We start from the raw sequence: 57187 nt of genomic DNA on the forward strand, positions 1-57187 counted from the left end.
GGGTCGGCGAGGTGCGCGTGCCGCTCGCCGCACTTCGTCACAACGCGCCGGACGGGGCGGGGCACCCGCCCCGCCCGCCTGCCGGGCCGTCACCTGAGCTGGAACAGGACCAGAGAGGGGGCCTGGGCATGACGCTGCTGCAGAGCATCCGGGGGCCGCACGACCTGAAGGCACTGAACGCGTCACAACTCGGCGAACTCGCCGACGAAATCCGTACGTTCCTGGTGCAGGCCGTGGCCAGGACCGGGGGCCACCTGGGCCCCAACCTCGGGGTGGTGGAGCTGACCATCGCCCTGCACCGGGTCTTCGACTCGCCCGTGGACCGCATCCTGTGGGACACCGGCCACCAGAGCTACGTGCACAAGCTCCTCACCGGCCGCCAGGACTTCTCCAAGCTGCGCGGCAAGGGCGGCCTGTCCGGCTACCCGTCCCGCGAGGAGTCCGAGCACGACGTCATCGAGAACTCGCACGCCTCCACCGTCCTGGGCTGGGCCGACGGCCTCGCCAAGGCCAACGAGGTCCGCGGCAGGGGCGGCCACGTCGTCGCCGTCATCGGTGACGGAGCCCTCACCGGCGGCATGGCCTGGGAGGCGCTGAACAACATCGCCGCGGCCAAGGACCGCCCGCTGATCATCGTCGTCAACGACAACGAGCGCTCCTACGCGCCCACCATCGGCGGCCTCGCCCGCCACCTGGCCACCCTGCGCACCACCGACGGCTACGAACGCTTCCTGGCCTGGGGCAAGGGCCTCCTGGAGCGCACCCCCGTCATCGGGCAGCCGCTGTACGGGTCGCTGCACGGGGCGAAGAAGGGCCTGAAGGACTTCGTCGCCCCGCAGGGCATGTTCGAGGACCTGGGGCTGAAGTACGTCGGCCCGGTCGACGGACACGACACCGCCGCCGTCGAGGACGCGCTGCACCGGGCCAGACGCTTTTGCGGCCCGGTCCTCGTGCACTGCCTCACCGAGAAGGGCCGCGGCTACGCCCCCGCCCTGCGCGACGAGGCCGACCGCTTCCACGCCGTCGGCGCGATGGACCCGCTGACCTGCGCCCCGCTCGTCCCCGCCGCGGGCCCGTCCTGGACCTCCGTGTTCGGGGACGAGATCGCGGCCATCGGGGCGGAGCGGCCGGACGTCGTGGCGCTCACCGCGGCGATGCTGGATCCCGTCGGACTGACGAAGTTCGCCGAGGCGTTCCCCGACCGCGTCTGGGACGTGGGCATCGCCGAGCAGCACGCCGCGGTCAGCGCCGCCGGACTCGCCACGGGCGGCCTGCACCCGGTCGTCGCCGTCTACGCCACGTTCCTCAACCGGGCCTTCGACCAGCTCCTGATGGACGTCGCCCTGCACAGGTGCGGGGTCACCTTCGTCCTGGACCGGGCCGGCGTCACCGGCCCCGACGGCGCCTCGCACAACGGCATGTGGGACATGTCGATCCTCCAGGTCGTGCCCGGCCTGCGGATCGCCGCGCCGCGCGACGCGGACCGGCTGCGGGAGGAGCTGCGCGAGGCCGTCGCCGTGGACGACGCGCCGACCCTGGTGCGCTTCCCGAAGGAGTCGGTGGGCGAGCCGGTTCCCGCGGTCGGCCGGATCGGCTCCATGGACGTGCTGCGACGCGACGAGGACGCCGATGTGCTGCTCGTCGCGGTCGGGGTGATGGCCCCGGTCTGCCTGCGGACCGCCGAACTGCTCTCGGGCGCCGGCATCCGCTGCACCGTGGTGGACCCGCGCTGGGTCAAACCGGTCGACGAGGAACTGCCGCCGCTCGCCGCGGGGCACCGGCTCGTCGCCGTCGTCGAGGACAACAGCCGCGCGGGAGGCGTCGGTTCGGCGGTCGGCCAGGCGCTGCGGGACGCAGGTGTCGACGTACCGCTGCGCACCTTCGGCATCCCCGAGCAGTTCCTCGCGCACGGCAAACGGTCCGAGGTACTGGCCGACATCGGACTCACACCGGTCGAGATCGCCGGCCGGATCAGCGCCGTCACGGCCGCCCGGAAAGCGGCCGGCGGCACGGAGCACGACGCTCCGGACAACGGGCACAAGGAGAGCGGGGCATGAAGGACGACGAGCCCAAGGGCTTCGATCTGGCGCGGCTTCTCGCCGAGCGCGGCGCCGAACGCTACGAGCTGCACACCAGGTACCTCAACCACCAGCTCCCGCGCATGCTGCGCACCATCGGCTTCGACAAGGTCTACGAACGGGCCGAAGGCGCGCACTTCTGGGACGCGGACGGCAACGACTACCTGGACATGCTCGCCGGATTCGGCGTGATGGGGCTCGGCCGGCACCACCCCGTCGTACGCAAGGCGCTGCACGACGTCCTGGACGCCTCGCTCGCCGACCTCACCCGCTTCGACTGCCAGCCGCTGCCCGGGCTGCTCGCGGAGAAGCTGCTGAGCCACAGCCCCCACCTGGACCGGGTGTTCTTCGGCAACAGCGGCACCGAGGCCGTCGAGACGGCCCTCAAGTTCGCCCGGTACGCCACCGGCAGGCCGCGCGTGCTGTACTGCGACCACGCCTTCCACGGGCTGACCACCGGCTCCCTCTCGGTCAACGGGGAGGGCGGGTTCCGCGACGGCTTCGCCCCACTGCTGCCCGACACCGCGATCCCGCTCGGCGACCTCGACGCCCTGCGGCGGGAACTGAAGCGGGGCGATGTGGCCGCCCTGGTGGTCGAGCCGATCCAGGGCAAGGGGGTGCACGCCGCGCCGCCCGGCTACCTGCGCGAGGCCCAGGAGCTGCTGCACAGGCACAAGGCCCTCCTCATCGCCGACGAGGTGCAGACCGGGCTCGGCAGGACCGGCGACTTCTACGCGTACCAGCACGAGGAAGGGGTGGAACCGGACCTCGTCTGCGTCGCCAAGGCGCTCTCCGGCGGCTATGTCCCGGTCGGGGCGACGCTCGGCAAGGACTGGATCTTCAAGCGCGTCTACTCCTCCATGGACCGGGTCCTCGTCCACTCCGCGAGCTTCGGCTCCAACGCCCAGGCGATGGCGGCCGGGCTCGCGGTGCTGTCGGTGATGGAGGACGAGGAGACCGTGGCGCACGCGCGCCGCACCGGCGACCTGCTCCGCGAGCGGCTGTCCGCGCTCGTCGGGCGCTACGAGCTGCTGCACGAGGTGCGGGGGCGCGGGCTGATGATCGGCATCGAGTTCGGCCGCCCCGTCTCGCTCAAGCTGCGCAGCCGCTGGACCATGCTCCAGGCGGCCCGCAAGGGCCTCTTCGCCCAGATGGTGGTCGTGCCCCTGCTCCAGAAGCACCGCATCCTCACGCAGGTCTCCGGCGACCACCTCGAAGTGATCAAGCTGATTCCGCCGCTGGTCGTCGACGACGCGGACGTGGACCGCTTCGTCGAGGCGTTCACCGCCGTCATGGACGACGCGCACAGCGGCGGCGGACTGATGTGGGACTTCGGGCGGACCCTGGTGAAGCAGGCCGTCGCCAACCGCTGACACTGGGGGAACGGGCCGCCGATCGCCGCTTTTTGCCCCGGAGGCAAGAAATTTGCCTCCGGGGAAAGTCTTTGGCGCAATGGAGGCATGAATCCTCCGGACGGCCAGGCGGCCGACGAGCTGCCCGGTGTCGCGCCGCGCCTGCGCGATCTGCGGCGGGGCCGTGGTCTCACCCTGGAGACCGCGGCCCAGCGGGCCGGGCTCTCACCCGCCCATCTGTCCCGCCTCGAAACGGGCCGGCGCCAGCCCTCGCTGCCCATGCTGCTCCAGCTGGCCAGGATCTACGGTACGACGGTCTCCGAGCTGCTCGGCGAGATGCCCCCGGAACGGGACGCGATCGTCCGCGGCCGCCCCTTCGAGGGCGCGGCGGCCGACGGCTGGCTGTACCAGCAGGCCGGGGGCTCCGGCCGGGCCATGCAGGCGCTGCGCGTCCGGGTCCCGTACGGCGCCCAGGGCGACCTGATCCGCGTCCATCCCGGCGAGGAATGGCTGTACGTCCTCGCGGGCCGCCTCCGGGTGACGCTCGGCGAGACGGTCCACGACCTCGCCCCCGGGGACAGCGCGCACTTCGACTCGCTCACCCCGCACCGGATCGCGGCCCCCGAACCCGAGGGCTCCGAGCTGCTCTTCGTCCACACCCTGCTGCAGAGCCCCACCGCCGAGCTGTGCCTCGGCAGCCCGGTCCACCGTCGCTGAGACGATTTCGCCGCCGGGGCCCTCCCGGCAGCCAGAGAGGCCAGTCATGTCCGATTCCGAGAACTACGACCCGCTCACCCCGGCCAGGCGCCCGGGCGCCGACACCCACGAGAAGAAGATGCCGCGCGGACTCGTCATCCGGCTCTTCGCCTACCTCGTGGCCGGGCACGTCATCGCCGCGTTCCTCTACCTGCTCTTCGCGGTCGGCATGCACAACCAGTAGGACCGCCGGCTCAGCTCTCGTCGAGAAGCCGTTCGCGCAGCCGTTCCCGGGTGGCGGGCGCGAGCCCGAGTCCTTCGGCGAGGTAGCGGTCGGTGCCGCCCCAGGTCTCGTCGATGGCGGCGAAGGCCGCGGCGAGGTACTCGGGCTGGGCGCCGAAGAGCGGGTTCAGGAGCTCCAGCACCTCCGGGGACAACCCGGCGGGCGAGGTGTCGCTGCGCCGGATGCGGTAGCGGCGGTGCGCGTCGTTCGACTTCAGGTAGTCGGCCTCGACGGTCTCCCGCCCGACGCCCACCGCGAGCAGCGTCACCGCGATGGAGAGCCCCGCCCGGTCCTTGCCGGCCGCACAGTGCATCAGGGCGGGCACACTGTCCTCGGCCAGAGCGTGCAGCACCCGGCTGTGCTCGGCGGTGCGCTCCAGGATGATCGCGCGGTACGAGGCGACCATGCGGCGGGTCCCCTTGCCGTCGGCCAGGATCGAGCGCAGCTCCTCCATGTTGCCGTCGCGCACCATCCGCCAGAACTCCGCCCCGTCCGCCGGGTCGCTGAGCGGGATGCTCACGTTCCGTACGCCGGGCAGCTCCACGTCCAGGCCGTCCAGCTTGTGGTCCGCCGCGTTGCGGAAGTCGAAGACGGTGTGCAGGCCGAGCCCGCCGAGGAAGGCCGCGTCCTCGGCCGTGGCGTGCGCCAGGTGGCCGCTGCGGTAGAGCCTGCCGTACCGCACCCGGCGGCCGTCCGTGGTGGGCAGACCGCCCACGTCCCGGAAGTTGCGGACGCCGGTGAGTACGGGCTCCCTCGGCGGGGTCTGCGGCAGCTGCTGCGTCACGGTCACTCCTGGAGGCTCTGCCCCGGCGCGTGTCGCCGACGGGCCCACGCCCGCGACGATACGACATCGATTCCCGGGGCAGTCATCTCCTCCACCGCCTCCCGCGGCCCGCCGGTTCTCCCGTACGCGGCGCCGTCCTCGGTCCCGGACGGCCGATGAGGTGCGGGCCCGCGTGGAGCGGTGACGGAGGAGCCCCACGAGGTCTCCGGTGACGCGCTCGGCCGGTCCGGCTCCGGTGCGGACGATGGGCATGACATGTCCGGATTGGGGAGTTATGCCGAAAGTGCCCTGATTGGAAGGGGGATGATCACCCTCTCGTGAGCGGGATCATATCCGTGACGGTGTGTGGCCACGCCCCGGCGGGGTAGACCATGCGCCGCGCGGAAAGCCAAGATCCGTAATCCACGGAGTGTGACCGGAATTCCGTGCCGCAATTCCGGTACGGAATCCGGCGTGGAAGCCGCGGCTTGTTTCCGCCGTCCCGGCTCGCTTACGTTCCATGCCATCCGGATGGAACGCCCAATCCTGCCGCCGTCCGGAATTCGCATCCACTCACCGTGTGGCAGGAGCGGGGGAACCAGGTAAGCCGCCGACCGGGACGACCGGACGGCTAGGGGTGAAGTCGCGCCAGGCGCGGCCGGGCATCTCCAGCCCGAACCCGACAGCTCACCTCGCAGGCGCCGGAGAGGAAATTCTTCATGCCCAATTCGGGTAAGCACCGCCGTTCCAAGTCCAGCATCATCGCCCGCGGCGTCGCCGCCGCCGGCGCCGGTGGAGCCGTCATCGCGCTTCCGCTGCTCGGCGCCACCGGTGCCCACGCCGCGGAGCAGTCCGCCCCGGCCGCCTCGAAGTCGGCCGCCGCGCACACCGCCTCGGCCAAGTCCGCGAAGAGCGCCGGCACCACCTATTCCGTGGTCTCCGGCGACTACCTGTCGAAGATCGCGGCCGCGCACCACGTCGAGGGCGGCTGGCAGAAGCTGTACCAGGACAACCGCGAGGTCATCGGCGAGGACCCGAGCCTGATCCTCCCGGGCATGAAGCTGACCCTCGGCGCCGAGGCGGCCCCCGCCGCCGCCACCCCGTCCAAGGCCCCCGCCGAGACGGTGGTGAAGGCCGAGGTGAAGACGGAGGCCAAGACCGAGGCCCCGGCCCCGGCCGCCCAGGACAACGCCTCCGGCTACGTCCACCCGGTCCCGGGCAACCACACCACCGCCTACCGTGCCTCCGGCGCCAACTGGTCCAGCGGCAGCCACACCGGCATCGACTTCCCCGTCGCCACCGGCACCAGCGTGAAGGCGATCACCTCCGGCACCGTCGTCACCGCCGGCTGGGGCGGCGCGTACGGCAACCAGGTCGTCATCAAGCACGCCGACGGCCACTACTCGCAGTACGGCCACATGTCCTCGCTCTCCGTCTCGGCGGGCCAGACGGTGACCGCGGGCCAGCAGGTCGGCCTCTCCGGCTCCACCGGCAACGCCACCGGCCCCCACCTCCACTTCGAGGTCCGCACCGGCCCGGAGTACGGCTCGGACATCGACCCGATCGCCTACCTGGCGTCGCACGGGATCTCCGTCTGATCCAGGCGGTACCGGCCCGGTGATCCGGGCCACGGAACGACCGAGAGGGACGGTGCGCGGCGGCGCGCCGTCCCTCTGCTTATTCCCTCTTTACCGAAAACTGACCGGGTGGTTTATCTCACCCTTCGTCAACCCCTTATTACGGTCGCGTAGGTCACATTCCGGGGTGCAGGATATGCGTTTGTGGCAGACGATTCGAACAACCTTCAACAGGGCGTCATCGACCAACAGGGCGCCATCGGGTCGTACGCGGCGATTGGCGACAGCTTCACCGAGGGAGTCGGCGACCCCGGCCCGGACGGAACGTTCGTCGGCTGGGCCGACCGGCTCGCGGTACTCCTCGCGGACCGGCTCCCGCACCCCGGCACGGCGACGGACGCCGAGGGCTCACCCGTTCCCGCGCACGGGAACTTCCGGTACGCCAATCTCGCAGTACGAGGACGCCTCCTCGACCAGGTGGTCGAGGAGCAGGTGCCCCGAGCCAAGGAACTCGCCCCCGATCTGGTGAGCTTCTGTGCCGGCGGCAACGACATCATCCGGCCGGGCACCGACCCCGACGACCTGGCCGAACGCTTCGAGCGCGCGGTCGCCGACCTCACGCGGTCGGTCGGCACCGTCATGGTCACCACCGGCTTCGACACCCGCCGGGTGCCCGTGCTGCGCCATCTGCGCGGCAAGATCGCCACCTACAACGCCCACGTCCGGGCCGTCGCCGACCGCTACGGCTGCCCGGTCCTCGACCTGTGGTCGCTGCGCTCCGTGCAGGACCGGCGCGCCTGGGACGGCGACCGGCTGCACCTGTCGCCCGAGGGGCACACCCGGGTCGCGCTGCGCGCCGCCCAGGTCCTCGGCCTCGACGTGCCCGCCGACCCGGACCAGCCGTGGCCGCCGGAGCCCCCGCGCGGCACGCTGGAGATCCGCCGCGACGACATCCACTGGGCGCGCGAATACCTGGTCCCGTGGATCGGACGGCGGCTGCGCGGCGAGTCCTCCGGGGACCACGTCGAGCCGAAGCGGCCCGACCTGCTGCCGCTCTGACGGACCCGCTGTCCTCAGTCGCCCCGTGACCGCGTCGCGGCGGCCGGGGACAGCGGCAGCGTCGCCGGAACACGCTCCAGCACCCCGCCGGCGAAGACGTCGTACAGCGGCAGCGTCTCCAGGTGCACATAACCGATGTGACAGTCGCAGACGGCGAGCGGGCAGGCCCTCGGCCGCAGCGCCCGGCGGTAGCTCCCGTCGTACAGATTGCCCAGCTCCGCCCGGACGAAGTGACAGCGGCGCACCGTCCCCTCCCCGTCCACCGAGATCACCGACTCCCCGGTCCGGCAGGGCAGCCCGGCCGAACGGTGCGGATGGCGGCTGTACGGGAACAGCGGGTCGATCACCGTCCACCGGTCCGCCTCCTCGTCCGTGTAGGTGTGCCCCTCGGCCGCGTTGACCCAGAGGTAGACCTCGTCCGCGAGCGCCGCGCGCAGCCGTCGCGCCTCCTCGAGGTGGGCGTCGAGGCCCACGATGCCCACGCTGTGCCGGACCCCGAGGTCCCTCAGCTCCGCGCACCGGCCGAGGAAACGCTCGTACGGCGTCTGCCCCGGGTGGTACGTGCACCACAGCGCGATCCGCTCGCGGGCCGCCGCCGGAGCCTCGGCCAGCCACCGCGTCCGGCCGCTCAGGTTCGTCTGGATCGCGACCCGGCGCACCTGCGCGAGACCCGCCAGCTCCACGATCGCCCGGCGGTACCAGGAGCGCACCAGGCCTTCGCCCCACGGCGTGAACAGCACCGAGATCCGGTCGCCTGTCTGCGCCGCCACCCACGCCGTGAACCGTTCGAGCGCGGCCCGGTCCGCCCGCAGCTGCTCCCGGCTGTCGCGCCGCTTGGCGAACGGGCAGTACGGGCAGTCGTAGTCGCACGAGGCGAGCGGGCCCCGGTAGAGAATCGTCAGGTCCACGCGGCACTCACTTCAGCTCGTACGCGGCCATCGCGGCCCGCACGGCGGGGGAGAAGAGCTCGGGGCCCAGCGCGTCGGAGTACGCCAGCCCCTCGGGCGACAGCCGCAGCAGCCCTTCCGCGGGCGCCTGCAGATCGAGCCAGCCCCGGGCCTCGAACCGGGCCAGCTCCTCGGGAAAGTCCTCGTACGGCGAGGTGCCGAACCGCTCGCGGTAACCGTCCACCGGCATGCCCCCGGCCTGGAGCACCGACTGGAGGAGATGCCGGCGGCGCGTCTCCTCCCCGTCGGTGTACCACCCCACCTCGGCACGGGAGAAGTCGACGGTGGCCGTGTAGGCGTCGATGATGCCCCGCACCTCGCCCATCCGCACCGCGTAGTCGAACGAGTAGTGCAGCCGCGAGGTGTACGAACGGGCGCCGCAGCCCAGACCGATCATGCCGTCCGTCTGACAGGCGTGGTCGTCCGGCCCCTCCGCGCGCGGGGCGTCGGCGCGGCGGAACATCCGCATCGACACCTGCTCGTAGCCGTGGGCCAGCAGATGGTCGCGGCCGGCCCGGTACAGGCGCAGGCGCTGCTCGTCCCAGGCGGCGTCGGCCTCACCGGCGGAGAGCCGGCCGAGCGCGGTCAGCGGACGGACGTAGAGGGGGTAGAGGTACAGCTCCTCCGGCCGCCAGCGCAGCGCCGCGTCCAGCGAGGCGCGCCAGGTCCGCTCGGTCTGGCCGGCTATGCCGTAGATCAGATCGATGTTGAGAACCGGTATGGAGGTGTCCCGGATGAGGCCGAGGGCGCGCTCGACGTCGGCGGCGTGCTGCGGGCGCACCGCCGCGCGGGCCTCGGCCTCCACGAAGCTCTGCACCCCGATGCTGATCCTGGTCGTGCCCCGCTCGGCGAGGACGGCCAGCCGGTCGGCGGTCGCGGTCGACGGGGACGTCTCCACGGACAGCGGCACGGACCGCAGATCGGCGCCCATGCGCTTCTCCGCGATGTCGCACAGGCGCTCCAGCTCGCCCGCCGTCAGGAAGGTGGGCGTGCCCCCGCCGAACGCCGCCGCGGCGAACCGCACCGGCTCCCCGTCGCCCAGCGCGTCCCGCACGGCGCTCGCCTGCCGGTCCAGTGCGTCGAGATACCGCGAGGTCAGCTCGTCCGGCGCGCCGATCCGGGTGAAGAGGTTGCAGAAGCCGCAGCGGACCTCGCAGAAGGGTATGTGCAGGTAGAGGGAGAGCGCGTCCTTGCGCTCCCCCGCCCACAGCTCGCTCAGCGCCGGCCGCCCGCCGGGCTGCCCGGCGAGCGGCCGGTACGCCGTCTTGTGCGGATAGGCGTACACATAGCTCTCGTACGGGCGGACGGTGTGCGTCAGGGTCATCGGGCGTTCCCCGGTTCCAGGAAGAAGTGGGCGTACGGAACGGTCCAGACGGACTCGTGACCGAGCCGGTGACCGGTGTAGCCGTCGTCTCCGTAGGCCGTGCCGTGGTCGGAGCAGACGATGGCGAAGGTACGGCGGCGGCTGCTCACGGCGGCGAAGAGCCGGCCGATGTGGGCGTCCACGTACTCCAGGGCCGCGGCGTGCGTCGCGCGGCTGTCGCCGGCGTCGCGGGTGGCCCCGGGCTTGTGGAACCAGTTCGGCTGGTGGAGCGCGGAGACGTTGACGAAGAGGAAGAGCCGCTGCTCCGGCGGCAGCGCGGCGACCACCTGCTCGGCGCGCGTCACCTGCGCCTCGAACGAGGTGGGCGAGGCCACCCCGAACTCCGGCTCCCAGTGCGCCTCCTGGAACATTCCGGGAAGCACCGAGCCGAGCGGCCCCCGAAGGTTGAAGAAGCCGACACCGCCGACGCACACCGTGCGGTACCCCTCCTTCGCGAGCCCCGAGACCAGGTCCGGGGTGTCGAACACGAAGGTGCGCTCCGCCGTGGTCTCGCTGCCGGCGAAGCGGGCGGCGAACAGCCGGGGATGCGGCCCGGGCGCGGCCGGAGTGGGCAGGAACCCCGCGAAGATCGCCTGGTGGGAGGCGTAGGTGAAGCTGCCCGGGGCGTGCCGCTCCTCCCAGACTCCGCCCGGCAGATGGCGGGCCAGACGCGGGATGCGTCCGGCCGCGGCCAGTTCCGCCGCGACGTCGTACCGCAGCGTGTCCAGGGTGACGAGCAGCAGGTCGTGGCTGCCCACGACCTCGCTCATGGCCGGGTCGGAGAAGTGCTCAGGAGGTTGTGCTGACACGGTGGTTCCTTGCTCGGTCCAGTACGGCGGCGATCTGCGCCGCGTAGGTGTCCAGGCCCTCGGCGCCGCTGCCGGGCAGGCCGGTCAGCCGTGGCAGCAGGTCTCCGAAGGCGTTGACCTCGCCGACGGCGAAGCGCCGCCAGCCGGTCAGGGGCAGCAGGTCGACGCCGACGCACAGCGTGTCCGGGAAGGCGGCCGCGGCACGCTCGCAGACGGCCAGGGCCTCGCCCCAGCCGCCGCCCGCCGCCTCGACGGCCGCGCGCACCCCGGCCAGGTCGCCGCGCGCCCCGCCGAGATGCAGATTGGTCATCGGGGAGGCGCTGGTGCGCACCACGGCGTGGGTGGCCCGGCCGTCGACCACGACCACCCGCAGATCGGCGGCCCGGCCGCCCTGCGTCGCCTTGGGCAGCCAGCGCTCGATGTGCAGCCCGTCGGGCGCCAGCGCGTCGACGAGCGCCGCGACCTCGCGCTCCGTCGTGCACCGGCGGACCCGCAGCGAGTTGTACAGCCGGCCGGCCGGGTCCCGCTCGACCGAGGTGGCCGCCCTGATCCGGCCGCCGCCCGCCGTCTCCACGGCCAGCACCCCGGAGGCCGACGAGCCGTGCGCGGGCTTCACGAACACCCGGGGCATGCGGTGGGCCGCCATCAGGTCCCGCACATCGTCCCAGCCGCGCACGGGAGCCCCGCCCGGTCCGGAGGTCGGCGAGGCGGGGACGGGCACCCCGGCCGCGTCCAGCGCCCCGTGGCACAGCCGCTTGTCGAAGAGCGCCGCGATGTCCGCCGGGCCGTCGAGCAGGAGGGCGCCGGCCTCCGCCGCCGCCCGCGCCACCTCGCGTACGGCGGCGGTGAACCGCGCGTACCAGAGAGCGGAACCCTCCACCCGGGTCGGCTCGTCGGCGTCGCGCAGCAGCCGGTCCACCTCGGCGTCCTCGCCCGGCGACTCGATGCGCACGGTCTCCCCGGGCAGGAAGCGCGCCCCGCCCCGCAGCACGTCGAGCCAGGGGACCGTACGCGCCTCGGGCAGGCCGGCGGCGGTCACCGCGTCCTGGAACAGGGAGACGCGGCGGCTGCCCGGGTTGCCGACGACCACGAGACGCGGCGGGCCGCTACTCACTGACGGCGACATAGCGGGAATCGTCCTCGTCCTCGGGGTCCCAGTAGTCCGCCTCGGCGAGATCGACGTGGACGTCGTCGCGCTCGGACAGCTCCTTGAAGCGCTCCATCACCGGGCCGGTGAGGTAGTGGTGGTGGAGGTCCAGGCCGCCCAGATGGGTGAGGGGCTGGCCTTCGAGAAGGGCCAGGCCCCCCGTGTCGCTGAGGGTGCCCATCGAGAGCGCCAGGAAGTCCAGTTGCGCGACGACCGGGGCGGAGGCGACCGCCGCGGCGATCTCGTCCTGGATCTCGCTGTTCTGCAGCCCGAGATGACGCAGCCGGGGGAAGGCGCCCCCGGACAGCAGCGGGGCCATGTCCGCCACCGTGGCGTCGCCCGAGTACCACTGGGAGCCGAACCACAGCTCCAACCGCTCCAGCGCCGGCAGTTCGCAGGCGCCGACCGCCCGCACGACATGGCCGGGCAGACCGCCGGACTCGAAGCGCAGGGCCTTCAGCGCCTCGTGCCGCACCGGGTGCAGCTCCAGCGTCTCTTCGTCCAGCCCGCTGCCACCGCCCCGTACCACCAGCTCCTCCAGACGGGGGAAGGCCCGGAGCACCGGCGTGATGTCGCACATCTGCAGCCACGACACCTCGCACTCCTCGCCCACGACATCGGCGAGGAACAGGGCGCGCAGCGCGGGGAAACGGGCCGCGTCCGAGGTGATCAGCTCCACCACGGGAGCCAGGGAGCTGTAGTTGCCGTGCCACCAGTGACCGATCACCAGGGCATGCACCTGCGCCGGGTCGACCGTCTCCAGGAAGTGCTGCCAGACCTCGGCGAACTCCCGCTCCTCCCAGCCACAGTCCAGCCGCCAGGCCATGGAGTCCGCCGGCGGCGGCGTCGCGGGCCACGGACGGTCGTCGCCCGGTTCCGGCAGGGTGAAGACGGGCAGGCCGTGGAAGGCGCAGGGGTGATCGATGCCGGTCATCGCGCCGTCACTCCGACACCGTGACGTACCGGCCCTCAGGGCCCTCCTCGTCGTCCCACGGCTCGCAGCGCTCCGAGAGGTCCACCCGCACCCCGTGCGGCTCCAGCGCCTCGGTGACGCGGCGCTCCATCGGCTCGGTGAGGAAGTGGTGGTGCAGGTCCAGCACGTCGAGATGGGTCAGCGGCTGGCCCTCCAGGAGAGCGGCCGCCCCCTCGTCGCCGAGCGTGCCGCAGGAAAGGTCCAGCGTGCGCAGCCGGGCCACCAGCGGGGCCGAGGCGAGGGCCGCCGCGATCTCGTTCTGGATCTCGCTGTTGCGCAGGCCGAGGTGGTGCAGGGCGGGGAAGCGCGTACCGGCGAGCAGCGGCGCCAGGTCCGCCACGTCGGCGTCGCCGCCGTAGGCCGAGACGCCGAGCCACAGGTCCAGCCGCTCCAGCGCGGGAAGTTCGCTCTCCAGGACACCGCGCACCACCGCGCGCGGCAGCCCGCCCGTCTCGATGGTCAGCGCCCGCAGCCGCTCGTGCTTCGTAGCCGGGAAGACCAGCTCGGAGCCGCCGCGCACCCCCAGCTCCACCAGCGCGGGGAAGGCGTCGAGCAGCGCCGTGACATCGCTCTGCTCGATCCAGGAGATCTCCGCCTCCTCCATCGTCAGATCTCCGACGAACACCGCCTCAAGAGATGTCAGCCGGTCGGCGGCCGCGATGACGAGACCGATCGGGTACGAGGACTTCTCCTCGTACGACTCGCCCCACTGCCCGATGATCAGAGCCCGGACACCCGCCGGATCGACCTCTTCCAGGAAGGCGTTGAACTCCTCCTCCCAGGTGCCCTCGTCCTCGTAGGCGTCGATCGACACCCGCCAGGCGGCTGCTCCGGCGGCGGGCCGGGTGCCACCGTCCGTCCCGGACTGGAAATCGACGGCCGGAAGGCCGAGCAACTCGTGCAGGTGGTCCACTGACATGGCCCTGAGCTCCTGATGACGGCGACGGATTGATGTCCGCAAGGTCTATCAAGGCCCACTGACAACGCCGCGCCCGCCCCCGCCCGGAACGGCTCGACGGCCGATTGTCAGACCCCCGCCGTAGCGTTTTCGATGTGGCCGGCACACCGGGTGCCGCCGCGGAGGGGAGAGGTCTGTGTACCGGCAGGGCGACGTACTGATCGTGCCACTGGAGGAGTCGGCGGTGCCCGCGCACCTCCTGGAGGCGCCGGGCGAACTGCGCGACGCGCGGGGCCGGCTGGTGCTCGCGCTCGGCGAGGTGACCGGACACGCGCACGCCGTGCCGGGGCCCGGCCGGCTGATCCGGGAGAACGGGGTGTTCGGCCCGATGCTGCTCCACCTCCCCGAGGGCGGGCGCGTGGTGCACGAGGAGCACGCGACGATTCCGCTGCCCCGGGGCTGGTTCCGCGTGGTGCGCCAGCGGGAGTACGCGCCGGGGGCGGTCCGCATCGTCGCGGACTGAGCGACGACGGACCGGCACGGCGGCAAGGCCGTGCGAGATCAGGGAAACAGACGGAACAGCACAACAGGGGACGGGGAAACCGATGCAGTACGTGGACTCTTGGCGGGCCGTGGCGGCGGCGACCGGCGCGGCGGACCGGGCGGCGGCCGAGGACGGGGTACGGCTCGCCTACCGCAGCGCGGGGCTGGCCGAACCGGAGGAGTTCGTCTGGGCCGGCTCGCCCAGGGCGGCCGTGGAGGCCGTCGCGAAGCTGACCGACGCGGGGCGCTCCGTCCGCGACGAGGTGCGCACCCGCCCCTGGGCGGATGAACGGCGCCGCGTGTACGACGCGTTGGGCCCGGCCGGCTGGTCCGCCCTCTGGTCGGCCACCGGGGCCCAGCTCTGGGAGACGACGGCGGCCCTCGCCGAGCGGATACGGACCGGGGTGGTCACCGACCTCGCCGGGGAGGACGCCGGTGCCGGGTCCGAGGTGCGCCTCGCCCTGCTCGACGCGGTCCTCGGGCAGCACGACGCGGCCTGGCTCGCCGCGTTCGACGGCCGGGGCGACCGGCTCGACGGACTGGCGGCGGTGGCGCGCAACGCCGGCTGGTGGTGGCCCTACGAGCGGGTCGCGGTGATCTGCGAGCGCCCCGAGGCCCTGCACCGCGACGAGGCGGGCCGGCTCGACCGAGGTGACGGACCGGCACTCTCCTACCCGGACGGGTTCGCCCTGTACGCCTGGCGCGGCATGCCCGTCCCCCCGGAGTTCCTCGACGAGCTGGCCGCGCTGACCCCGGAGCGCATCCGCTCCGAGGAGAACGCGGAGCTGCGCCGCGTGATGCTGGAGTACTACGGCTACGACCGCTACCTCACCGAGTCCGGCGCCGAGCCAATTCACCGCGACGAGACGGGCATCCTCTGGCGGATCGCCCTCGCCGGGGACGAGGACGTCGTCATGGTCGAGGTGGTCAACTCGACACCGGAGCCGGACGGCACCCACCGCACGTACTGGCTGCGGGTGCCCCCCACGACCAGGACGGCCAGGGAGGGTGTCGCCTGGACCTTCGGCCTCCCCAGCGATGTCTACGCGCCGCTCCAGCAGACCTGACCGGGGGAGCGGCGGACGGGGAAAGGAGGAGCGGTCAGGCCGTCAGGGCCTTGTGGTCGATGCCCAGTTCACGGGCGAGCGCCTGCTCGCTCCACTCCAGCATGGTGGCCCGGGACAGCGGGCCGTTGTACGAGGTCATCTGCACGGCCAGCCCGTCCAGCAGGGCGGTCAGCCGCCAGGCCACGGACATCGGGTCGTCGCAGTGGAATTCGCCCGCCGCCGCGCCCTCCTCGATGACCTCGGCCAGCTCGGCCTTCCACTGCTGGTCGAGGTCGCCGGCCACATTGCGCAGCGCCGGATCGCGGAGCGAGGCCGCCCAGCCCTCGATCCACAGCCGCCAGCCCTTGGCCTGGCCCGTCGGCGCGTACCAGCGGACGGCCGCGCGCAGTCTGCGTACGGCGGTCGTGCGGCGGCTCAACAGCTTGCGCAGATGGGCGAGATCGATCTCGGCGGCGTGCGCGAAGGCGGCCGCGACCAGCTTCTCCTTGGTGGAGAAGTGATAGAGCACGAGCGCGTTGCTCACGCCGAGCACGGACGCCACGTCGGCGATCCGTACGGCCGCGACACCGCGTACCTCGATCTGTTCGACGGCGGCGCGCAGCAACTCCTCGCGCCGCTCCGCCACACCCAACCGCACTCTGGCCACGGCGTCACCCTAACCAATACCCACCCGGTGGCAGGAGCCGCAGGCGGGTTCGCCGGACCGGGACCCGGCCTGCGGGCCGGCGGCGCGGGCTCCGGCGGTCAGCGGTACCAGCCGAAGCGTTCGGCCATCACCGGCAGGCGGTCGGCGGCCACGGCGTGCGCCGCCGCACGCGGTGTGCAGCCGTCCGCCGCCGCGCGGGCCAGCACCAGGCCCACCAGATCGCGCATCGCGCGCCGGGTGTGCGCGAAGGCCTCGTCCGCGTCGGCGCCGATGTCGCCGAAGAGGGTCCACCACCACCAGGCGTTGGTCCCGGAGTTGACCACCACATCGGGCAGCACGGTGATCCCGCGCGCCGCGAGCAGGGCCTCGGCCTCCGGCAGCACCGGCATGTTGGCGGCCTCGACGACCCAGCGGGCCCTGATCCCGGCCTGGTTCACGGCGTCCACGGCGTAGGACACGGCGGCCGGGACGAGCACCTCCGCGTCCTGGACGAGCCAGGCGTCGGCCGGCAGCTCCCGGTCGGCGGCGCGCAGCGCGCCCCGGTCCACCGTGCCGTGCGCGTCCCGTGCGGCGAGCAGCACCTCGACGTCGAGCCCGGCCGGGTTCGCGATCGTGCCCTTGATGTCGGCGACGGCGACCACCCGGAGCCCGGCCCGGGACAGGAAGCGTGCGGTCGCCCCGCCCATCGTCCCCAGGCCCTGGAGCGCCACCCGGGCGGTGTCGTACGCGATTCCGTCCCGGTCCAGCGCGGCGAGTGCGGCCTCGGCGACCCCGCAGCCGCCGACCAGCTCGTCCAGGCCGATGCCGTCCACCTCCAGGGCGAAGGCGTCGGCCAGCCGGCGCCGGGCCGACGCCTCGTCCTCCAGCAGCGGGTAGACGGCCTGCACCGTCGAGACGAGGCCGGCCTCCGCCGCCGCGCGGTCCACCAGGTCCTGGGAGAGGCCCAGGTCCTCACCGGTCGTCCAGACGTTCTCGATGTACGGGCGCATCGCCCGCAGGTAGCGCACCAGGACGCCGTAGGCCGCCGGGTCGCGGGGGTCGCAGTCGATGCCGCCCTTGGCGCCGCCGAGGGGTATGTAGCGCGCCCCGGGCCGGTCCGCGTCGAAGTGCAGGGCCTCCTTCATCGTCATGCCCCGCGCCAGCCCGGCCACCTCCTCCAGCGTGCAGCCCGGGCGCATCCGCAGCCCGCCGCTGGACACCCCGCGCACCAGCCGGTCGACCACGAGGTGACCCTGACGGCCGGTGGCGTGGTCGGTCCAGGTCAGCGAGATGAGCGGGGCGGGCGGGGACACCGGAGGCGTCGTCATCGGGAGTGCTCCTCGGTCACTGTCGGCGGGCGGTTCCGGCGGCTGCCGGGCTCCCGGTACTGAACCGCTGGTCAGTATTGGGAGCGGGGGCGACCCTGTCAACGAGGCGTTCGCCGCCATGCCGCGGGGTGGCCGGAACGCGCCGGTGCGCGGCGGCGGAGCGGGGGAGCGTGCCGCAGACGCGGAATCCTGCGCCGGGTCCGTTCGTTGGACCGGCGTGACCACATGCGACGACTACCACGAGGGCACGGTCCGGGACCGGGGCCTCCTCCGGCGGCCCGGCCGGGCGTGTGCGCGGACGGGGGCGCGTGCCCACGGCCGGAGCGGAGCCCCGTCCCCCGGGTGTTCCGCTCTCGCACTGTCGTGCCCCCCGTCCATAATGAGACGACACCGACTCCCTCAGGAGACCCCGTGACCGGCGCTGACCACAGGCTCCCGCTGCGCACCCGACTGCGTGCGCTGCGCCCCGCTGCCTTCGGGGCCGACCCGGACGGCGCCCGTATGGAGCGCATCCGCCGTTCCCCCAACTTCGCGGACGGTGTCTTCCGGAACCCGGTCGGTGCGCGGATCAGGCCCTCGGGTTCCGCCCTGGAGTTCGCGCGGGTCTACTTCCGCAAGGAGGAGCGGGTGCTCAGGGCGCCCGCGGCCCCCGTGCCCGTGCACGCCACGACCGTGGCCGACCTCGCCGGGCCGCCCGCCTCCGGGCTCCGGATCACCTGGATGGGGCACTCCAGTGTCCTCGCCGAGATCGATGGGCGGCGCGTGCTGTTCGACCCGGTCTGGGGAGAGCGCTGTTCCCCCTTCGCGTTCGCCGGGCCCCGTCGCCTGCACCCGGCCCCGGTGCCGCTCGGCGCCCTGGGCCCGGTCGACGTGGTGGTGATCTCGCACGACCACTACGACCACCTCGACCTCCCGACGATCCGCGCCCTGGCGCGTACGGACACGGTCTTCGCGGTCCCGCTCGGTGTCGGGGCGCACCTGGAGAGCTGGGGCGTCGCGCCCGGCCGGCTCCGCGAGCTCGACTGGAACGAGACCGCCACGGTCGCCGGGATCAGCCTCACCGCGACCCCCGCCCGCCACTTCTGCGGACGCGGCCTGCGCAACCAGCAGCACACCCTCTGGGCGTCCTGGGTGGTCGCCGGCCCCGAGCACCGGATCTACCACAGCGGCGACACCGGCTACTTCCCCGGCTTCCGGGCCATCGGCGCAGAGCACGGGCCGTTCGACGCCACCATGATCCAGATCGGGGCGTACAGCCAGTTCTGGCCCAAGGACCGCACCGACAGCATGCCGGAGCCGGGAGCCTGGCCGGACATCCACATGAGCCCCGACGAAGGCGTGCGCGCCCATCTCGACCTCCAGGGCGACGACCCCGCGGCGGGCGTCATGCTGCCGATCCACTGGGGGACGTTCAACCTGGCCCTGCACCCCTGGGCCGAGCCCGCCGAATGGTCCATGCGCGCCACCGGGTCCGTCGGCGTGACGATGGTCTCCCCGCGCCCCGGCCAGCCGTTCGAGCCCGCCGATCCGCCGCCCGTCGACCCGTGGTGGCGCGCCGTGGCCACCGAGCCCGCCCCCGGCTGGGGCAACTGGCCCCCGGTCCACGTACAGCTCCACGACCCGGCGGACGGTGCCGCCCCGGAGGCCGGCCGGGACCGCGCCCGGGCACCCCAGGCCTGAGACCCGAGGCGTTTGGACCATAGCGCCCGGACGGGGCGTCCGGCGCGAAATAGGACCCCCGGGAATCGGCCGTCCGTGCGAGCGCTCATACCAGAGCGGGACGGATGGCGGGCAAGTTCCACAACTGCCCGTCGCAGCCGCACTTCTGGCGACTACCGTGTGTGCCCGGTGATCAACGGTGGGCTCATATTCTCCGGGCCTGCCCGGCCGATGACCCGAAAATGCCCGACCACCGTAGGTGCCACCACGTGAACGCAGATGCCTGGGGCCCCACGTACCGAGGACGCTGATGTCTCAACTTCGCGCACCCGACGCGCGACCGGAACGACGAGAGGGCGGGCGGCACGGCCGACCGGGCGCCCGTTCCCACTCGGCCGCGGCCAGACCGCGCGCCGTCCGCCCCACCCCCGAGGCGCGCATACGCCCTCAACTCCTGCGCACCGCCGTGCTGCCGGCCCTCGCGGTCGCCCTCGCGGGCACCGCGGCCGTCGTGTTCACCGCCCGCGCGGGTCACACCCGGCCGTCCACCGAGCTCTGGATCGCCCTGGGCGCCGCCGGCGCGCTGACGCTCGGCGCGGTCGGCTCCGCCTTCCTGGCCGCCAACCGGGCCGCCACCACGGTGCTCGGCCGCTGCCTCGCGCTGCGCCGGACCAGCGTCCAGGGCCAGGCCGAACTGCAACGCGTCGTGGAGCAGCTGCGCAACGGCGAGCCCGTGCCCGTCCGGCGCGCCCCGCAGAGCCCGCCCCCCGGCGGCGACCCCTTCGAGCTGCTGGCCCAGGAGCTGGGGCGCCAGCAGGAGGCGGCCGTGGCCGCGGTCGTCGACGCCTCCCGGATCTCCGAGCACAGCGGCGAGGACCAGAAGGTCGAGGTCTTCGTCAATCTCGCCCGCCGCCTCCAGTCCCTCGTGCACCGCGAGATCCAGCTGCTCGACGAACTGGAGCACGAGGTCGAGGACCCGGACCTGCTCAAGGGCCTCTTCCACGTCGACCACCTGGCCACCCGCATCCGCCGCCACGCCGAGAACCTCGCGGTGCTCGGCGGCGCCGTCTCCCGCCGCCAGTGGAGCAACCCCGTCACCATGACCGAGGTGCTGCGCTCGGCGATCGCCGAGGTCGAGCAGTATCCGCGGGTCAAGCTCGTCCCCCCGATCGACGGCACCCTGCGCGGGCACGCCGTGGCCGATGTCATCCACCTCCTCGCCGAACTCGTCGAGAACGCCACGGTGTTCTCCGCCCCGCACACCCAGGTGCTCCTGCGCGCCCAGCACGTCACCGCCGGACTCGCCCTGGAGGTGGAGGACCGCGGTCTCGGCATGCCGGGGGACGAGCAGAAGCGGATGAACGCCCTGCTCTCCGACCCCGACCAGGTCAACGTCGCCCGCCTCCTCCAGGACGGCAGGATCGGCCTGTTCGTGGTCGCCTCGCTGGCACGGCGGCACGGCATCGTCGTACGGCTGCAGAGCAACATCTACGGAGGCACCCAGGCCGTCCTGGTCCTTCCGCAGACCCTGCTCGGCACCGACGACGACGCCGGCCGGGCCGGGGAGACGCCGGCCCCGCCCGCCGGGCCCGTGCACCGCCCGCCGCCCCTGGAGGACGGCGCGGCACCGCGCGATCCGGCGCCCGCCCCCGAGCCGGAGCGCCGGCCCTACGTCCCCAGCCAGCAGCAGCCCCGTCCGCACCGCACCCCGCCGCGACCGGCCCGTCAGGGAGAGGCCCCGCCCCTTCCCCTGCGAGCCGAGCGCGTGGACCGGCCGGCCGACGACGCGCCGCCCACGCCCCGGCCCGACGACGGGGCCGCGACGGCGCCCACGCCGGAGACCACCGCGGCCCGGCCCCTGCTCCCCAAGCGCGCCAACCAGGAACACCTGGTCCCGCAGCTCAGGGAAGCGCCCGCCCCGAGGTCCGAGGACGAGCCCGTCCTGCACGATCCCGGGCTCGTCGCCGCCTTCCGGCGCGGCATCGACCTCGCCGAGGCGCGCGCCGAGTCCGAGCAGGAGACCGCGCCGGAGGCGCCGGCCGGTGCCACGCGCACCACGACGGCCACGCAGCTGGGAGCGCCGTCCCGGCCGCTCCCCGTCCGGGGCACGGCCGGCCCCGCGCAACCGCACGGGGCCGGGACGTACCCCGGCGACCACGACCCACTCGCAGCGAACCCCACCAAGGAGTAGATGCACCATGGCGACCGATATGCCGTCCGGTCAGGTCTCGGACCTCGACTGGCTGCTGAGCGGCCTGGTACAGCGCGTGCCGTACACCCGCAGCGCCGTCCTGCTCTCCGCCGACGGGCTGGTGAAGTCCCTGCACGGCATGGACGCCGACAGCGCCGACCACATGGCGGCGCTGGCGGCCGGCCTCTACTCGCTGGGCCGTAGCGCCGGAGCGAGGTTCGGTGACAACGGAGAGGTCCGCCAGGTGGTCGTGGAGCTCGACTCGACCCTGCTCTTCGTCGCCACCGCCGGCTCCGGGGCCTGCCTCGCCGTGCTGGCCGGCCGCAACGCCGACGCCGCCGTGCTCGGCTACGAGATGACCATGCTGGTCAAGAGCGTACGGCCCTATCTCATGACGCCGGTGAGACAGGCGGCCGCGGCGCCGGGCTCCGCGGGGCTGTGAGCATGGCGGTGACCCAGGACGGGCCGCTGCTCGACGACGCGGCGGGCCGCCTCATCCGCCCCTACACGGTGAGCAACGGCCGTACCCGTCCCACGGCCGTCCTCGACCTGCTGTCCCTGGTGATGGCCACCGGGACCGTTCCGCAGACCCACCTCGGCCCCGAGCACTCGGTGGCGCTGGGACTGTGCGAGGGGCCCACATCGGTGGCCGAGATCGCCGCGCATCTGAGGCTGCCCGCAGTCGTGACCAAGGTGCTCCTCTCCGACCTGGTCGACTGCGGCGCCGTCACCGCTCACGCGCCCGCCTTCCATGACACGCCCACCGACCGACATCTGCTGGAGGCAGTGCTCGATGGCTTACGACGACAGCTCTGACGGCTACGGCTACCCGGACGGCTCCGGCTCCGGCTATGGCTACGGCTACGGTTACGCGGGCGACGGCTCCGGCGGCGGGTACGCGCAGGAGACCGCCACTGCCGAGTACGCCGCAGCGCCCGCCGCGTCCGAGGGCTTTCCCGTCGCGCTCAAGGTGCTGGTGGCCGGCGGGTTCGGCGTCGGCAAGACGACGTTCGTCGGCGCGGTCAGCGAGATCGCACCCCTGAGCACGGAAGAGCTGCTGACCCAGGCGAGCGCCGCGACCGACAGCCTGGAGGGCGTCGAGTCGAAGACCTCCACCACCGTGGCGATGGACTTCGGCCGCATCACGCTCGACGAACAGCACGTGCTCTACCTGTTCGGCACACCCGGCCAGGAACGCTTCTGGTTCATGTGGGACGAACTCTCGCAGGGCGCGCTGGGAGCGGTGGTGATCGCCGACACCCGCAGGCTGGAGGAGTGCTTCGCGGCAGTCGACTTCTTCGAACGGCGCGGCATCGGGTTCGTCGTCGCCGTCAACGAGTTCGACGGCGCCTACCGCTACGGCCCCGAGGAAGTCCGCGCCGCGCTCGACCTGTCCCCCGAGGTGCCGGTCGTGCTGTGCGACGCCCGCATCGCCAGCTCCGGCACCGGCACGCTCGTGACGCTGGTCCAGCACCTCATCAACGCCACCGACGACGCCGTGCCCCTGTCCGGCCACGCCGGATTCGGGGCCCGGTCGTGATCCCGCACGCCGCCGGGCGGCTGCTGCTGACCCCCGTCGACGGCGAGGCGCCCGCCCGTACGAGGCGGCTGCGCAGCCTCGGTCTGGGGGAGCGGGACGACGCCTCGTTCGACGATTTCGACGCCTTCGCCGACCGGGTGGCCGAAGTGACGGACGTACCGTTCTCGATGGTCAACTTCATCGACGGGAACCGGCAGTTCTACGCCGGGCTGCACACCCCCGCCGGCACCCGCAAGGGCTCGGACCTGGGTGCCGCCGCAACCGGCAGCGGCCGGTACGTGGCCCTCGACCACGGCTTCTGCCCGCACGTGGTCGTCCGGCGCAAGGCACTGGTGCTGGAGGACGTCTGCGACTACCCCAGGTTCGCGGGCAATCCGGTCGTCGACGACATAGGCATCCGCTCCTACCTCGGGGCGCCGCTCATCGACCGCACCGGCATCGCGCTGGGCGCCGTCTGCGCCGTGGACACCGTGCCCCGCCCCTGGGGGAGGGCGGGGCTCGACACGATCAAGTCCCTGGCGCAGGAGCTCGTCGGCCATCTTTACCGCAGGGAGGACAACACCTTCGGGCTCTGACCGGCCGCGCCCGGAGCCCCGCTCACACCTCGACCGTGCGGCCGTCCAGGAAGCCCAGCGTCACCGCGTCCCCGTCCACCCGCACCCGTACGGCCGTGCGCAGCGCCTCCGGGTGGACGTTGTCGCGGGAGAGCACCACGAGCGTGACATGGACGCTCCGGCCGGCCGGGTGGGGGGCGCTGCGCAGATACGGAACGGCCGAGTACGGTCCGTACGCGTTGGCCTCCACGTCCCGCGCCACCTGGGCATCCTCGGGCCCGCCGTCCCAGCCGTACAGCCCGACCACCGCGCTGGACAGCCCGTCGGCCGTACGGGCGAGCGCCCAGCCGGGGCCCGACGAGGCGGACGGGCTCGACTCGTGCGCGACCGCGTGACCACCCTCGCGGACCACCGCCCCCTCGGGCGCCTCGACCCGGTGCACCCGGATCTCCCACGGCCCGTGCAGCACGCTCGTCGTCCCGATCCGGTACGCCCGCTCGTCACCCGGCAGCCGGGCCGCCGACCAGGACGCGGCGACCCGGTCCTCGCAGCGCACCGGGTGGATGCGGCGGCGCCGGGACGGGGTGCCGTCCGGGGCGAGCAGCGCCAGGTGGCTGTCGATGTTCCGGGCGAAGGCGTGCGGTGCGGCCTCCGGGGCGGTCGCCGTCGAGTACGCCAGCTTCGCGTAGTGCGGGTCGTCCTCGCCGGCGCCTCCGTCCGGGTCGGCGGCGCCCTCCGTCTCCTGGCCGGGCGGGGGAGGATTGTGGTCGCTGCCGTGGTTGACCAGCCGGACGATCCCGTCGTTCCGGGTGCCGTGCAGCAGCCACCCGGGCGTGGGAAGCGCCGTGTAGGTGTCGGACTCCTCGACGGGCAGCGGCAGTTCGCGCGCCGTCCACACCTCGTGGTCGGCCGGAAGCAGCAGCCCGAGGAACCCCTTGCTCGCCCAGTACGGCGAGGCGGGACCGGAGTACGGCTGCGTGGTGGGGAGGAACGTGTCGTACCAGCCGAGCGTCAGCAGCCCCCGCTCGTCGGGCACCCCGCGCTCCGCGAAGTGCCGCAGGGTCCCGGAGGCGAGCCGTCGGGTCAGTCCCGGCGCGAGCGGGGTGCAGTCCGCGAGCGCACCCATCCACACCGGGGCCAGCGCCGCGAAGCGGTAGCACAGGGACCGGCCCTGGTGGACCGGGGCGCCGTCGCCGCCGAAGAAGTGCGGGTAGTCCTCCAGGAAGCGGCTGAGGCGCTCCCGGTAGACGGCGGACCGGCCGCCGTCGCCCTCCGGGCCCGCGATCCGTGCCCACAGCAGCGGGTACAGATGCATGGCCCAGCCGATGTAGTAGTCGAAGTTGCGCCCGCTCCCGTCGGTGTACCAGCCGTCACCGATGTACCAGTCCTCGATCCGGTCGAGGCCGCCCTCGATGTCGGACCGGCTGTACGGTGCGCCGACCGAAGCCAGGAACTGTTCCGAAACCACCTGGAACAGGCGCCAGTTGTTGTCCCAGGTCCGGCCGCCGACGAAGCCGGAGAACCAGTCGACGACCCGCTCCTGCACCCGGGCGTCGAGCCGGTCCCAGATCCACGGCCGGGTCTCGTGCAGCGCGACCGCGACGGACGCCGCCTCCACCATCTGCTGCGAGCAGTCCGTCAGCCGCGGCCACGCCTCCCCGCTCGCCGGGTCCGTGCCGGCCGCGAGCCCCGCCGCGTACCGCTCGGTCAGCGCGGGGTCGACCGCCCCGCCCGCGCCCGCGATCCGGCAGGCGGCGAGCAGGAACGACCGGGCGAAACCCTCGAGTCCGTCCGACACGACACCGGACCAGCTGTTCCGGCCGGGCAGCCGGTACTGGGCGAAGCCCGGTGTCGCGTACGGCGTCAGCGCGTCCAGCATCCGGTCGGCGGTCGCCTCCCAGTGCGCCCGGGTCCAGCCGGTGCGGGACGACAGGATCCGGTCGGTGGGCGGCAGTTGCAGATGCGGGGCGACGGACATGGTGGGGCTGCTCCTGTGTTCGGTGTGCGGGGGTTACTGGATCAGTTCGGCGCGGTGGGTGCGGCCGTGGGAGCCGCCGACGGCGACGGTGAGCACCGGGCTGCGCCCCGGGGCGAGGGCGACGGTGTCGTCGGCCCCGGCCACCGCGCGTACGGCGAACGGCAGACCGACCGTGACGGAGGTCCCCGTCCGGCCAGGGTCGGCGACCGCCACGGACACCCGCGCGCCCCGCCGTCGCACCAGGACCGTCGCGGGACCGGACGCGGTGATGCCCGCGGCCGTACCGGCGGCCCAGAAGTGCACGGCGGTCAGACCGGTCCTGCGGTCCTCCACGGCTTGGGCGGTGGCGTCGTTGGCGACGATCCGCACCGGCCGGGAGGCCGACCACACCGCGGTCGCCGCGGCCGAGGCACCGGGCAGCAGCACATAGGCGTACCCGGCGCCGGCGGGGGAGGAGCCGTGGTCGAGCCACAGGGTGAGGTAGCGGCGGGTGACGGGGTCGGTGCTGCCGCCGGTGTCCGCGCCGGTGTCGATGGCCCGCCAGGTCCCGGTGCGTTCCTCGCGCAGCGTGCGCAGGGCCGAACCACCGGGCAGCACGTAGCCGCCGACACCCTCGATGTGCGCCCACCGGGCCCGGTCGAACGCACCGGCCCGGCCCTGCTCCACGGACCTCGGGACGCCGTCCACGAGCAGTTGGTTGCGGCCGTCCGCGCCCAGGTTCCGGTTCTCGATCACCGTCTCGACCGTGCGGCCGTCGTCCGAGGTGATGCCGGAGCCGAGCGCGACGACGGTGTTGTCGAGGAGGAACCACGCCTTCCTGGCCCGCAGGCTGCTGCCGGGGGCACCGATCAGCTCCATGGCGGCGGCGCCGTACCGGCTGTCCAGCCCGGCGCCGCCCGCCACGGCGTTCGACGGCCGGTAGGTGGAGGTGCCGGCACCGGTGCCGAGGTCCTCGCGCGGACGGGTGTCGACCGTGGTGCCCGGCAGGCGGTACGGGTCGACGGTCGGCCAGAACCCGTCGTGGTACTGCCCGAGGTCGTCGCCGTCGTAGAGGTACGTCATGCCGTCGCCGGTGTACCAGCCGTGCAGGTTCTCGCCGTTGCCCGCCTCGTACGCGGAGATCCGCTTCGAGGACAGCGACAGGGTGCAGGCCCAGCCGGGACGGCGGTGCACGACGCGGTCCATGCCGGCGAAGACGAAACTGCCCGTGGTGCGCTCCGCCGGGTGGATGTCCTGGTCGGCCAGCACCGCCTTGGCCAGGGCGAGCCGGGGCAGGGAGGCCAACGAGGCGAACGGCGTGGTGCGGTTGCGGGTGAGCCACCCCTTGACCACCGAGCGCCAGCGGGCCGCCAGGTCCGCCGGGGCCCCGGTCGCCAGGAGCAGGATCGCCGCGACGGCCGCCGCCCCGTCCTGGTGGTCACCCGCCCGCTCCCGGGAGATGGCCCGCCCGCGCACCGCGTCCATCATCAGGCCGTCGAAGATCACGGGGACGAAGCTCCGCTCCACGGCCTCGTACATCACCGACACGTTCGGGTCGGTGACCGCCCACGGGGAGTCGGCGAGGAGGGAGAGCAGCCAGGCGGCGCCGCCGAGCAGGACGGTGCCGTAGGAGCCGGTGTAGGCCACCTCCCCGTGCTGGACGAACGATCCGTCCTCGTAGAAACCGTCACCCGAAGTCGTATAGCGGAAAAGGCTGTTGCGGCCGGAGTCGCGTACGTCGGACAGGGCGTCGCGGGCCGACGCCACCTTGTCCGTGTTCTTGCCGAGCAGCCCGCGCAGCGCCACGATCACCGCCTTGTCGGTGCGGTTGGCGCCGGTCTCGGGCAGGGTGGGGGAGTTGGTGCGGCGGTCCGCGTCGGGGCAGAACCGGTCGACGACCGTCAGGTAGTCCGCGAGATCGGCGGCCGGCACCTGCCCGCCCAGCAGGACGCAGCAGTCCATCAGCGCGCGCGGCGCCCCGATCTCCCAGAACCACCAGTTGCCGGTCTCGCGCGCCGTGGGGTGGTAGGCCGTGTCGTACGCGAACCGCAGCGCCCCGACCAGTGCCTCGGCCGTCTCCGCGCGTCCGGAGAGCGCGGTGCCAGGGGTTGCCCAGGCGACGGCGAGCGTGCGCAGCCGGGTGTAGCTCTGGCCGAAGTTGCCCGGGTCGGTGAGCGGTGAGAGATCGGACCACAGGGCGGTCCGCCCGGTGCTCCGGTCCAAGCTGTCCCACAGGGCGCCCGCCGTGCTGTCCAGGGCGGCGACGCCGACGGCGAAGTCGGGGTCGGCCGGGTCGAACGCGCCTCCGGTGAGCAGGGTCCGTGCCCGGTCGAGGAGCCCGTCGAAGTCGTCGCCGGTGATCTGCCCCGCCTCCTGTGTTCTGTTCCGCGCGGCCCGGGCCGGGCCCGCGGCCAGGACCACGGACGCGGTGGCGCCGCCTGCGGCGAGAAGGGTCCTTCTGCTCAGCTGCATGGTGACTTCTCTTTCTCGTCGCGGTGTCAGTCGGTGAGGGTGCTCGGGTCGACGGGCGGCCGGGGGAGGTCCAGCGCGGCGAGTTCGGCCCGGCCCGTGGCGTCGACGGGGAACGCCCACGTGTTCACGAAGAAGTCCGTCAGGTCGTAGCCCGCGATCCGGCTGGAGTAAGTGGCCAGGGCCCGGTAGCGCTTGGCGTCCTCGGTGTAGTGGGACTGCGGGTTCTCCTCACGCACCAGCTTGTGCAGGCGCGGCCAGAAGTCCTCCCCGAAGGCCAGCTCCAGCTGGCGCAGCGGCACGAGCTTCTCGTACGCCCCGAAGGACTTCTCGTAGGTGAGACCGGGGGTGCCGAACTTCGCCCGTGAGGTCTGGAAGACGGTGAGCCCGGTCGCCGGGTCGACGGTGAGCAGGTTCGACGGCTGCTTCAGGGTGCGCTGCGCGGCCAGCGAGTAGATGTTCACCGTGACCTCGGTGAGGCCGCCCGGCCTGTACGCCATCTGCTGATGGAGATGACCGAGCTCGTGGTAGAGCCCCCAGCCCCGGGTGCGCAGACCCTCGACGGTGGTGGCCCGGTCCAGGTAGGCGCGGGGGAAGCCGTTGTAGCCGTGCGTGGCGTAGGCGCCGACGCCGGAGGGCACCTTGCTGACCTCGGTGAAGTGGTACGGCCCCGCCTTGCGCCGGTGCACCGGCTTCGAGCCGTCGAGGCCGCTGATCCGGGCGTGCGAGTCGATGATGGTCTCGACCAGCCGGAGCAGTGCCGCGTGGTCCTCGTCGCGGTACAGCAGGGCGCCCTCGCGGGTCAGCGTCATGATCGTGTGCGGGGCGTGCAGCTCCACCCAGGGCGACGCGGTCAGCGTGTCCAGCTGCTGCTGGTAGTCCGCCTCGGTGGTGCGGTCCAGGGTGAAGACCGGCATGCGGAGCGCTCCGGACCGGAACAGCACCCCCGCCCGCTCGCCGCGCCCGGTGAGCGTCAGGTAGACCGGGCCGCCGTGCGGGTCGGTCACCGTGTTGGCGCCGGCGGTCAGCGGGTAGCCGCGGGGTTCGGTGACTTCGCCGTAGTAGTCCCAGGCACCGATCCAGAGCGTGGGGACCAGGCCGTCGTGCGGCTGGACGGTCAGCGCGAGCGGGGTGCCGGCGGGCACGTACAGGCCGGTCGGCTGGAACTCCGAGCCGCGCCACGTCTGGGCGAGGCGCAGCCGTTCGGCCTCGGCGGAGGGGCGCGCGGTGACGGTCACGGAGTCCGGCCGGCCGGTCGCGGGCAGGGCCCGGGCGGCGGTGGCGGTGAAGCCGAGAGCCGCCGCCGCTCCCGCGCCCGCCGCCGCGGCGAGGACGGCGCGGCGGCCCACGGAGGAGGCGGGGCGCGCGGTGGTGGGGGAGGCGGCCGGGGCGACGGAGTTGCTGGGCTTACGCATGCGGAACTCTCCCTGCAGAAATGAACGAGGGGCGAAGGCGTGCGGAACGGTAGGGGGTGCTCCGTCAGCATGTAAGCGGTTGCTGTCGAGTCGCAAGGGGAGTCGGGAAGTTACTGTGATTTTCTATGGTCAACTACGGACAGGCGGGAAGTAACCGGTCACTTGCGGCTCGGCCTGCCGGACCGGGGCGCCACGGAATCGCGTACCACGATGTGGGTGCCGAGTCGCAGCGCCCCGGTGGTCGGCTCCCGCCAGTCGTCCTCGTCCCCGCCGGACACGGCGAGCCGCACGGCCTGACGGCCCATCTCCTCCAGCGGCACATGGACGGTGGTCAGCCGGGGCCGCAGCTCCTGGGCGACCGGGATGTCGTCGTAGCCCACCAGCGAGACGTCCTTGGGCACGCGCACGCCCGCCTCCTCCAGGGCCTGTGCGGCACCGGCCGCGACCATGTCGTTGGCCGCGAAAACGGCGGTGAACTCCGGTCCGTCGCGAAGGAGTTCGGTCATCCTGCGGTAGCCGAAGTTACGGCTGAAGGCGCCGGGCTGGGCCAGCTCGGGATCGATGGCCACGCCCCGCAGCTCCAGGGCCCGGCGGTGGCCGGCGAGCCGGTCGCGGGTGGTGGAGAGCTTGGGCGGGCCGCCGAGGTAGAGGATGCGCTCGTGGCCCTGCATCAGCAGATGGTCGGTGATCGCGAAGGCGCCGCCCTCGTTGTCGTACTCCACGGCGGCGGTCGGCGCGGACTCGCCGAGCGGGGGCCGGCCGCACAGCACCAGTTTGGAGCCGCCCGCGTCGAGCTCGCGCGCCCGGCGGGCCAGCTCGGAGGTGTAGCCGCGGTCCGCGATGGAGCCGCCGACCACGACGACCGCGTCCGCCCGGCGCTCGTGCATCAGGTCGATGAAGGCGAGTTCGCGCTGCGGGTCGCCCTGGGTGCAGCAGACCAGGCAGAGCCGCCCGCCGAGCGCGGCCTCCCGCTCCACCCCGCGCGCGATGTACGCGTAGAAGGGGTCGATGACCTCGTTGACGATGATGCCGACGGTGCGGTTGGAGACGCCGGCCAGGGCGCGGGCGTGCGCGTTGACCACGTAACCCAGCTCGCGCATGGCCGACTCGACGCGCTCGCGGGTCGCCTCGGCGACGGGGTAGTTGCGGTTCAGGACGCGTGAGACGGTGGCGGTCGAGACCCCGGCGCGCCGTGCGACGTCGGTGACCGTCGCACGCCGCTGTCCGTCCCCGGCCGTGTTCTGCCGGCGCATCCGGCTCACCCCCTGAAGGCTGTTGTGTGACGACGAGCCTAGAGCCTGCGGCGGGAGGGCGGTCATGCGATCCTCCCCAGCTCGGCCCGGTGCACGGGGTGCCCGAAGGGCTCGCCCCGCGCGTACCGCGCCAGTTCGTCGACGGCGAGCGCGCCGAGCCGTCCCACCTCGTTGCCCTGGGCGCCCGCCAGGTGCGGGGTCAGGAACACGTTGGGCAGGTCCCACAGGGGGTGGCCGGGCGGCAGCGGCTCCGGCGAGGTCACGTCGAGGACCGCGTCGAGCCGGCCGCTGACCAGGTGACCGGTCAGCGCCTCGGTGTCCACCAGCGGGCCGCGCGCCGTGTTGACGAGCAGGGTGCCGGGGCGCATCAGGCCGATCCGGCGGGCGTCGATGATGCCCCGGGTCTCGGGCGTGTCCGGGGCGTGCAGGCTCACCACCTCGCTGGTCGCCACGAGGGTGTCCAGGTCGACGGGGGTCACGCCGAGGCGGGCGGCCTCGGCGGCGTCCACGTAAGGGTCGTGGAGCAGCACCTCCGCGTCCAGCGCCCCCCGCAGCAGCTCGATCACGCGGCGGCCGATCCTGGAGGCGCCGACCACCCCGACGGTCAGCCCGTGGGTGCCGAGCCAGTGGTGGCGGTCCAGGTCGGCGTCGGTGCGGTGGGTGCGGCGGGCCCGGTAGAGGCCCGCGAGCGGGAACACCCGCTTGGCGCCCATGATGATCGCCGCGAGGGTGAACTCGGCCACCGGCACGGCGTTGGCCGCGGCCGCCGACGAGACGACGATCCCGCGGTCGAAGGCGGCCGGTGACAGAAACGTTTTCACCGTGCCGGCGGCGTGGATGACCGCCCGCAGCGCGGGCGCCCGGTCCAGCAGTGCCGTGTCCACCGGCGGACAGCCCCAGCCGGTCAGCAGCACCTCCGCCTCGGAGAGCGCCCGGACGGCGGCGGGGGAGTCGAACTCGCTGATCACCAGCGGTTCGAGCAGCTCGGCGGTCTCTTCGAGCCGGGCCCGGACGGCGGGTGGGAAGACGTCGTCCAGCAGTCTCGTGCTCATGACCAGCACCGTGCGCGGCCGCCTCCCCGGAGGGTCCGCTGCATCGGTGCCGGGACGGGCCGGTGCCTCTTCGGTGGTTCGCACCCTGCCTCCGGATAGTAATCGCGTTCTATCGAATGATCGGCAAGCTAGGAGGTTGGCGGTCGACCGTCAAGCGCATGACGTATCCGAATGGGCTGTTCATGAGGGTTTTCCCCTCTTTGTGTTGCTGGAATTTCCCTCAGCAGGTGTCGGTCGACGAAGACGTTTGCTCGAATCTCTTGACGCTTTGGTTAACCGCTTACTAACTTGCCGCCGCAGAAGGCACACCATGCGCCACCCAGCCGAACAGGACCCACCATGGCTGACACAGCACCCCCGCTGCCGCGCGAAAAGCAGCGAACGCGGCGAAAGCGGGGCGAAGAACCCGCCCCGCCCGGCCCGGCCATCGCAGCCCCGCACCGGCTCACGCTCGGACAGCGCCTCAAACGCGACCGGGTGATGCTGCTGCTCACCCTGCCCGGCCTGCTCTACTTCATCGTCTTCCACTACGTACCGCTGCTCGGCTACGTGGTGGCGTTCCAGGACTACCAGCCGTACCTCGGATACATGCACAGCGTCTGGGTGGGCTTCGCCAACTTCTCCGCGGCGTTCAGCGAACCGGCCTTCTGGAGCGCGACGTTCAACACCCTGGAGATCGCCCTCGTCCAGCTGGTGTTCTTCTTCCCGGTGCCCATCGCCCTGGCCCTGCTGCTCAACAGCATCGCCAGCGACCGCATCAGGCGCTTCGTGCAGAGCGTCGTCTATCTGCCGCACTTCATCGGCTGGGTCATCATCGTCTCGATCTTCCAGCAGATCCTGGGCGGCGCCGGCGTCCTGCCCGACGTCCTGGGCGGTCTGGGTCTGCCCCGCTACGACATGATGAGCGACCCGGACGCCTTCCCCTGGCTGCTCACCCTCCAGGTGGCCTGGAAGGACGCCGGCTGGGGCACGATCATCATCCTCGCCGCCCTCCTCAACATCGACCGGCAGCAGTACGAGGCCGCCGCGATCGACGGAGCCGGGCCCCGGCGCCGGCTGTGGCACGTGACCCTGCCGGGCATCGCCCCCGTACTCATCCTGCTGCTCATCCTCAACCTCGGGCAGATCCTCTCCGTCGGCTTCGAGCAGATCCTGCTCCAGCGCGACGCGGTCGGCCCGGACGCCGGCGAGGTGCTCGACACCTACGTCTACTACCACGGCATCAAGGACAACGACTGGGGCGTCGCCGCCGCCGTCGGACTCGTCAAGGCGGTCATCGGCACCGCACTCGTGCTGGGCGCGAACAAGTTCGCCCACCGACTCGGCCACGAAGGGGTGTACCGCGGTGCTGACCGCTGAGAAGACGCGCGCCACGGCCCGGACCACCACACCGGCGCCCCGGCCCGCCCCCGTACGCAAGTCCGACGGCCGGCCGCCGTGGATGGAGCGCCCCACCCGCCTCGGCCAGACCGCGAAGGCCATCGCCGTCGTCGTGGTCGTCCTCGCCGTCGCCTACCCGCTGGTCGGCGTCATCGGGACCAGCTTCGCCTCGCAGACCGACATCATCAAGAGCTCCGGCCTCATCCTGTGGCCGGAGCACCCGACCCTGGACGCCTACCGCACGATCTTCACCGGCGGCGTCGTCAGCCGGGCCCTGATCGTCTCCGTCGGCATCACCGTGTTCGGCACCCTCGCCAGCCTGCTCGTCACCGTCGGCATGGCGTACGGGCTCTCCCGCCGCGAGGTCACCGGCTCCCGCTTCATCCTGATGACGGCCCTGTTCACCATGCTGTTCAACGCCGGCATCATCCCGAACTTCCTGCTGGTCAAGGGACTCGGCCTGTACGACACCTACGCGGCGCTCGTCATGCCCACCCTGGTCAGCGCCTTCAACCTGGTCGTCCTGCGCTCCTTCTTCATGAACCTGCCGGAAGAGCTGTACGACGCGGCGAAGGTGGACGGCGCGGGCGACTTCCGCATCCTGGTCCGCATCGTCCTGCCGCTGTCCAAGGCCGTCCTCGCGGTGATCAGCCTCTTCTATGCCGTCACGTACTGGAACGCCTTCTTCAACTCGCTCCTGTACCTCAACGACTCCGAGAAATGGCCGCTGCCGATGGTGCTGCGGACCTACGTACTCCAGGGCCAGAGCCTCGACTCGGCCGCGTCCGGCGAGGCACTCGCACCGCAGCAGGCCGTACAGATGGCGGTCCTGGTGATCGCCGTCGTCCCGATCCTGTGCGTCTACCCGTTCCTCCAGCGCTACTTCACCAAGGGCGTCCTCACCGGAGCCGTCAAGGGCTGAGCGCAGCCACCCCCCACTCCTTCCCTTCCCTCTCACAAGGAGATCCAGGTGTCGAGCTCCACCCCCATCAACCGCAGAGCGTTCTTCCGTCTGGGTGCCGGCGTCGGTCTCGGCCTGGCCGCCGCCCCGCTGCTCGCCGCCTGCGGCGACGGCGGCACGACCGCGAAGGCCGAGGCCAAGAGCGCGTCCCTGCTCCCGCACAGCGCCGTCCGCAACATCGGGCTCAAGCCCGACCTGGAGGGCACGGCGGCCGGCGTCCCGCAGGCGTTCTTCAGCTACCCGGCCAAGCCGCTGCGCGCCACCGAGGGGGCCCCGCTCAAGGGGGCGAAGCCGATCAGCGCCGCGATGGAGACGTTCTCCCCGCCGGCCCCCTCACGGGAGAAGAACGTCGCCTGGCAGGAGATCGAGAAGCTGCTCGGCGGCCGGGTGGACCTCACCGGCGTGCCCGCCGACGACTACAGCACCAAGTTCTCCACCATGGTCGCCAGCGACAGCCTGCCCGACCTCTTCATGTACCCGGAGAGCGGCGGGGTCGACAACAAGGCCGCCTTCCTCCAGGCCAAGTGCGCCGATCTGACGCCCTTCCTCGCGGGGGACAAGGTCAAGGACTACCCGAACCTGGCCGCCATTCCGGAGGCGGCCTGGCAGGGGGCGATCTTCGGGGGCAAGCTCTACGGCATCCCGATCGCCCGCTCCGGCACCGGCGGCGCCGGCTTCTACCGCCACGACCTGTTCGAAGAGGTCGGCGTCACGAGCCTGGACCAGATCACCGACCTCGACCGTTTCGTCGAGGTCTGCAAGGAACTGACCCGTCCCAAGGAGGACCGGTACGCGATCATCGCCGGCGCCACCACCATGCTCGCCATGTCCGCCGGCGCCCCCAGCTCCTGGCGGCTGGACGAGAAGACCGGCAAGTTCACCCTCGACCTGGAGACCCCGGAGTACCGCAAGGCGGTCGAGACGGCCCGTCTGCTGTACAAGGCCGGCTGCTTCTACCCGGGCACCCTCCAGATGTCCGGGGCGCAGAAGGCCCAGTACACGGACATGTTCAAGAACGGCAAGGGCGCGTACGTCTACGACGGGATGCCCAGCTACCTGGCGCCGGGCGTCGGCTACGTCGCCACGATGAAGGCGATCAACAAGAAGTTCGACCCGCGCCCCTTCGTGCCCGTCGGCAAGGACGCCGTCGCCTGGATGGACAACGTCGCGCTGCAGAACACCCACATCACGAAGGCGTCCGGGGACCGCGTCAAGGAGATCCTGCGGTTCGCCGACTTCGCGGCCTCGCCGTTCGGCAGCCTGGAGTACACCCTCATCAACTACGGCGTGGAGGGCAAGGACTTCACCCGGGACGCGAAGGGCAACCCCGCCCTGACCAAGCAGGGCACCCAGGACGTCACCGTGCCCTGGAGGATGACCGCTTCCGCCGTCCCCGCGGTCTTCAGCGCGGACTCGGAGGACGGCGTGCGGCACGTCCACGACACGTTCTCCAAGATGATCCCGATGATGCTGCCGGACCCGACGCTCCGGTACTCCTCGCCCACCTGGGACTCCAAGAGCGCCGGCAGCCTCGGCACGCTCAAGGGCGACGTGCTCAAGGGCATCATCGCCGGCCGCAAGCCCATGTCCGCCTACGACCAGCTGCTCAAGGACTACCTGGCCAAGGGCGGCGAGAAGGCCCGCGGCGAGTTCGAGGAAGCCTTCCAGAAGGGGAAGAAGTGACCACCCGACGCTCGGTCCTCGCACGCGGCGGCGCCGCCGTGGCGGCAGCCGTCGCCGTCCCCGCCCTCGGCACGCCCGCCGCCGCCCGGCCGCACGGCTTCCACCCGGAGCCCGGCTCCGACGGCGTCGGCGACCCGCTCTTCCCCACCCTCGGCAACGGCGGCTACCAGGTCACCCACTACGACCTGGCCTTCGACTTCACCCCGGTGACCTACGACTTCACCGCGACCGTGAAGATCAGCGCCCGAGCCACCCAGGACCTGTCCGCCTTCAACCTCGACACCGACGGACACACCATCGACGCCGTCACCGTCGGCGGCCGCCCCGCCACCTGGCAGCTGACCGCCGGCCGGAGCGGCCAGGAGCTGACCGTCACTCCGGCCCGCCCGCTCCGCGACCACCAGGCGTTCACCGTCGAGATCCGCTACCGGGGCAACGGCAAGGCGCCCCGGCTGGGGCTCACCGGCTGGCGGTTCGGCAGCGACGGCGGTTTCGCCTCGGCCGCCCAGTCCTCCCGCGCCGACACCTTCCTGCCCTGCAACGACACCCCCTCCGACAAGGCGACCTGGACCTTCCACATCAGTGCCCCCGAGGGATTCGTCGCCACCGCCAACGGCGAGCTGACGCATCGCACCCCGCGCGCCGACGGCTCCACCGTCTGGCACTTCGCGCTCCGCGAGCGCATGGCCACCGAACTCATCGGCATCGCCGTCGTCAAGGGCACCTACCTCTACGGCAGCAGCCACCGCGGCCTGCCCCTGCGCCACATCGTCCCCCGGGGCCAGGAGGACACGTACGCCCCGATCGTCGCCCGCACCGCCGACCATCTCGCCTGGCTGGAGGCGAAGTTCGGCCGCTACCCGTTCTCCGTCTACGGGGTGCACATCTACGACGGCTACACCGACGCGCTGGAGAACCAGACGCTGTCGCTGTTCGGCACCAACTGGTTCAAGCCCAACGCCCAGGGCCGGCCCGGCTACGAGACCACCATGGTCCACGAGCTCGTGCACCAGTGGTTCGGCGACTCCGTCACCCCGCACGACTGGCAGCAGGCGTGGCTCAACGAAGGCCCCGCCGTCTACTACGCGGGCCTGTACGGCGAGGAGCGCGGCTGGTCCGTCCTCGCGGACAAGATGAAGGCCACCTACGAGAAGCTGGACGCGGTCCGCGCGGCCGACGGCCCGCCCGGACTGCCCAAGGCGCTCGGCGGCACCAACATCTACGACGGCGGCGCCCTCGTCCTGTACGCCCTGAACCAGCGCATCGGCCGGCGGTCCTTCGACACGGTCATGCGCGAGTGGGTCAGGCGCTTCAAGGACTCCACGTACACCTCCGAGGCCTTCATCCGGCACACCGTGGACGTCACCCGCGACCGGTCGCTCGACCCGTTCCTGCGCGACTGGCTCTTCGGGGCCGTCAACCCGCCCATGCCCGGCCACCCCGACTGGAAGGCCACCGCGTGAACCGCACCCTGAACGTCGTACGAGCCACCGCCGCGTCCGCCACCGCGGCGCTCCTCACCGCCCTCATCGCCGCCCCGGCCGAAGCCGCGCCCGCGCCCCGCACCCTGTACGCCGCCCCGGACGGCCGCGGCTCCGCCTGCACCGCCGCCCGCCCCTGCACCCCGGAGGGCGCCCGCGACCTGGCCCGCGCCGAGACCCGGCGCCCGGTCCGGGTCCTCCTGAAGGACGGCACCTACCGGCTCGACGCGCCCCTGAAGCTCGGCGCCGCCGACTCCGGCACCACCTGGGCCGCCGCGCCCGGCGCGCACCCCGTCCTCTCCGGCGGCCGGGACCTCACCGGCTGGCGGGAGAACGCGGACGGCACCTGGACGGCCGCCGTCCCCGAGGGCCTCACCCCGCGCCAGCTCTTCGTCGACGGCCGCCGCGCGACCCGCGCCCGCGGTGAGGCGTGCCCCGCGAGCACCTGCGACGCCACCGCCACCGGCATGACCGGCGCCACCGCGACCGGCATCGACCACTGGGCGCACCCCACGGACGCCGAGGCCGTCATCCGTGTCCGCTGGCGCAACTACCACTGCCGGATCGCCGGCGTCAGCGGTGACGTCCTCACCTTCGCCCAGCCGTGCTGGACCAACTCCGCGAGCGGCACCGACCGCACCGGCCCCGCCTGGGACACCACCACCGTCGACTCCACCCGCTACAGCGGTGTCGCGTTCTTCGAAAATGCCGCCGAACTCCTCGACGAGCCGGGCGAGTTCGCGTGGAACTCCGCCGACCGCACCGTCACCTACCTCCCGCGCGAGGGCGAGAACATGCGCCACGCGCGGGCCGTCACCCCGCACACCGAGCAGCTGCTCACCGTCGACGGCGCCCACGACCTCACGGTCAGCGGCATCGGCTTCGCGTACGCGGCCTACCGGCAGCCCGGCACCGACGAGGGCTACGCGGGGATGCAGGCCGGTCTCACCCTGACCGGGGCCACCGGCCCCGTCGACCACGCGGGCCGCTACTACACCAAGCCGGCCGCCGCGGTCACCGTGCGTGGCGGCCGGGGCGTGACCGTCGACACCGCCCGCTTCACCCACCTCGGCGGCGCCGGAGCGATCCTGGAGGCCGGCACCAAGGACAGCGCGGTCACCCGCTCCACGTTCACCGACCTGTCGTCGGGCGCGGTCTACGTCGGCGACACCGAGCCCATGCCCGCACCCGAGCTCGCAGGGGAGCGCAACACCGTCGCGTACAACACGATCAGCCGCACCGGCGTCGAGTACACCGACGCGGTCGGCATCTGGGCCGGTTACGAAGCCGGGCTGACCGTCGACCACAACAGCCTCGACCACCTCCCGTACTCGGCGATATCCGTCGGCTGGGGCTGGAACCAGCCCGAGGCGCAGAAGTCGGTGCTCCGCGACAACGAGGTGACGGACAACCGCATCACCGACGTCATGGAGGTCGCCCGGCAACAGCACGACGGCGGCGCCGTCTACACCCAGGGCGCCCAGCCCGGCACGGTCGTCAGCGGCAACTACATCAACCGCTCCGCGTACGGCAACACCGAGCGCGACGGCAACGGCATCTACCTCGACGAGCAGTCCTCGTACATCACCGTCGAGAACAACGTCATCACCCGCGTCGGCTACAAGTGGGTGTCCAACTGGGCGGACTACGGCATCCGGAACACGGCGCGCGGCAACTGGACGGACACCGCCGCCCCCGCGCTCGGCGGCACCGGCTCCGTCATGACCGGCAACCACACCGGCCTGGACCGCCTCCCGGCCGCCGCCCTCGCCGTCGCCGCCCGCGCCGGCGCCCACGGCGGACCGGTCGAGCAGCTGCGCACCGACCTGGCCCGCACCGGCACGGCCACCCAGTCCTCGACCGACGGCACCGCCACCGCCACCGCCGCACTGGCCCTGGACGCGGACACCAACTCCGACACCCGCACCCTGGCCGAGGACGGCGCCTGGTGGCAGGTGGACCTCGGAGCCGTACGGCACATCCGCCAGGTCGAGGTCTGGAACGACGCCTCCACGACCACGGCCGGCTTCGACATCGTCACCGACGACACGACCGTCCACATCAGCGGCAAGGCGCTCCGCCCCACCGTCGTGAACCTCGACAGCCGGACCCGCACGCTCCGGATCGTGAAGAGCGGAACGGGGCGGGTGGGCCTCTCCCAGGTGCTGATCCACTGAGAGTGTCCGCGTGGACACGGAGCGGGGCGGCCGGGAAAGCGGTTCGTGACCACCCGATGAAGTGCGGTATTGTTCTCATGCGCGTTCGGCCAGGGGGAAACCCCAGGTCAGGCGGGTATCGGGACGTGGCGCAGCTTGGTAGCGCACTTGACTGGGGGTCAAGGGGTCGCAGGTTCAAATCCTGTCGTCCCGACTGGAGACAGTCGCAGGTCAGGGCCGGTTTCGGAGCAATCCGAAACCGGCCCTCGATCATTTTTGAGGACCAGTGGGGGTCGGCGTCCTTGACCGGCTCAGCGGGCCCCGGCACCCTTGATCCTGCTGACCGTGTGAACCCGGGTATGGCACGGCCCCTCTGATCCGGCGGCCATCGCCCTGCCTTTCCGTACGGGCTGCTCCCGCCGAAGCCCTTGCGGCCGAGCCGCGGCATCGACCGGGAGCGGATGCCGGGCCCGGCTGCATCCCTGCGGGCGCCATCGACGTCGACCTCACGCCCCCGTGCCTCCGCGAGGACGCGAGGGGCGCCCGTGCCGGTGGCGGAGGGACCACCGCGGAGAGAGGTGCCGCGCGTGGCGGGATCACACACGTGGGCCGGTGCGGGCGGCGGGCAGCGAAAGGACCATCGTGAGTCCGCCGCCGGGAGTGTCCTCGGCGCTGAGCGTGGCGTGGATGGCTTCGGTGAAGCCACGCGCGACCGCGAGGCCGAGTCCCACTCCGGCGCCTCGCGGGGCATCACCGAGACGCTGAAAGGGTTCGAACATGTGCCCCTTCGCAGCATCCGGGACGCCCGGACCCCGGTCGACGACGCGCAGTTCGACCCGGTCGCGCAGACTGCTGGCGGAGACGAGGACGGGCGTGCCTTCCGGGCTGTACTTGACGGCGTTCTCGACGATATTGGCCACCACGCGCTCCAGCAGGCCGCGATCCACGGCGACCATCGGCAAGGTCTCCGGGATGTCGAGTTCGACGCTGCCCTCGGGAACGCCGCCCAGCGCCATCGGGACGACTTCGTCCAGATCCGTCTCCCGGATCAGCGGTACGACGGTGCCCGTGTTGAGGCGGGACATGTCCAACAGGTTGCCTATCAGTGCGGACAGCCGGTCGGCGCCCTCCTCGATTCCTTCGAGCAGGGCGTCGCGGTCGGTCTCGGACCAGTCGACGTCGTCGGCGCGCAGGGAGGTGACGGACGCCTTGATGCCGGCCAGTGGGGTCCGGAGGTCGTGGCTGACGGCGGCGAGCAGCGCGGTGCGGAAGCGGTCGCTCTCGGCGAGCTTGCGCGCCTCCTCGGCCTGGCCGACCAGGCGCTGCCGGTCAAGTGCCACGGCCGCCTGGGCGGCGAAGGCACCCAGGACCCGGCGATCCTCGGCCGGCAGTGCCCGGCCGGCCAGGACCAGGGCCAGATTCTCCCCGACGGGTATGTCGACGTCGGCGTCCTCGGGACGGTCGACCGGCCGGACACCGACGGCCGCCGCACAGGTCCAGGGATCGACGTCGCTCGCCCGTTCCAGGAGCGCGACGGAATCCACGGCGAAGGTCTCGCGGAGCCGTTGCAGCAGTGCGTCGAGGGAGTTCTCGCCCCGCAGGATGCTGCCGGCCAGGAAGGAGAGGATCTCCGACTCGGCGCGCAGGCGCGCCGCCTGGTGGGTGCGGCGAGCCGCGAGGTCGACGACCGAGGCGACGGACACGGCCACCCCGATGAAGATCACGATGGCGACGATGTTCTTGGGGTCGGAGATCGTCAGCCGGTGCAGCGGAGGCGTGAAGTAGTAGTTGAGCAGCAGAGAGCCGAACGCCGCTGACGCGAGGGCCGGCAGCATGCCGCCCAGCAGGGCGGCGGCGACGGTGGCGGTGAGGAACAGCAGCATGTCATTCGCGAGCCCGAGGTCGGGAACGACGCCGCTGAGCAGCAGGGTGAGGAGGGCGGGCCCGGCGACGCCGGCCAGCCACCCCCAGATGATCCGGGCCCGCCCCAGCCGTGCGCTGCGGGCGATCGGCAGGCCGCGCCCCTTGGCGGCCGCGTCGTGGGTGACGATGTGGACGTCCAGGTCCGGGCCGGATTCCCGTGCGACGGTGCCGCTGACGCCGGGGCCGAACACGTACTGCCAGGTCTTGCGGCGGCTGACGCCGAGGACGATCTGGGTGGCGTTGATCCCCCGGGCGAACTCCAGGAGGGCCGAGGGTACGTCGTCGCCGATGACGTGGTGGAAGGTGCCGCCCAGGTCCTCGACCAGGGTGCGCTGGACGGCCAGCTCCTTGGGCGACACGGCCTTGAGCCCGTCGCTCGCGGCGATGTAGACGGCCAGGACCTCACCACCGGCGCCCTTCTCCGCGAGGCGGGCGGCGCGGCGGATGAGCGTGCGCCCTTCGGGCCCGCCGGTCAGTCCGACGACGATGCGCTCGCGGGCCTGCCAGGTGGAGCGTATGTCGTGCTCGCCCCGGTACTGCTGAAGGTATTCGTCGACCCGGTCCGCCACCCAGAGCAGGGCCAGTTCGCGCAGGGCGGTGAGGTTGCCGGGGCGGAAGTAGTTGGACAGGGCGGCATCCATCTTGTCCGGCTGGTAGATGTTGCCGTGCGCCATCCGCCGGCGCAGCGCCTGGGGCGACATGTCGACCAGCTCGATCTGGTCGGCCCGGCGCACCACCTCGTCCGGGACGGTTTCGCGCTGCCGGATGCCGGTGATGGACTCCACGACGTCGCCCAGCGACTCCAGATGCTGGATGTTGACCGTCGATACGACATCGATCCCTGCCTTGAGGAGCTCCTCGACGTCCTGCCAGCGCTTGGCATGACGGGAGCCGGGCACGTTGGTATGCGCCAGCTCGTCCACCAGGGCGACTTCCGGGGCCCGCGCCAGTACGGCGTCGACGTCCATCTCGGTGAACACCGAGCCCCGGTAGTCCACCTCCCTGCGTGCCACCAGCTCCAGCCCGTGCAGCATCACCTCGGTCCGGGACCGGTTGTGGTGCTCCACGAGCCCGATGACGACATCAGTGCCTCGCTCCACCCTCCGGTGGGCCTCGGAGAGCATCGCGTACGTCTTGCCGACGCCCGGCGCCGCGCCGAGGTAGATCCGGAGCTTTCCGCGTCCCATAGTGACTTCTCGTTCTTCCGCGGTGGAGGCGGCATCAGGGCTCGAAGCGGTAGCCCATGGCCGGCTCGGTGATCAGGTATCGGGGGTGGGCGGCTGGGAACCGGTGGGGTGCGGGGCCTTCGCACCCCACCGGTTCCCGGTCCCTCGCCTCAGGTCCATCAGCCGTGGATCAGGTCCCTCAGCGCGGTGTTCAGCTCGAGGACGTTCACCCGGGGCTCGCCCATGAAGCCCAGGAGCCGGCCCGTCGTGTGTTCGGCGACGAGACTCTTGATCTCCTCGACGGGAAGGCCGTTCCTCTCCGCGACCCGGTGGACCTGGAGCCGCGCGTACGCGGGAGAGATGTCCGGGTCCAGGCCGGAGCCGGAGGAGGTGACGGCGTCTGCCGGCACGTCAGCGGGCTTCACCGCGTAGGTGGCCGTGGAGTTGTCCTCGGCCACCGCCTTCCTGGCGTCCGTCACCCACTGGATCAGTTCCTCGTTGTCGCCGGAGCGGTTGGTGGCGCCGGAGAGGACCAGGGAGTACTGCGTGTTGACGCTGTTGCTGCCGAGGCCGTTGGAGGGGCGCGGCTGGAACCACTTCAGGTCCGGTCGCACCACCTCCTCGGCGTCGTCGGGGTTCTGCTTCGGCAGGTTGTACGTCTGGCCGATGAGGGAGGAGCCGACCACGTCGCCGTTCCTGTCCTTGATCTCGGAGCCGTTGGCCCGTCCGGGCATGAGGCCCTGGGCGACGCCGGTGACGGCGAGGGGGTAGATGACGCCGCAGACCAGGGTGAGGACGAGCAGGGCCCTCAGCCCGGCCCCGAACAGGCGCACGGTGTTGTTGACGGAGGTGTGGGTCATGGCGGATCAGCCGATTCCGGGGATGAGGGAGATGAGCAGGTCGATGATCTTGATGCCGATGAACGGGGCGATCAGGCCGCCGAGCCCGTAGATCCCGAGGTTGCGGCGCAGCATCCGGTCGGCACTGGCGGGGCGGTAGCGCACTCCCTTGAGGGCCAGCGGTACGAGGGCGACGATGATCAGTGCGTTGAAGATGACGGCGGACAGGATCGCGGACTCGGGTGAGGCGAGCCCCATGATGTTCAGCTTGTCCAGCGACGGGTACGCCACGGCGAACATGGCGGGGATGATCGCGAAGTACTTCGCGACGTCGTTGGCGATGGAGAACGTGGTCAGTGCGCCCCGGGTGATCAGGAGCTGTTTGCCGATCTCGACGATCTCGATGAGCTTGGTGGGGTTGGAGTCGAGGTCCACCATGTTCCCGGCCTCCTTGGCGGCCGAGGTTCCGGTGTTCATGGCCACGCCGACGTCCGCCTGGGCGAGCGCGGGGGCGTCGTTGGTGCCGTCACCGGTCATCGCGACGAGTTTGCCGCCGGCCTGCTCCCGCTTGATGAGGGCCATCTTGTCCTCGGGGGTCGCCTCGGCGAGGAAGTCGTCGACACCCGCCTCCTCGGCGATGGCCTTCGCGGTCAGCGGGTTGTCGCCGGTGATCATGACCGTACGGATGCCCATCCGGCGCAGCTCGTCGAACCGCTCCCGCATGCCCTCCTTCACCACGTCCTTGAGGTGGATGACGCCGAGGACCCGTGCACCGTGAGCGTCTTCCAGAGCCACCAGCAGCGGCGTGCCACCAGCCTGGGAAATCCGGTCCGTGAGGACCTGTGCGTCCTCGGAGACAAACCCGCCCCGCTCCTTCACCCACGCCACGACGGAACCGGTCGCCCCCTTGCGGACCTTGCGCCCGTCCACGTCCACGCCCGACATACGGGTCTGCGCGGTGAACGCGACCCATTCGGCATCAGTCAGCTCGCCCTGGTGACGCTCGCGCAGCCCGTACTTCTCCTTGGTCAGGACGACGATCGAGCGGCCTTCGGGAGTCTCGTCGGCCAGCGAGGACAGCTGGGCGGCGTCCGCCAGCTCGGCCTCCGTCACCCCGTCGACCGCCAGGAACTCGGCCGCCTGCCGGTTGCCCAGGGTGATGGTCCCGGTCTTGTCGAGGAGCAGGGTGGACACGTCTCCCGCCGCCTCTACGGCGCGCCCGGACATCGCCAGGACGTTGCGCTGGACGAGGCGGTCCATACCGGCGATGCCGATCGCGGAGAGCAGCGCGCCGATGGTGGTCGGGATCAGGCAGACCAGCAGCGCGGTGAGCACGATCATCGAGGTCTGCTCGTCGGCGCCGGCGTATAGGGCGAACGGCTTCAGGGTGACCACGGCCAGCAGGAAGACGATGGTCAGGGACGCCAGCAGGATGTTCAGGGCGATCTCGTTGGGCGTCTTCTGCCGGGCGGCCCCCTCCACCAGGCTGATCATCCGGTCGATGAACGTCTCGCCCGGCTTCGTCGTGATCTTGACGACGATCCGGTCGGAGAGCACCTTCGTACCGCCGGTCACCGCGCTGCGGTCGCCGCCGGACTCCCGGATGACCGGAGCCGATTCGCCGGTGATCGCCGACTCGTCGACGGAGGCGACGCCTTCCACGACATCACCGTCGCCGGGGATGGTGTCGCCGGCTTCGCAGACCACCAGGTCCCCGATGCGCAGCTCCGTCCCGGCGACCCGCTCCTCGTTCGGACCGATGATCCGGCGGGCGATGGTTCCGGTCTTGGCCCTGCGAAGTGTGTCGGCCTGGGCCTTGCCCCGGCCCTCGGCGACCGCTTCGGCGAGGTTCGCGAAGACGGTGGTCAGCCAGAGCCAGCCGGCGATGGCCCAGCCGAACCAGTCGGTCGGGTCCAGCACCGCGAGCACGGTGGTGACCACGGACCCGATCAGGACGACGAACATGACGGGCGACTTGATCATCACCCGCGGGTCGAGCTTGCGCACCGCGTCCGGGAAGGACTTCAGCAACTGCTTCGGGTCGAACAGGCCGCTGCCGACGCGGTCGGTGACCGCTCGGTTGCCGGAGGGCGGCAGGTCGCCGTGCGGAGCGTGAGTGGGGGTGACGGTGCTCATGAGGCGAGCCCTTCGGCGAGCGGACCCAGCGCGAGGGCGGGGAAGTAGGTCAGACCGGTGATGATCAGGATGGTGCCGACGAGCAGACCCGCGTAGAGGGGCTTGTCGGTGCGCAGCGTGCCCGCGGTCTCGGGTACCGGCTTCTGCTCGGCCAGGGAGCCGGCGAGCGCCAGTACGAAGACGATCGGGAGGAAACGGCCGAGCAGCATCGCGATGCCGATGGTGGTGTTGAACCACTGGGTGTCCGCGTTGAGCCCGGCGAACGCCGACCCGTTGTTGTTGGCGCCGGACGTGTAGGCGTACAGGATCTCCGAGAAGCCGTGCGCACCGGAGTTGGTCATCGAGTTGCCCGGAGTGGGCAGGGCCATCGCGACGGCGGTGAAGCCGAGCACCAGGGCCGGAGTGATGAGGATGTAGCAGGCGGCGAGCTTGATCTGGCGGGTGCCGATCTTCTTGCCCAGATACTCCGGGGTGCGGCCGACCATGAGACCGGCGATGAACACCGCGATGATCGCCATGATCAGCATGCCGTACAGGCCGGACCCGACACCGCCGGGCGCGATCTCACCCAGCTGCATGCCCAGCATCGTGATGCCGCCGCCGAAGCCGGTGTACGAGGAGTGGAAGGAGTTCACCGCGCCGGTCGAGGTCAGCGTGGTGGCCACCGCGAAGATCGACGAGCCGGCGATCCCGAAGCGGGTCTCCTTGCCCTCCATCGCTCCGCCCGCGATCTCGAAGGCGGGCCCGTGGTGGGCGAATTCGGTCCACATCATCAGCGCGGTGAAGCCGAGCCAGATGGCGGCCATCGTGCCGAGGATCGCGTACCCCTGCCTGAGCGAGCCGACCATGCGGCCGAAGGTGCGGGTCAGCGCGAACGGGATCAGCAGGATGAGGAAGATCTCGAACAGGTTGGAGAGGCCGTTGGGGTTCTCGAAGGGGTGGGCCGAGTTGGCGTTGAAGTAGCCGCCACCGTTCGTGCCCAGCTCCTTGATGGCCTCCTGGGAGGCGACCGCGCCGCCGTTCCACTGCTGCGAACCGCCCGTGAACTGGCCGACCTCGTGGATGCCGGAGAAGTTCTGGATGGCGCCGCAGGCGACCAGGACGAGGGCGCCGATCACGGAGATCGGCACCAGGATCCGCACGGTGCCGCGCACCAGGTCGGCCCAGAAGTTGCCCAGCTCACCGGTACGCGACCGCGCGAAGCCCCGGACGAGCGCCACCGCGACGGCCATGCCGACCGCGGCGGAGAGGAAGTTCTGCACCGCGAGGCCGCCGGTCTGTACGACGTGGCCCATGGCCTGCTCGCCGTAGTAGGACTGCCAGTTGGTGTTCGCGACGAAGGACGCGGCTGTGTTGAACGCCTGGTCCGGGTCGATCGAGGAGAAGCCGAGCGAGCCGGGCAGCGAGCCCTGCACCCGTTGCATGAGGTACAGGAAGAGAACGCTCACGGCGGAGAAGGCGAGCACGCCCCTCAGGTAGGCGGGCCACCTCATCTCGGCGGACGGGTTGGCGCCGATGGCCTTGTATATCCACTTCTCCGGTCCGTAGTGCCTCTCGGAGGAGTAGACCCTGGCCATGTAGTCGCCCAGCGGACGGTACGCGAGCGAGAGGGCGGCGATCAGGGCGAGCAGCTGGAGTACACCAGCGGTCTGGGAACTCATGGCGTGCTCAGAACCTCTCCGGGTAAAGGAGAGCGAGGACGAGATACCCGAGCAGAGAGACGGCCACGACGAGGCCGACGATGTTCTCGGCGGTCACAGCTTGGTCACCCCCCGGGCGACGAGAGCCACCAGCGCGAATACCGCGACTGTGGTGACGACGAAGGCCAGGTCGGCCATCGTGAGCTCCTGATTGACGTGAGGAAGGGAATCGGCCGTGCGGCCAGGATGAGCAAACCTCGGCCTGAGCCCGGTGGAGAGCCACCTTGACGTGGTCCATACGGAAAGGGCGGGCCCCCTTGACGCCGATCTGACGCGCCCACCGCCACCGGCTACGCCGCGTGTCCTGCCGCATACGGTCGGATGCGTGATCGTTTTCCGCGGCAGGTGGCTCCCCGGACTACGGGCGCCGGTGGCCAGGCATTGCCTGGCACACGCACCGTGCCCCGTGCTCGCCGTCCCCCCGAACCCGCTCGAAGCCGAGATCGCCGCAGTACGGCGCAGGACGTGGTCCGTGCCGTACCTGACGAGGGAACCAAGGCGATGAGGGGCCCACGACGGCTCGCGTGCGTGGGCCGGGAGTCCGAAAGCGGTGGCGAGGTCGCGTCGGAACCCGAACCGCTTCGGGTCCGATGGAGGCTCGGCTCCCTGAGCGGATCGAGTCATGGCCCGTCCGGCCCCCTACCCTGCTGAGCTTCGCGAGCGCGCGGTACGCAACCAGCACCTACTGCGCGGCGGGCCCCGCCCCGGCGGGATGAGCTAGGTTGCCGCGCATGAAGCCACGGGTGTTCCTCTTCGATCTCGGTGGTGTGGTGTGCCGCTTCCACCGCGAACGGCGACTGGAACTCCTCGGAGCGGCGTGCGGGCTCCCCGCCCGGCGCGTCGAGGAGGAGCTCTACTCCGCGGGCCTGATCTCGGCCTGGGACCGCGGCGAGGGGAGCGCCGATGACGTGGAGGGGGAGATCAGGGGGCGCCTCGGCTTCACCGGTACGTCCGGGGAGCTGCGCCGCATCTGGTGCGGGGCGTTCGAGCCCGACCCGGACGTCCTCGCCGCGGTCGACCTGGTCCGTGGGCACCCGGCGGCCCTGTTCACGGACAACGACGCGCTGCTGCGCGCTGCCCTGCCCGAGTGGCTGCCCGATGTGAACGGCCGCTTCGACGCGCTCGCCTTCTCGTGCGCGCTCGGCGCGACCAAGCCCGCCGAGGAAGCCTTCGCGGGAGCACTCGGCCTGCTCGGCGCCACCGCCGGCGAGGCGTTCTTCGTGGACGACCGCGAGGCCAACGTCCGGGCGGCCCGTGAGCTGGGGCTGACCGCCGTGCTCTTCGAGGGCGGTGCCGCCCTCCGGCGGACGCTGCACGAGCTGCCGACCGGCTGAACCGCCCCGTGCCGGCGGGCCCGCAGAAAGCCCCGGCCGCTCACCCCACCCCCTCGCACCCCGCCAGGCCCCTTTGTCCGGGGCGGATGTGCCGTGCCCGGGGTCAGGAGGCCGTCAGCGTCATCTCGAAGGAGTACCGGGACGCCCGGTAGAGGTGGGAGCCGAATTCCACCGGACGGCCCCCGTCGCCCAGGACCGTGCGCTCCATGGTGAGCAGGGTGCCGCCGCGCACCTCCTCCAGCAGGCGGGACTCGGCCGCCGTGGCCCGGCGGGCTCCGATGGTCTGCTCGGCGGAGCGCAGGGCGATGCCGGCCCGCCGGAGCAGGGTGTAGAGGCCGTGCGCCGACAGGTCCTCCTCGGTCAGGTCCAGCAGGCCGGCCGGCAGGTGGTTCTCCAGGAGCGCCATCGGCTCGTCGTCCGCGTACCGCAGCCGGCGCAGCACGACCGTCTCCGTGCCGGGGGCGAGCCGGAGGGCCGAGGCGATCGGGCCCTCGGCGGGCCCGGTGCGCATCGACAGGACCTCGGTGCGCGGGCGGCGGTCCTCGCGCTGCAGGTCCTCGTAGAGGCTGGTCAGTTCCACCTGGCGGCGGACCCGGTCGGTGAGGACCTGGGTGCCCACGCCGCGCTTGCGGGACAGCAGCCCCTTGTCCACCAGATGCCGCATGGCCTGACGCATCGTCGGGCGGGAGAGCCCGAAGCGGTCCGCCAGGGAGATCTCGTTCTCCAGACGGGTGCCGGGCACCAACGTGCCGGATTCGATGAGGTGTTGGAGCTGCTGGGCGAACTGGAAGTACAGCGGGACCGGGCTGGACCGGTCGATGGTGATCAGCCGGGTGAGCGGTTCCACGCCGGGTTCCTCGGAACGTTGTGCCACGCGCTCAGTATGCCGCCTGCCCGAGTCGAGCTCAGTACGTATGTATGTCCGTACACATGCTTGCCCCTGGGTGATCGGCGAGGATACGAAGACGAAGATCAGGGGCCTCGGCCACCCGGCCCCTCCCGACCCGGAGGCACCGCGCATGCGCATCGGACTCATCGGAACGGGCCGCATCGGCGCGTTCCACGCCGGCACCCTCGCAGCCCTGCCTGCGGTCGACCGCCTCGTCCTGCACGACGCCGTCGAGCAGCAGGCCCGCGAGCTCGCCGGGAAGCTCGGCGCCGACTGGGCGGGGGACCTGGACGGGCTGCTGGGCTCCGGCCTGGACGGCGTCGTGATCGCCGCCCCCACCGCCGTCCACGACACGCTCATCCGTGCGGCGGCCGCCGCCGGGGTGCCCGTCTTCTGCGAGAAGCCGATCGCCGCCACCCTCGAAGCGACCCGCGCCCTGCTCGCCGGGCCGGCCGGCTCCGCGGTGCCGCTCCAGGTCGGCTTCCAGCGGCGCTTCGACGCCGGGTACACCGCCCTGCGCGACGCGGTCGCCGCCGGGGAACTGGGCCGGCTGCACACCGTACGCGCCTGCACCGCCGATCCCGCGCCGCCGCCGGCCGGATATCTGCCGCTGTCCGGCGGCATCTTCCGCGACTGCGCCGTGCACGACTTCGACAGCGTGCGCTGGGTCACCGGCCGCGAGGTCGTCGAGGTCAGCGCCACCGGTGCCAACCGGGGCGATCCCGCCTTCGCCGCGGCCGGTGACGTCGACACCGCCGTCACCGTCCTCACCCTCGACGACGGCACCCTGGTCAGCTGCACCGCCACCCGCTACAACGGCGCCGGCTACGACGTACGCATGGAGGTCGCGGGCTCGCGGTCCACCCTGGCCACCGGGTACGACGACCGGGCACCGCTGCGGACCACCGCCGAGGGGCAGCCGTCCTCCGCCGCTCCCCACGACGGGTTCCTCAGCCGCTTCCACGACGCGTACGTCGCCGAGATGGCCGCCTTCACCGAGGTCGCCGCCGGGCTGCGGCCCAGCCCCTGCACCGGGGCCGACGCCCTGGCCGCGCTGCTGATCGCGGAGGCCGCCGACCGCTCGCGACGTACGGGGCGGCCGGTGCGCATCGAGGGGTGAGGGCGGGAGGCCGGGCCGGGGGAGGGGTCGAACGAAGATCCGGTTACCATATGAGCGCCTCCTAGCTCGAAAGATAAACCTGTGACTGTCAATGACGACGCGTTCACCAACTGGAAGAACCGCGAGGAAATCGCGGAGTCGATGATTCCGATCATCGGGAAGCTGCACCGCGAGCGGGACGTCACCGTCCTCCTGCACAGCCGCTCGCTGGTGAACAAATCGGTGGTGAGCATCCTCAAGACCCACCGATTCGCCCGGCAGATCGACGGCGCGGAGCTCTCGGTCACCGAGACCCTGCCCTTCCTGCAGGCCCTCACCACCCTGGACCTGGGCCCCTCCCAGATCGACATCGGCATGCTCGCCGCCCTGCACAAGGCCGACGACCGCGGCCTCACCGCGGCCGAGTTCGCCGCGGAGGCCGTCGCCGGCGCCACGGGGGACGACAAGATCGAGCGCCGCGAGGCGCGCGACGTCGTCCTGTACGGATTCGGCCGCATCGGCCGCCTCCTGGCCCGGCTGCTCATCGAGAAGGCGGGCTCGGGCAACGGCCTGCGGCTGCGCGCCATCGTGGTCCGCAAGGGTGCGGGCCAGGACATCGTCAAGCGCGCCTCGCTGCTGCGCCGCGACTCCATCCACGGCCAGTTCCAGGGCACGATCACCGTGGACGAGGCCAACGAGCGGATCGTCGCCAACGGCAACGAGATCCAGGTCATCTACTCCGACGACCCGACCTCGGTCGACTACACCGCCTACGGCATCGACGACGCCATCCTCATCGACAACACCGGCAAGTGGCGTGACCGCGAGGGCCTTTCGAAGCACCTGCGGCCGGGGATCGCCAAGGTCGTCCTGACCGCGCCCGGCAAGGGCGACGTCCCCAACATCGTGCACGGCGTCAACCACGGCATGATCAAGCCGGACGAGCGGATCATCTCCTGTGCGTCCTGCACCACCAACGCGATCGTGCCGCCGCTGAAGGCGATGGCGGACGAGTACGGGGTCCTGCGCGGACACGTGGAGACCATCCACTCGTTCACCAACGACCAGAACCTGCTGGACAATTACCACGGTTCCGACCGGCGGGGCCGCTCCGCGCCGCTCAACATGGTCATCACCGAGACGGGCGCCGCCTCCGCCGTGGCGAAGGCCCTCCCCGACCTGAAGGCGACGATCACGGGCAGCTCGATCCGCGTTCCGGTGCCGGACGTCTCGATCGCCATCCTCAGCCTGAAGCTGGGACGCGAGGCCACCCGCGACGAGGTCCTCGACCACCTCCGCGAGGTGTCGCTCACCTCCCCGCTGAAACGGCAGATCGACTTCACGACCGCCCCCGACGCGGTGTCGAGCGACTTCATCGGCTCGCGCCACGCCTCCATCGTCGACGCCGGCCCCACCCAGGTCGACGGCGACAACGCGATCCTCTACCTCTGGTACGACAACGAGTTCGGCTACTCGTGCCAGGTCATCCGGGTCGTGCAGTACGTCTCCGGGGTCGAGTACCCGACCTTCCCGGTGCCGGCCGCCTGAGGCGCGGCAGTCAGGTCCCGCCCGCCGGCCCGGCGGGCGGGACCTGCTCCGTCAGGCGGTCCCGGAGGCCGTGACCCCGGGCGCGGGAGCGTAACCCGTGGCCCGGGCGGTGAACGTCCCCCGGCCCTGCGTCCGGCTCCGCAGCCGGGTCGCGTAACCGAACAGCTCGGCCAGCGGAACGGTCGCCGTGACCACCGCCGCGCCGCCCCGCGTGGTCGACCCGGACACCCGGCCGCGCCGGGCGGCCAGGTCGCCGAGCACCCCGCCGACCGCGTCGTCCGGCACGGTGACCGTGACCTCGACCACCGGCTCGAGCAGCACCATCGCACTGGCCCGCAGTGCCTCCCGGAGCGCGAACCGCCCTGCCGTGCGGAACGCCATCTCCGAGGAGTCCTTCGGATGCGTCGCGCCATCGGTCAGCGTCACCCGCACCCCGGTCACCGGATTCCCGCCGAGCGGACCCTCCGCCAGCGCGTCCCGGCAGCCCGCCTCGACCGCCCGCACGTACTCCTGCGGCACCCGGCCGCCGACGACCGCCGAACGGAACGCGAACTCCGCCGCCTCCTCGCCGCTCCCGCCGGTGGCCTCCAGTGGTTCGACGTCGATGACGACATGCGCGAACTGCCCTGCCCCGCCGTCCTGTTTGACGTGCCGGTAGACCAGTCCGGACACCCCGCGCACCAGCGTCTCCCGGTGCGCGACCTGCGGCCGGCCGACCCGCACATCCAGACCGTGGTCACGGCGGATCTTCTCCGCGGCCACCTCCAGATGCAGTTCGCCCATGCCCGAGAGAACGGTCTGACCGGTCTCGGCGTCCGTACGCACCACGAGCGACGGGTCCTCCTCGGCCAGCCGGACCAGGGCGGCCATCAGCCGCTCCGTGTCCGTGCTCCGCCGCGCCTCCACCGCCACGGACACGACCGGATCGGCCACCGAGGGCGGTTCGAGGACCAGCGGGGCGTCGGGCGCGCACAGGGTGGCGCCCGGACGGACGGTCTTCGGGCCGATGACCGCGACGATGTCCCCGGCCACCGCCGCGTCCACATCCACATGCCGGTCCGCCCGGACCCGCAGGATGCGGCCGACGCGTTCCCTGCGCCGGGTGCCCGCGTCCAGCACCGTCTCCCCCTTCCCGATCGTTCCCGAGTACACGCGCAGATACGTCAGCCGGCCCGTCGCGGTCGCGTTCACCTTGAACGCCAGTGCGGCGAACGGCCCTTGGGAATCGGCGGCCCGCTCCTGCACCGCCCCGTCGAGCACGCCCCGTACCGGCGGCACGTCGGCGGGGGAGGGCAGATACGCCACGACCGCCTCCAGCAACGGCTCGACGCCCCGGTTGCGGTACGCCGAACCGCACAGCACCACGACCCCCTCACCGGTCCGCGTCAGCTCGCGCAGCGCCCCGGCCAGCGTCTCCTCCGAGAGCTCGGAGCGTACGCAGAACTCCTCCAGGGCGCCGGGGTGCAGCTCCGCCACCTCCTCCTCCAGGAGCCGACGGCGCCGGGCCGCCTCCTCGCGCAGCTCGGCGGGCACCTCGCCCTCCTCGTACGCGTCGGCGCCGTCCGCCCACACCAGGGCGCGCATGCGCAGCAGGTCGACGACCCCGCGGAAGGCGTCCTCCCGCCCGATGGGCAGCTGGACGACGAGCGGGACCGTGTGCAGCCGCTCCCGGATCGAGGCGACCGCGGTGTCCAGGTCGGCGCCGGCCCGGTCGAGCTTGTTGACGAAGGCGATGCGCGGGACGGAGTGGCGGTCCGCCTGGTGCCACACCGACTCGCTCTGCGGCTCCACTCCGGCCACCGCGTCGAACACCGCGATCGCGCCGTCGAGCACCCGCAGCGAACGTTCGACCTCGTCGGCGAAGTCGACGTGCCCCGGGGTGTCGATGAGGTTGATCCGGTGACCGGCCCAGGTGCAGCTGACGGCCGCGGCGAAGATGGTGATGCCCCGGTCGCGTTCCTGGGAGTCGAAGTCCGTGACGGTCGTCCCGTCGTGGACCTCGCCGCGCTTGTGGGTGGTGCCGGTGGTGTAGAGGATGCGCTCGGTGACGGTGGTCTTGCCCGCGTCGACGTGGGCGAGGATGCCCAGGTTGCGGACGGTGCCGAGAGCGGCGACGAGGGAACGGTGCTGGTGGGTACGCACGGCCGGTGGCCTTTCGGGATGATCCGGAAGAAGACGGCGCGATGCCCGGACGAAGCGGCCCGGAGGGGGCCCGCGGAGCCCGTCGCCCCCCGTACGTGCAGGGGTGACGATCAGTCAGAAGGCGTGTGGATTCCGGGCGTTCGTCACAGAGGCCGGGGCCGGCCGCGCAGCCGGCTCCGGGCGGCGGAAGACACCAGGATCACCTCGAACCGCGACGGGGGGACGACGGCGGCGGTGCGCTGACGCACGGCGGTCTCCCCTCGATGGTCACGGCGGGCGCACCGGCGGAGGGCCGGTACGCGGTGTGGGGCGAGTCTAGGGAAGGCGACGTACGCGGGGGAACCGGTTTTTCGGCCGGGCGAGCGGCCGGCAGGCGCTCCGGCACCGCCGCAGCGCGTTCCGGCCGCAGCCGCGCCACTCCGCGGGGGACGGGCCCGCGCCCCGGCCTCCCCGTGTGATCAGGGCGTTCACGGGTGTGTGCGGGTCCAGGGCCATCGTGCGCGCGAACAGGACACCGATCACGAGCGGGGCGAGCGTGAGGGCCAGGGTGGCGCCGGCACTGGTGACGTGCCGCATGCGGGGGTGCTGTGCGTCGGGAGCCATGACCCCATTTCAGCGGGGGCGCCCCGGCCCGGGATCGGGCGGCGTACTCAGACCGCACGGCCCGGATACTCACCCGGGCCGTGCTCGCTTTGGCCTCCGGACGCTCAGGCCTTGGTGCCGGAACCCCCGCCCGACGCCGCCTTGATGCCCTTGGTGATCTCGTCCAGGACGGACAGCGAGGGCGCCTTGGCATTGATGTCGAAGCCCGAGCGGATCACGATCAGTCTGTCTTTGGCGAGCGGGGACGGGAAGGCCAGCGACTCGACGTAGCCGTCGTCGCCGTTCTTCGTCACCACCTTCCAGCGCACCCGGTAGCCTTGCTGTCCGGCCACCGTGACCGCTTCGGACTTCAGCTCCTCGTGCGAGGTGATGCCGCCGTAGATCGCCTCGCCGTAGGACTGGTCGGCGTTGGCCTCGATGTCCTTCTCGGCTGTGGCCTTCGCGGTCTTGGTGGTCAGCTTGAGCGCCTCGGCGGGGGCGGAGAACACCCCGCCGCGCACGCACTGCTGGTCGGTGTCGCCGGGGCAGGCGTATGAACCGGTGGTCACCCCGGCGCCCATGCCCGACTCGCCCTTCCAGCCGTCGGGCACCGGGATGCTGATGCCGCTGGCCAGGTCCGTCGCGTAACCGTCCTCGATCTCCGGCTGCCCCTGCTCCGGTGACTCACTGCCGCCACCGCTGTTGCCGCCGGCGCCCCCGTCGTCACCGTTTCCGCCGCGCTGCCGGCCGGGCCCGGGGGAGGGGGACGCCGACGGGGCGGAGGCCACGGTGTCGTTCTTGCCGTCCGAGTCGTCCGTCAGCAGATAGACACCGCCCCCGACGGCGGCGAGCACCACCACGGCCGCGGTGATACCGGCGCCGACGCGTATGCGTCGGCTGCGGGCGGCCGCCGGCGGTACGCGCAGGTGGTCGGTCCACTGGGTGCCGTCCCACCAGCGCTCGTGGCGGGGGCCAAATCCTGTATACCCGGGGTCTGGATGCCAGCCGGGCGGGCTCGTCTGGGTCACGCCGACACCGTATCCGGGTTGCCTGAGAATCCTATGAACCGGGTGGCCTGATCTCCCGGCGGGCGACCAGCCGATCCTCACCGCTCTCGGTCCGGACGAAGGGAGGGGTGGTCGCCGGCATCCGCCACCGCCCGGGAGTTGCGCAGGGCGCTGAAGCCCGGCGCCCCGCTGCTCATCCGCAACCCGTTCGCCGACCGGATCAGGCGGGAGACCGACGCCGAGCTGCGGTGCCTGGACGACGGTTCGAGCGCGGGATGCGCCGGCTGCGGACGACGGCGGAACAGGAGCCGGACCGGCCCGCCGGGAGCTGGATGGACCTGCTGGTCCTGGTCTGACGGCACGCGCCCCGCCGACGTAAGGTCGGGTCGCATGAAACTCAGCGACGAGGAGGGGCGGGCCGTGCGGGCCGCCATGGCGGGCGAACTGCGGCTGCTCGACCCAGAGGTACGGGCCTCGCCCGAAGCGGTGACGGAACTGCTCGACCCGGAGTTCACCGAGTTCGGCGCGTCCGGCCGCCGCTACGACCGCGGCTCCGTCCTCGCCGTCACCTCCGCCGTCGAGGACGACGACCCCGGCCCGGAGGTCTTCGAGCTGTCCGGGACCCTGCTCGCCCCGGACCTGGTCCACCTGACGTACGTCACCGAGCGCGACGGCCTGCTGTTCAGGCGCAGTTCGCTGTGGCGCAGGACCGGTGAGCAATGGCGGATGTACTTCCACCAGGGCACCCCGGCCGGCCCGGCGCGGGCCACCGGGGGAAAACCGGCGGACAGCCCCGGGGGCGCTGCATAGGCTCACCGGATGACACCTGCGCGCTACCCCTCCAAGCCCCGGCCCGGCGACCGCGTCGCCGTGCTCTCCCCCTCGTCCGGACTGCCCGGCATCCTTCCGCTGCCGTACGAACTCGGTCTGCGCAGGCTCCGCGAGGACTTCGGCCTGGAACCGGTGGAGTACTCCTGCACCCGGAAGATGGGCTCCACCCCGCAGGAGCGCGCCGCCGACCTGCACGCCGCGTTCGCCGACCCGGACATCAAGGCCGTCATATCCAGCATCGGCGGCGACGACCAGATCACCGTGCTGCCCCACCTGGACCGCGAACTCCTGCGGGCCCACCCCAAACCGTTCTTCGGTTACAGCGACAACACCAACCTGCTGGTCCTCCTCGACCGCCTCGGCATCGTGGGTTATCACGGCGCGTCCGTCATGTGCGAGCTCGGCCGCCCCGGCGCCCTGCACCCGCTGACCGCCGAGTCCCTGCGGGCGGCGCTGTTCACCCATGGCGAGTACGAGCTGACCCCGGCCAAGGAGAGCGGCAGCGTCAACCGGCGCTGGGAGGACCCGCGCACCTTCGACCACGAGCCCGATCTGCTTCCCGCCGAGGGTTGGACCTGGCACAACGCCGGCCGGGTCGTCGAGGGTGCCGGCTGGGGCGGCAACCTGGAGATCCTGGGCTGGATGCTGATGGCCGACCGCGAGATCCAGCCGCCCGAGGCGTACGACGGTCGCGTCCTGTTCCTCGAGACCTCCGAGGAGCTGCCCGGCGCC

Annotated in this window: 47 protein-coding genes, 1 tRNA gene, 1 pseudogene and 1 riboswitch (1 of these 50 cut by a window edge); of the genes and pseudogenes, 26 read left to right on the forward strand and 23 right to left on the reverse strand. The window is 72.1% G+C overall.

Features of this window, described 5'->3' with window-relative positions:
* The first annotated feature begins 128 nt into the window (after window positions 1-128).
* The 4 genes from dxs (at window position 129) to ABZ564_RS25855 (ending at window position 4370) form a co-directional block, all read left to right on the forward strand.
* The gene (dxs, locus tag ABZ564_RS25840) at window positions 129-2057 is read left to right on the forward strand and encodes a 1-deoxy-D-xylulose-5-phosphate synthase (protein WP_360861043.1); all 1929 of its coding nucleotides are present in this window, start codon (window positions 129-131) and stop codon (window positions 2055-2057) included.
* Complete coding sequence (locus tag ABZ564_RS25845; RefSeq protein ID WP_360860964.1) at window positions 2054-3451, forward strand: aspartate aminotransferase family protein; 1398 nt, start codon at window positions 2054-2056, stop codon at window positions 3449-3451. The genes dxs and ABZ564_RS25845 overlap by 4 nt, the downstream gene beginning before the upstream one ends.
* A gap of 87 nt (window positions 3452-3538) precedes the next feature.
* On the forward strand, window positions 3539-4147 hold the full coding sequence (locus ABZ564_RS25850) for an XRE family transcriptional regulator (RefSeq protein ID WP_360860966.1): 609 nt from the start codon (window positions 3539-3541) through the stop codon (window positions 4145-4147).
* A gap of 46 nt (window positions 4148-4193) precedes the next feature.
* Entirely contained in the window at window positions 4194-4370 is a 177-nt protein-coding gene (locus tag ABZ564_RS25855; RefSeq protein WP_360860968.1) for a DUF6126 family protein, read from the forward strand.
* A 10-nt stretch (window positions 4371-4380) separates the two neighbouring features.
* Here the strand turns inward: ABZ564_RS25855 and ABZ564_RS25860 are convergent, their stop codons facing one another.
* Window positions 4381-5193, reverse strand: a complete 813-nt coding sequence (locus ABZ564_RS25860; RefSeq protein WP_360860970.1) for a tyrosine-protein phosphatase — start codon at window positions 5191-5193, stop codon at window positions 4381-4383.
* A gap of 539 nt (window positions 5194-5732) precedes the next feature.
* Window positions 5733-5888, forward strand: a riboswitch (cyclic di-AMP (ydaO/yuaA leader).
* A 3-nt stretch (window positions 5889-5891) separates the two neighbouring features.
* On the opposite strand from ABZ564_RS25860, the gene ABZ564_RS25865 reads away from it, so the two are divergent.
* Together ABZ564_RS25865 and ABZ564_RS25870 are read left to right on the forward strand one after the other, a co-directional pair.
* Complete coding sequence (locus tag ABZ564_RS25865; RefSeq protein ID WP_360860972.1) at window positions 5892-6770, forward strand: LysM peptidoglycan-binding domain-containing M23 family metallopeptidase; 879 nt, start codon at window positions 5892-5894, stop codon at window positions 6768-6770.
* 183 nt (window positions 6771-6953) lie between these two features.
* A complete protein-coding gene (locus tag ABZ564_RS25870) occupies window positions 6954-7808 on the forward strand; it encodes an SGNH/GDSL hydrolase family protein (protein WP_360860974.1) in 855 nt (284 codons plus the stop codon).
* Window positions 7809-7822: 14 nt separating this feature from the next.
* On the opposite strand, the gene ABZ564_RS25875 is transcribed toward ABZ564_RS25870, so the two are convergent.
* The 6 genes from ABZ564_RS25875 to ABZ564_RS25900 are packed head-to-tail and all read right to left on the reverse strand — an operon-like array spanning window position 7823 to window position 13966.
* On the reverse strand, window positions 7823-8716 hold the full coding sequence (locus tag ABZ564_RS25875) for an STM4011 family radical SAM protein (protein ID WP_360860976.1): 894 nt from the start codon (window positions 8714-8716) through the stop codon (window positions 7823-7825).
* 7 nt (window positions 8717-8723) lie between these two features.
* Complete coding sequence (locus ABZ564_RS25880) at window positions 8724-10079, reverse strand: STM4012 family radical SAM protein (RefSeq protein WP_360860978.1); 1356 nt, start codon at window positions 10077-10079, stop codon at window positions 8724-8726.
* The gene (locus ABZ564_RS25885) at window positions 10076-10888 is read right to left on the reverse strand and encodes an STM4013/SEN3800 family hydrolase (protein WP_360861045.1); all 813 of its coding nucleotides are present in this window, start codon (window positions 10886-10888) and stop codon (window positions 10076-10078) included. Before ABZ564_RS25885 ends, ABZ564_RS25880 begins: the two co-directional genes overlap by 4 nt.
* A 19-nt stretch (window positions 10889-10907) precedes the next feature.
* A complete protein-coding gene (locus ABZ564_RS25890) occupies window positions 10908-12053 on the reverse strand; it encodes an STM4014 family protein (protein ID WP_360860980.1) in 1146 nt (381 codons plus the stop codon).
* The gene (locus ABZ564_RS25895) at window positions 12034-13008 is read right to left on the reverse strand and encodes an STM4015 family protein (RefSeq protein ID WP_360860982.1); all 975 of its coding nucleotides are present in this window, start codon (window positions 13006-13008) and stop codon (window positions 12034-12036) included. The genes ABZ564_RS25890 and ABZ564_RS25895 overlap by 20 nt, the downstream gene beginning before the upstream one ends.
* Window positions 13009-13015: 7 nt before the next feature.
* Window positions 13016-13966 carry an STM4015 family protein gene (locus tag ABZ564_RS25900; RefSeq protein WP_360860984.1) on the reverse strand — a complete coding sequence of 317 codons (951 nt, stop codon included), beginning with the start codon at window positions 13964-13966 and terminating at the stop codon, window positions 13016-13018.
* A gap of 175 nt (window positions 13967-14141) precedes the next feature.
* Here ABZ564_RS25900 and ABZ564_RS25905 point away from each other — a divergent pair, with 175 nt between their 5' ends.
* Both ABZ564_RS25905 and ABZ564_RS25910 read left to right on the forward strand, forming a co-directional pair.
* Window positions 14142-14468 (forward strand): hypothetical protein, encoded by a 327-nt coding sequence (locus ABZ564_RS25905; RefSeq protein ID WP_360860986.1) that lies wholly within the window; start codon window positions 14142-14144, stop codon window positions 14466-14468.
* Between the two features lie 82 nt (window positions 14469-14550).
* Entirely contained in the window at window positions 14551-15555 is a 1005-nt protein-coding gene (locus ABZ564_RS25910) for a DUF6745 domain-containing protein (RefSeq protein ID WP_360860988.1), read from the forward strand.
* 34 nt (window positions 15556-15589) lie between these two features.
* On the opposite strand, the gene ABZ564_RS25915 is transcribed toward ABZ564_RS25910, so the two are convergent.
* Together ABZ564_RS25915 and ABZ564_RS25920 are read right to left on the reverse strand one after the other, a co-directional pair.
* Complete coding sequence (locus ABZ564_RS25915; RefSeq protein ID WP_360861047.1) at window positions 15590-16180, reverse strand: TetR/AcrR family transcriptional regulator; 591 nt, start codon at window positions 16178-16180, stop codon at window positions 15590-15592.
* 119 nt (window positions 16181-16299) lie between these two features.
* Window positions 16300-17508, reverse strand: coding sequence for a Glu/Leu/Phe/Val dehydrogenase dimerization domain-containing protein (locus ABZ564_RS25920; RefSeq protein WP_360860990.1), 1209 nt, complete (start codon window positions 17506-17508; stop codon window positions 16300-16302).
* Window positions 17509-17919: 411 nt separating this feature from the next.
* Here ABZ564_RS25920 and ABZ564_RS25925 point away from each other — a divergent pair, with 411 nt between their 5' ends.
* The 6 genes from ABZ564_RS25925 to ABZ564_RS25950 all read left to right on the forward strand — a co-directional run bounded on the left by ABZ564_RS25925 (window position 17920) and on the right by ABZ564_RS25950 (window position 23473).
* Complete coding sequence (locus ABZ564_RS25925; protein ID WP_360860992.1) at window positions 17920-19188, forward strand: MBL fold metallo-hydrolase; 1269 nt, start codon at window positions 17920-17922, stop codon at window positions 19186-19188.
* Between the two features lie 289 nt (window positions 19189-19477).
* The gene (locus ABZ564_RS25930; RefSeq protein ID WP_360860993.1) at window positions 19478-21358 is read left to right on the forward strand and encodes an ATP-binding protein; all 1881 of its coding nucleotides are present in this window, start codon (window positions 19478-19480) and stop codon (window positions 21356-21358) included.
* A gap of 7 nt (window positions 21359-21365) precedes the next feature.
* Window positions 21366-21800, forward strand: a complete 435-nt coding sequence (locus ABZ564_RS25935; RefSeq protein ID WP_360860995.1) for a roadblock/LC7 domain-containing protein — start codon at window positions 21366-21368, stop codon at window positions 21798-21800.
* A gap of 2 nt (window positions 21801-21802) precedes the next feature.
* Window positions 21803-22174: a DUF742 domain-containing protein gene (locus tag ABZ564_RS25940; protein WP_026249772.1), complete on the forward strand. Its 372-nt coding sequence runs from the start codon at window positions 21803-21805 to the stop codon at window positions 22172-22174.
* Window positions 22152-22898 (forward strand): ATP/GTP-binding protein, encoded by a 747-nt coding sequence (locus tag ABZ564_RS25945; protein ID WP_360860997.1) that lies wholly within the window; start codon window positions 22152-22154, stop codon window positions 22896-22898. The genes ABZ564_RS25940 and ABZ564_RS25945 overlap by 23 nt, the downstream gene beginning before the upstream one ends.
* Window positions 22895-23473 carry a GAF domain-containing protein gene (locus ABZ564_RS25950; RefSeq protein WP_360860999.1) on the forward strand — a complete coding sequence of 193 codons (579 nt, stop codon included), beginning with the start codon at window positions 22895-22897 and terminating at the stop codon, window positions 23471-23473. The genes ABZ564_RS25945 and ABZ564_RS25950 overlap by 4 nt, the downstream gene beginning before the upstream one ends.
* A 22-nt stretch (window positions 23474-23495) precedes the next feature.
* Here ABZ564_RS25950 and ABZ564_RS25955 read toward each other — a convergent pair whose 3' ends face one another.
* The 5 genes from ABZ564_RS25955 to ABZ564_RS25975 all read right to left on the reverse strand — a co-directional run bounded on the left by ABZ564_RS25955 (window position 23496) and on the right by ABZ564_RS25975 (window position 31598).
* Window positions 23496-25430 carry a DUF2264 domain-containing protein gene (locus tag ABZ564_RS25955; protein WP_360861001.1) on the reverse strand — a complete coding sequence of 645 codons (1935 nt, stop codon included), beginning with the start codon at window positions 25428-25430 and terminating at the stop codon, window positions 23496-23498.
* A 33-nt stretch (window positions 25431-25463) separates the two neighbouring features.
* Window positions 25464-27881, reverse strand: coding sequence for a polysaccharide lyase 8 family protein (locus ABZ564_RS25960; protein WP_360861003.1), 2418 nt, complete (start codon window positions 27879-27881; stop codon window positions 25464-25466).
* 26 nt (window positions 27882-27907) lie between these two features.
* A complete protein-coding gene (locus ABZ564_RS25965; RefSeq protein WP_360861005.1) occupies window positions 27908-29293 on the reverse strand; it encodes a M60 family metallopeptidase in 1386 nt (461 codons plus the stop codon).
* 158 nt (window positions 29294-29451) lie between these two features.
* Window positions 29452-30546: a LacI family DNA-binding transcriptional regulator gene (locus ABZ564_RS25970; protein ID WP_360861007.1), complete on the reverse strand. Its 1095-nt coding sequence runs from the start codon at window positions 30544-30546 to the stop codon at window positions 29452-29454.
* Between the two features lie 62 nt (window positions 30547-30608).
* On the reverse strand, window positions 30609-31598 hold the full coding sequence (locus ABZ564_RS25975) for a hydroxyacid dehydrogenase (RefSeq protein WP_360861009.1): 990 nt from the start codon (window positions 31596-31598) through the stop codon (window positions 30609-30611).
* A gap of 339 nt (window positions 31599-31937) precedes the next feature.
* On the opposite strand from ABZ564_RS25975, the gene ABZ564_RS25980 reads away from it, so the two are divergent.
* From ABZ564_RS25980 to ABZ564_RS26005, 6 genes are all read left to right on the forward strand, one after another.
* Entirely contained in the window at window positions 31938-32957 is a 1020-nt protein-coding gene (locus ABZ564_RS25980; protein ID WP_360861011.1) for an ABC transporter permease subunit, read from the forward strand.
* A gap of 82 nt (window positions 32958-33039) precedes the next feature.
* Complete coding sequence (locus ABZ564_RS25985; RefSeq protein ID WP_360861049.1) at window positions 33040-33900, forward strand: carbohydrate ABC transporter permease; 861 nt, start codon at window positions 33040-33042, stop codon at window positions 33898-33900.
* A gap of 48 nt (window positions 33901-33948) precedes the next feature.
* Window positions 33949-35622, forward strand: coding sequence for an extracellular solute-binding protein (locus ABZ564_RS25990; RefSeq protein ID WP_360861013.1), 1674 nt, complete (start codon window positions 33949-33951; stop codon window positions 35620-35622).
* Window positions 35619-37085, forward strand: coding sequence for a M1 family metallopeptidase (locus ABZ564_RS25995; protein WP_360861015.1), 1467 nt, complete (start codon window positions 35619-35621; stop codon window positions 37083-37085). Before ABZ564_RS25990 ends, ABZ564_RS25995 begins: the two co-directional genes overlap by 4 nt.
* Complete coding sequence (locus tag ABZ564_RS26000; protein ID WP_360861017.1) at window positions 37082-39280, forward strand: right-handed parallel beta-helix repeat-containing protein; 2199 nt, start codon at window positions 37082-37084, stop codon at window positions 39278-39280. Before ABZ564_RS25995 ends, ABZ564_RS26000 begins: the two co-directional genes overlap by 4 nt.
* Before the next feature lie 119 nt (window positions 39281-39399).
* A tRNA-Pro gene (locus ABZ564_RS26005) sits at window positions 39400-39473 on the forward strand.
* A 382-nt stretch (window positions 39474-39855) separates the two neighbouring features.
* Here the strand turns inward: ABZ564_RS26005 and ABZ564_RS26010 are convergent.
* The 5 genes from ABZ564_RS26010 to kdpF form a co-directional block, all read right to left on the reverse strand.
* Window positions 39856-42369, reverse strand: coding sequence for a sensor histidine kinase KdpD (locus tag ABZ564_RS26010; protein ID WP_360861019.1), 2514 nt, complete (start codon window positions 42367-42369; stop codon window positions 39856-39858).
* 158 nt (window positions 42370-42527) lie between these two features.
* Window positions 42528-43208: a potassium-transporting ATPase subunit C gene (locus ABZ564_RS26015; protein ID WP_360861021.1), complete on the reverse strand. Its 681-nt coding sequence runs from the start codon at window positions 43206-43208 to the stop codon at window positions 42528-42530.
* Window positions 43209-43214: 6 nt separating this feature from the next.
* Window positions 43215-45323: a potassium-transporting ATPase subunit KdpB gene (gene kdpB, locus ABZ564_RS26020; RefSeq protein WP_360861023.1), complete on the reverse strand. Its 2109-nt coding sequence runs from the start codon at window positions 45321-45323 to the stop codon at window positions 43215-43217.
* Window positions 45320-46984 carry a potassium-transporting ATPase subunit KdpA gene (gene kdpA / locus ABZ564_RS26025; RefSeq protein ID WP_360861025.1) on the reverse strand — a complete coding sequence of 555 codons (1665 nt, stop codon included), beginning with the start codon at window positions 46982-46984 and terminating at the stop codon, window positions 45320-45322. Before kdpA ends, kdpB begins: the two co-directional genes overlap by 4 nt.
* Before the next feature lie 7 nt (window positions 46985-46991).
* Complete coding sequence (kdpF, locus tag ABZ564_RS26030) at window positions 46992-47081, reverse strand: K(+)-transporting ATPase subunit F (protein WP_010058599.1); 90 nt, start codon at window positions 47079-47081, stop codon at window positions 46992-46994.
* A 279-nt stretch (window positions 47082-47360) separates the two neighbouring features.
* On the opposite strand from kdpF, the pseudogene ABZ564_RS26035 reads away from it, so the two are divergent.
* A pseudogene (locus ABZ564_RS26035) lies at window positions 47361-47528 on the forward strand (universal stress protein); the annotation flags it as partial.
* Between the two features lie 226 nt (window positions 47529-47754).
* Window positions 47755-48357, forward strand: coding sequence for an HAD family phosphatase (locus ABZ564_RS26040; protein WP_360861027.1), 603 nt, complete (start codon window positions 47755-47757; stop codon window positions 48355-48357).
* Between the two features lie 103 nt (window positions 48358-48460).
* Here the strand turns inward: ABZ564_RS26040 and ABZ564_RS26045 are convergent, their stop codons facing one another.
* Complete coding sequence (locus ABZ564_RS26045) at window positions 48461-49204, reverse strand: GntR family transcriptional regulator (RefSeq protein WP_360861051.1); 744 nt, start codon at window positions 49202-49204, stop codon at window positions 48461-48463.
* Window positions 49205-49376: 172 nt separating this feature from the next.
* On the opposite strand from ABZ564_RS26045, the gene ABZ564_RS26050 reads away from it, so the two are divergent.
* Window positions 49377-50366, forward strand: coding sequence for a Gfo/Idh/MocA family oxidoreductase (locus ABZ564_RS26050; RefSeq protein WP_360861053.1), 990 nt, complete (start codon window positions 49377-49379; stop codon window positions 50364-50366).
* Between the two features lie 81 nt (window positions 50367-50447).
* Window positions 50448-51893, forward strand: coding sequence for a glyceraldehyde-3-phosphate dehydrogenase (locus ABZ564_RS26055; RefSeq protein WP_360861029.1), 1446 nt, complete (start codon window positions 50448-50450; stop codon window positions 51891-51893).
* 51 nt (window positions 51894-51944) lie between these two features.
* Here the strand turns inward: ABZ564_RS26055 and fusA are convergent, their stop codons facing one another.
* The 3 genes from fusA to ABZ564_RS26070 all read right to left on the reverse strand — a co-directional run bounded on the left by fusA (window position 51945) and on the right by ABZ564_RS26070 (window position 55645).
* Window positions 51945-54035, reverse strand: coding sequence for an elongation factor G (gene fusA, locus ABZ564_RS26060; protein ID WP_360861031.1), 2091 nt, complete (start codon window positions 54033-54035; stop codon window positions 51945-51947).
* Window positions 54036-54350: 315 nt separating this feature from the next.
* Window positions 54351-54638 carry a hypothetical protein gene (locus tag ABZ564_RS26065; RefSeq protein WP_360861033.1) on the reverse strand — a complete coding sequence of 96 codons (288 nt, stop codon included), beginning with the start codon at window positions 54636-54638 and terminating at the stop codon, window positions 54351-54353.
* 104 nt (window positions 54639-54742) lie between these two features.
* Window positions 54743-55645 (reverse strand): DUF2510 domain-containing protein, encoded by a 903-nt coding sequence (locus ABZ564_RS26070; RefSeq protein ID WP_360861035.1) that lies wholly within the window; start codon window positions 55643-55645, stop codon window positions 54743-54745.
* A gap of 369 nt (window positions 55646-56014) precedes the next feature.
* Here ABZ564_RS26070 and ABZ564_RS26075 point away from each other — a divergent pair, with 369 nt between their 5' ends.
* Both ABZ564_RS26075 and ABZ564_RS26080 read left to right on the forward strand, forming a co-directional pair.
* Window positions 56015-56434: a DUF4440 domain-containing protein gene (locus ABZ564_RS26075; RefSeq protein ID WP_360861037.1), complete on the forward strand. Its 420-nt coding sequence runs from the start codon at window positions 56015-56017 to the stop codon at window positions 56432-56434.
* A 9-nt stretch (window positions 56435-56443) separates the two neighbouring features.
* Window positions 56444-57187, forward strand: the 5' portion of a protein-coding gene (locus ABZ564_RS26080; RefSeq protein ID WP_360861039.1) for a S66 peptidase family protein. The gene runs 300 nt beyond the window's last position; 744 of the gene's 1044 nt are visible here — the first part of the coding sequence; the start codon lies at window positions 56444-56446; its stop codon lies off the right edge, out of view.

The organism is Streptomyces sp. NPDC019224 (genome assembly GCF_040632605.1).
Taxonomy (GTDB): domain Bacteria; phylum Actinomycetota; class Actinomycetes; order Streptomycetales; family Streptomycetaceae; genus Streptomyces.

Excerpts from the sequence above, each read along its gene's own strand:
- dxs (WP_360861043.1), top strand. The coding sequence starts at position 129 with ATGACGCTGCTGCAGAGCATCCGGGGGCCGCACGACCTGAAGGCACTG.
- ABZ564_RS25845 (WP_360860964.1), top strand. The coding sequence starts at position 2,054 with ATGAAGGACGACGAGCCCAAGGGCTTCGATCTGGCGCGGCTTCTCGCC.
- ABZ564_RS25850 (WP_360860966.1), top strand. The coding sequence starts at position 3,539 with ATGAATCCTCCGGACGGCCAGGCGGCCGACGAGCTGCCCGGTGTCGCG.
- ABZ564_RS25855 (WP_360860968.1), top strand. The coding sequence starts at position 4,194 with ATGTCCGATTCCGAGAACTACGACCCGCTCACCCCGGCCAGGCGCCCG.
- ABZ564_RS25865 (WP_360860972.1), top strand. The coding sequence starts at position 5,892 with ATGCCCAATTCGGGTAAGCACCGCCGTTCCAAGTCCAGCATCATCGCC.
- ABZ564_RS25880 (WP_360860978.1), bottom strand. The coding sequence starts at position 10,079 with ATGACCCTGACGCACACCGTCCGCCCGTACGAGAGCTATGTGTACGCC.
- ABZ564_RS25885 (WP_360861045.1), bottom strand. The coding sequence starts at position 10,888 with ATGAGCGAGGTCGTGGGCAGCCACGACCTGCTGCTCGTCACCCTGGAC.
- ABZ564_RS25890 (WP_360860980.1), bottom strand. The coding sequence starts at position 12,053 with ATGTCGCCGTCAGTGAGTAGCGGCCCGCCGCGTCTCGTGGTCGTCGGC.
- ABZ564_RS25895 (WP_360860982.1), bottom strand. The coding sequence starts at position 13,008 with ATGACCGGCATCGATCACCCCTGCGCCTTCCACGGCCTGCCCGTCTTC.
- ABZ564_RS25900 (WP_360860984.1), bottom strand. The coding sequence starts at position 13,966 with ATGTCAGTGGACCACCTGCACGAGTTGCTCGGCCTTCCGGCCGTCGAT.
- ABZ564_RS25910 (WP_360860988.1), top strand. The coding sequence starts at position 14,551 with ATGCAGTACGTGGACTCTTGGCGGGCCGTGGCGGCGGCGACCGGCGCG.
- ABZ564_RS25920 (WP_360860990.1), bottom strand. The coding sequence starts at position 17,508 with ATGACGACGCCTCCGGTGTCCCCGCCCGCCCCGCTCATCTCGCTGACC.
- ABZ564_RS25930 (WP_360860993.1), top strand. The coding sequence starts at position 19,478 with ATGTCTCAACTTCGCGCACCCGACGCGCGACCGGAACGACGAGAGGGC.
- ABZ564_RS25935 (WP_360860995.1), top strand. The coding sequence starts at position 21,366 with ATGGCGACCGATATGCCGTCCGGTCAGGTCTCGGACCTCGACTGGCTG.
- ABZ564_RS25940 (WP_026249772.1), top strand. The coding sequence starts at position 21,803 with ATGGCGGTGACCCAGGACGGGCCGCTGCTCGACGACGCGGCGGGCCGC.
- ABZ564_RS25945 (WP_360860997.1), top strand. The coding sequence starts at position 22,152 with ATGGCTTACGACGACAGCTCTGACGGCTACGGCTACCCGGACGGCTCC.
- ABZ564_RS25955 (WP_360861001.1), bottom strand. The coding sequence starts at position 25,430 with ATGTCCGTCGCCCCGCATCTGCAACTGCCGCCCACCGACCGGATCCTG.
- ABZ564_RS25960 (WP_360861003.1), bottom strand. The coding sequence starts at position 27,881 with ATGCAGCTGAGCAGAAGGACCCTTCTCGCCGCAGGCGGCGCCACCGCG.
- ABZ564_RS25965 (WP_360861005.1), bottom strand. The coding sequence starts at position 29,293 with ATGCGTAAGCCCAGCAACTCCGTCGCCCCGGCCGCCTCCCCCACCACC.
- ABZ564_RS25970 (WP_360861007.1), bottom strand. The coding sequence starts at position 30,546 with ATGCGCCGGCAGAACACGGCCGGGGACGGACAGCGGCGTGCGACGGTC.
- ABZ564_RS25975 (WP_360861009.1), bottom strand. The coding sequence starts at position 31,598 with ATGAGCACGAGACTGCTGGACGACGTCTTCCCACCCGCCGTCCGGGCC.
- ABZ564_RS25980 (WP_360861011.1), top strand. The coding sequence starts at position 31,938 with ATGGCTGACACAGCACCCCCGCTGCCGCGCGAAAAGCAGCGAACGCGG.
- ABZ564_RS25985 (WP_360861049.1), top strand. The coding sequence starts at position 33,040 with ATGGAGCGCCCCACCCGCCTCGGCCAGACCGCGAAGGCCATCGCCGTC.
- ABZ564_RS26010 (WP_360861019.1), bottom strand. The coding sequence starts at position 42,369 with ATGGGACGCGGAAAGCTCCGGATCTACCTCGGCGCGGCGCCGGGCGTC.
- ABZ564_RS26015 (WP_360861021.1), bottom strand. The coding sequence starts at position 43,208 with ATGACCCACACCTCCGTCAACAACACCGTGCGCCTGTTCGGGGCCGGG.
- kdpB (WP_360861023.1), bottom strand. The coding sequence starts at position 45,323 with ATGAGCACCGTCACCCCCACTCACGCTCCGCACGGCGACCTGCCGCCC.
- kdpA (WP_360861025.1), bottom strand. The coding sequence starts at position 46,984 with ATGAGTTCCCAGACCGCTGGTGTACTCCAGCTGCTCGCCCTGATCGCC.
- ABZ564_RS26040 (WP_360861027.1), top strand. The coding sequence starts at position 47,755 with ATGAAGCCACGGGTGTTCCTCTTCGATCTCGGTGGTGTGGTGTGCCGC.
- ABZ564_RS26050 (WP_360861053.1), top strand. The coding sequence starts at position 49,377 with ATGCGCATCGGACTCATCGGAACGGGCCGCATCGGCGCGTTCCACGCC.
- ABZ564_RS26065 (WP_360861033.1), bottom strand. The coding sequence starts at position 54,638 with ATGGCTCCCGACGCACAGCACCCCCGCATGCGGCACGTCACCAGTGCC.
- ABZ564_RS26075 (WP_360861037.1), top strand. The coding sequence starts at position 56,015 with ATGAAACTCAGCGACGAGGAGGGGCGGGCCGTGCGGGCCGCCATGGCG.